The organism is Numidum massiliense (assembly GCF_001375555.1).
In the GTDB taxonomy this organism is placed as follows: Bacteria; Bacillota; Bacilli; order Thermoactinomycetales; family Novibacillaceae; genus Numidum; species Numidum massiliense.
Window position 1 is genome coordinate 346,029 of sequence record NZ_CTDZ01000009.1, and the last position, 55,251, is coordinate 401,279.

68 protein-coding genes and 2 riboswitches (2 of these 70 running past the window's edge) are annotated in these 55,251 nt (G+C 49.4%); of the genes, 59 read left to right on the plus strand and 9 right to left on the minus strand.

Features of this window, described 5'->3' with window-relative positions; all coding sequences use genetic code 11:
* From BN1247_RS02180 to BN1247_RS02200, 5 genes are all read left to right on the plus strand, one after another.
* Window positions 1-553, plus strand: the 3' end of a protein-coding gene (locus tag BN1247_RS02180) for a betaine/proline/choline family ABC transporter ATP-binding protein (RefSeq protein ID WP_054948919.1). 596 nt of this gene lie to the left of the window's left edge; the window shows 553 of its 1,149 coding nt (coding positions 597-1,149); the start codon falls outside the window, past its left edge; it ends in the stop codon at window positions 551-553.
* Between the two features lie 9 nt (window positions 554-562).
* Entirely contained in the window at window positions 563-1,222 is a 660-nt protein-coding gene (locus BN1247_RS02185; protein WP_054951452.1) for an ABC transporter permease, read from the plus strand.
* 265 nt (window positions 1,223-1,487) lie between these two features.
* A complete protein-coding gene (locus tag BN1247_RS02190) occupies window positions 1,488-2,390 on the plus strand; it encodes an osmoprotectant ABC transporter substrate-binding protein (RefSeq protein ID WP_082416002.1) in 903 nt (300 codons plus the stop codon).
* A gap of 140 nt (window positions 2,391-2,530) precedes the next feature.
* On the plus strand, window positions 2,531-3,211 hold the full coding sequence (locus tag BN1247_RS02195) for an ABC transporter permease (protein ID WP_054951454.1): 681 nt from the start codon (window positions 2,531-2,533) through the stop codon (window positions 3,209-3,211).
* Between the two features lie 264 nt (window positions 3,212-3,475).
* Window positions 3,476-4,615, plus strand: coding sequence for an HAD family hydrolase (locus BN1247_RS02200; protein ID WP_054948920.1), 1,140 nt, complete (start codon window positions 3,476-3,478; stop codon window positions 4,613-4,615).
* Window positions 4,616-4,846: 231 nt separating this feature from the next.
* On the opposite strand, the gene BN1247_RS02205 is transcribed toward BN1247_RS02200, so the two are convergent.
* A complete protein-coding gene (locus BN1247_RS02205) occupies window positions 4,847-5,458 on the minus strand; it encodes a superoxide dismutase (protein WP_054948921.1) in 612 nt (203 codons plus the stop codon).
* A 272-nt stretch (window positions 5,459-5,730) separates the two neighbouring features.
* Here BN1247_RS02205 and BN1247_RS02210 point away from each other — a divergent pair, with 272 nt between their 5' ends.
* The 4 genes from BN1247_RS02210 (at window position 5,731) to BN1247_RS02225 (ending at window position 9,670) form a co-directional block, all read left to right on the plus strand.
* Window positions 5,731-6,387: a cell wall hydrolase gene (locus BN1247_RS02210; RefSeq protein ID WP_054948922.1), complete on the plus strand. Its 657-nt coding sequence runs from the start codon at window positions 5,731-5,733 to the stop codon at window positions 6,385-6,387.
* Between the two features lie 143 nt (window positions 6,388-6,530).
* The gene (locus BN1247_RS02215; RefSeq protein WP_054948923.1) at window positions 6,531-6,803 is read left to right on the plus strand and encodes an alpha/beta-type small acid-soluble spore protein; all 273 of its coding nucleotides are present in this window, start codon (window positions 6,531-6,533) and stop codon (window positions 6,801-6,803) included.
* 176 nt (window positions 6,804-6,979) lie between these two features.
* Window positions 6,980-7,930, plus strand: coding sequence for a P1 family peptidase (locus tag BN1247_RS02220; RefSeq protein ID WP_197278544.1), 951 nt, complete (start codon window positions 6,980-6,982; stop codon window positions 7,928-7,930).
* Between the two features lie 139 nt (window positions 7,931-8,069).
* Window positions 8,070-8,198: riboswitch (SAM riboswitch) on the plus strand.
* A 155-nt stretch (window positions 8,199-8,353) separates the two neighbouring features.
* The gene (locus tag BN1247_RS02225; protein WP_054948925.1) at window positions 8,354-9,670 is read left to right on the plus strand and encodes a homoserine dehydrogenase; all 1,317 of its coding nucleotides are present in this window, start codon (window positions 8,354-8,356) and stop codon (window positions 9,668-9,670) included.
* A gap of 291 nt (window positions 9,671-9,961) precedes the next feature.
* Here the strand turns inward: BN1247_RS02225 and BN1247_RS02230 are convergent, their stop codons facing one another.
* Window positions 9,962-10,531, minus strand: coding sequence for a GNAT family N-acetyltransferase (locus BN1247_RS02230; RefSeq protein WP_390622019.1), 570 nt, complete (start codon window positions 10,529-10,531; stop codon window positions 9,962-9,964).
* A gap of 472 nt (window positions 10,532-11,003) precedes the next feature.
* Here BN1247_RS02230 and BN1247_RS02235 point away from each other — a divergent pair, with 472 nt between their 5' ends.
* The 5 genes from BN1247_RS02235 to BN1247_RS18080 all read left to right on the plus strand — a co-directional run bounded on the left by BN1247_RS02235 (window position 11,004) and on the right by BN1247_RS18080 (window position 16,082).
* Window positions 11,004-12,035 carry a TAXI family TRAP transporter solute-binding subunit gene (locus BN1247_RS02235; protein WP_054948926.1) on the plus strand — a complete coding sequence of 344 codons (1,032 nt, stop codon included), beginning with the start codon at window positions 11,004-11,006 and terminating at the stop codon, window positions 12,033-12,035.
* Window positions 12,032-14,047: a TRAP transporter permease gene (locus BN1247_RS02240; RefSeq protein WP_231633094.1), complete on the plus strand. Its 2,016-nt coding sequence runs from the start codon at window positions 12,032-12,034 to the stop codon at window positions 14,045-14,047. The genes BN1247_RS02235 and BN1247_RS02240 overlap by 4 nt, the downstream gene beginning before the upstream one ends.
* Before the next feature lie 80 nt (window positions 14,048-14,127).
* Window positions 14,128-14,358, plus strand: a complete 231-nt coding sequence (locus BN1247_RS18480) for a bifunctional hydroxymethylpyrimidine kinase/phosphomethylpyrimidine kinase (protein ID WP_315969584.1) — start codon at window positions 14,128-14,130, stop codon at window positions 14,356-14,358.
* Window positions 14,265-14,939, plus strand: a complete 675-nt coding sequence (gene thiD, locus BN1247_RS02245; RefSeq protein WP_315969585.1) for a bifunctional hydroxymethylpyrimidine kinase/phosphomethylpyrimidine kinase — start codon at window positions 14,265-14,267, stop codon at window positions 14,937-14,939. The genes BN1247_RS18480 and thiD overlap by 94 nt, the downstream gene beginning before the upstream one ends.
* 174 nt (window positions 14,940-15,113) lie before the next feature.
* Window positions 15,114-16,082 (plus strand): GNAT family N-acetyltransferase, encoded by a 969-nt coding sequence (locus BN1247_RS18080; RefSeq protein WP_054948927.1) that lies wholly within the window; start codon window positions 15,114-15,116, stop codon window positions 16,080-16,082.
* Here the strand turns inward: BN1247_RS18080 and fabL are convergent.
* Window positions 16,071-16,826, minus strand: coding sequence for an enoyl-[acyl-carrier-protein] reductase FabL (gene fabL, locus BN1247_RS02255; protein WP_054948928.1), 756 nt, complete (start codon window positions 16,824-16,826; stop codon window positions 16,071-16,073). The two genes, BN1247_RS18080 and fabL, sit on opposite strands and share 12 nt — an antisense overlap.
* Window positions 16,827-17,479: 653 nt before the next feature.
* Between fabL and BN1247_RS02260 the strand changes: the two genes are divergently transcribed.
* Both BN1247_RS02260 and fadH read left to right on the plus strand, forming a co-directional pair.
* Window positions 17,480-18,265, plus strand: coding sequence for an enoyl-CoA hydratase/isomerase family protein (locus BN1247_RS02260; protein WP_054948929.1), 786 nt, complete (start codon window positions 17,480-17,482; stop codon window positions 18,263-18,265).
* Window positions 18,266-18,452: 187 nt separating this feature from the next.
* Entirely contained in the window at window positions 18,453-19,217 is a 765-nt protein-coding gene (gene fadH, locus BN1247_RS02265; protein ID WP_054948930.1) for a 2,4-dienoyl-CoA reductase, read from the plus strand.
* A 59-nt stretch (window positions 19,218-19,276) separates the two neighbouring features.
* On the opposite strand, the gene BN1247_RS02270 is transcribed toward fadH, so the two are convergent.
* The 3 genes from BN1247_RS02270 to BN1247_RS02280 form a co-directional block, all read right to left on the minus strand.
* Window positions 19,277-19,717, minus strand: a complete 441-nt coding sequence (locus BN1247_RS02270; protein WP_054948931.1) for a hypothetical protein — start codon at window positions 19,715-19,717, stop codon at window positions 19,277-19,279.
* Window positions 19,707-20,342, minus strand: coding sequence for a DUF5068 domain-containing protein (locus tag BN1247_RS02275; protein WP_074011033.1), 636 nt, complete (start codon window positions 20,340-20,342; stop codon window positions 19,707-19,709). Before BN1247_RS02275 ends, BN1247_RS02270 begins: the two co-directional genes overlap by 11 nt.
* 87 nt (window positions 20,343-20,429) lie before the next feature.
* The gene (locus tag BN1247_RS02280) at window positions 20,430-21,746 is read right to left on the minus strand and encodes a DUF5068 domain-containing protein (protein ID WP_054948933.1); all 1,317 of its coding nucleotides are present in this window, start codon (window positions 21,744-21,746) and stop codon (window positions 20,430-20,432) included.
* A 399-nt stretch (window positions 21,747-22,145) separates the two neighbouring features.
* Here BN1247_RS02280 and BN1247_RS02285 point away from each other — a divergent pair, with 399 nt between their 5' ends.
* From BN1247_RS02285 to BN1247_RS02335, 11 genes are all read left to right on the plus strand, one after another.
* A complete protein-coding gene (locus tag BN1247_RS02285) occupies window positions 22,146-23,222 on the plus strand; it encodes a DUF1002 domain-containing protein (RefSeq protein WP_074011034.1) in 1,077 nt (358 codons plus the stop codon).
* 264 nt (window positions 23,223-23,486) lie between these two features.
* A complete protein-coding gene (locus BN1247_RS02290) occupies window positions 23,487-24,164 on the plus strand; it encodes a tetratricopeptide repeat protein (RefSeq protein WP_054948934.1) in 678 nt (225 codons plus the stop codon).
* Between the two features lie 230 nt (window positions 24,165-24,394).
* Window positions 24,395-24,682 carry a hypothetical protein gene (locus BN1247_RS02295; RefSeq protein WP_054948935.1) on the plus strand — a complete coding sequence of 96 codons (288 nt, stop codon included), beginning with the start codon at window positions 24,395-24,397 and terminating at the stop codon, window positions 24,680-24,682.
* A 294-nt stretch (window positions 24,683-24,976) separates the two neighbouring features.
* A complete protein-coding gene (locus BN1247_RS02300; protein ID WP_054948936.1) occupies window positions 24,977-25,201 on the plus strand; it encodes a helix-turn-helix domain-containing protein in 225 nt (74 codons plus the stop codon).
* Window positions 25,202-25,452: 251 nt separating this feature from the next.
* Entirely contained in the window at window positions 25,453-25,908 is a 456-nt protein-coding gene (locus BN1247_RS02305; protein WP_054948937.1) for a MarR family winged helix-turn-helix transcriptional regulator, read from the plus strand.
* Between the two features lie 59 nt (window positions 25,909-25,967).
* Window positions 25,968-26,786: a glutamate racemase gene (racE, locus tag BN1247_RS02310; RefSeq protein ID WP_054948938.1), complete on the plus strand. Its 819-nt coding sequence runs from the start codon at window positions 25,968-25,970 to the stop codon at window positions 26,784-26,786.
* 254 nt (window positions 26,787-27,040) lie between these two features.
* Complete coding sequence (locus BN1247_RS02315) at window positions 27,041-28,153, plus strand: GerMN domain-containing protein (RefSeq protein WP_054948939.1); 1,113 nt, start codon at window positions 27,041-27,043, stop codon at window positions 28,151-28,153.
* Window positions 28,154-28,324: 171 nt separating this feature from the next.
* Window positions 28,325-29,122, plus strand: a complete 798-nt coding sequence (gene rph, locus BN1247_RS02320; RefSeq protein ID WP_054948940.1) for a ribonuclease PH — start codon at window positions 28,325-28,327, stop codon at window positions 29,120-29,122.
* Window positions 29,067-29,696 (plus strand): XTP/dITP diphosphatase, encoded by a 630-nt coding sequence (locus tag BN1247_RS02325; protein ID WP_054948941.1) that lies wholly within the window; start codon window positions 29,067-29,069, stop codon window positions 29,694-29,696. The genes rph and BN1247_RS02325 overlap by 56 nt, the downstream gene beginning before the upstream one ends.
* Window positions 29,697-29,796: 100 nt before the next feature.
* Window positions 29,797-30,306 carry a metallophosphoesterase family protein gene (locus BN1247_RS02330; protein WP_054948942.1) on the plus strand — a complete coding sequence of 170 codons (510 nt, stop codon included), beginning with the start codon at window positions 29,797-29,799 and terminating at the stop codon, window positions 30,304-30,306.
* Between the two features lie 125 nt (window positions 30,307-30,431).
* Window positions 30,432-30,545: riboswitch (TPP riboswitch) on the plus strand.
* Between the two features lie 117 nt (window positions 30,546-30,662).
* Window positions 30,663-31,244 (plus strand): ECF transporter S component, encoded by a 582-nt coding sequence (locus BN1247_RS02335; RefSeq protein ID WP_054948943.1) that lies wholly within the window; start codon window positions 30,663-30,665, stop codon window positions 31,242-31,244.
* A gap of 219 nt (window positions 31,245-31,463) precedes the next feature.
* Here the strand turns inward: BN1247_RS02335 and BN1247_RS02340 are convergent, their stop codons facing one another.
* The 3 genes from BN1247_RS02340 to BN1247_RS02350 are packed head-to-tail and all read right to left on the minus strand — an operon-like array spanning window position 31,464 to window position 34,124.
* The gene (locus BN1247_RS02340) at window positions 31,464-32,573 is read right to left on the minus strand and encodes a tyrosine-type recombinase/integrase (RefSeq protein ID WP_054948944.1); all 1,110 of its coding nucleotides are present in this window, start codon (window positions 32,571-32,573) and stop codon (window positions 31,464-31,466) included.
* Window positions 32,574-32,631: 58 nt separating this feature from the next.
* Entirely contained in the window at window positions 32,632-33,747 is a 1,116-nt protein-coding gene (locus BN1247_RS02345; RefSeq protein ID WP_054948945.1) for an ImmA/IrrE family metallo-endopeptidase, read from the minus strand.
* Complete coding sequence (locus BN1247_RS02350) at window positions 33,744-34,124, minus strand: helix-turn-helix domain-containing protein (RefSeq protein WP_054948946.1); 381 nt, start codon at window positions 34,122-34,124, stop codon at window positions 33,744-33,746. Before BN1247_RS02350 ends, BN1247_RS02345 begins: the two co-directional genes overlap by 4 nt.
* A gap of 249 nt (window positions 34,125-34,373) precedes the next feature.
* Here BN1247_RS02350 and BN1247_RS02355 point away from each other — a divergent pair, with 249 nt between their 5' ends.
* From BN1247_RS02355 to BN1247_RS02490, 32 genes are all read left to right on the plus strand, one after another.
* Window positions 34,374-34,586 carry a helix-turn-helix domain-containing protein gene (locus BN1247_RS02355; RefSeq protein WP_054948947.1) on the plus strand — a complete coding sequence of 71 codons (213 nt, stop codon included), beginning with the start codon at window positions 34,374-34,376 and terminating at the stop codon, window positions 34,584-34,586.
* 1 nt (window position 34,587) lies between these two features.
* Complete coding sequence (locus BN1247_RS02360; protein WP_054948948.1) at window positions 34,588-35,391, plus strand: ORF6N domain-containing protein; 804 nt, start codon at window positions 34,588-34,590, stop codon at window positions 35,389-35,391.
* A complete protein-coding gene (locus BN1247_RS17890; protein ID WP_187119693.1) occupies window positions 35,388-35,561 on the plus strand; it encodes a hypothetical protein in 174 nt (57 codons plus the stop codon). Before BN1247_RS02360 ends, BN1247_RS17890 begins: the two co-directional genes overlap by 4 nt.
* 21 nt (window positions 35,562-35,582) lie before the next feature.
* A complete protein-coding gene (locus BN1247_RS02365; protein WP_054948949.1) occupies window positions 35,583-35,900 on the plus strand; it encodes a DUF771 domain-containing protein in 318 nt (105 codons plus the stop codon).
* A 14-nt stretch (window positions 35,901-35,914) separates the two neighbouring features.
* Window positions 35,915-36,202: a hypothetical protein gene (locus BN1247_RS02370; RefSeq protein WP_054948950.1), complete on the plus strand. Its 288-nt coding sequence runs from the start codon at window positions 35,915-35,917 to the stop codon at window positions 36,200-36,202.
* Window positions 36,199-36,429 (plus strand): hypothetical protein, encoded by a 231-nt coding sequence (locus BN1247_RS02375; RefSeq protein WP_054948951.1) that lies wholly within the window; start codon window positions 36,199-36,201, stop codon window positions 36,427-36,429. Before BN1247_RS02370 ends, BN1247_RS02375 begins: the two co-directional genes overlap by 4 nt.
* Window positions 36,429-36,566, plus strand: coding sequence for a hypothetical protein (locus tag BN1247_RS17560; protein ID WP_157360842.1), 138 nt, complete (start codon window positions 36,429-36,431; stop codon window positions 36,564-36,566). The genes BN1247_RS02375 and BN1247_RS17560 overlap by 1 nt, the downstream gene beginning before the upstream one ends.
* Window positions 36,556-36,744 carry a hypothetical protein gene (locus tag BN1247_RS02380; protein WP_054948952.1) on the plus strand — a complete coding sequence of 63 codons (189 nt, stop codon included), beginning with the start codon at window positions 36,556-36,558 and terminating at the stop codon, window positions 36,742-36,744. Before BN1247_RS17560 ends, BN1247_RS02380 begins: the two co-directional genes overlap by 11 nt.
* A 719-nt stretch (window positions 36,745-37,463) precedes the next feature.
* Window positions 37,464-38,381: a PD-(D/E)XK nuclease family protein gene (locus BN1247_RS02385; RefSeq protein WP_054948953.1), complete on the plus strand. Its 918-nt coding sequence runs from the start codon at window positions 37,464-37,466 to the stop codon at window positions 38,379-38,381.
* Entirely contained in the window at window positions 38,353-39,090 is a 738-nt protein-coding gene (locus BN1247_RS02390; RefSeq protein WP_231633096.1) for an ATP-binding protein, read from the plus strand. The genes BN1247_RS02385 and BN1247_RS02390 overlap by 29 nt, the downstream gene beginning before the upstream one ends.
* Entirely contained in the window at window positions 39,087-39,611 is a 525-nt protein-coding gene (locus tag BN1247_RS02395) for a DUF669 domain-containing protein (RefSeq protein WP_054948954.1), read from the plus strand. The genes BN1247_RS02390 and BN1247_RS02395 overlap by 4 nt, the downstream gene beginning before the upstream one ends.
* 14 nt (window positions 39,612-39,625) lie before the next feature.
* On the plus strand, window positions 39,626-41,569 hold the full coding sequence (locus tag BN1247_RS02400) for an ATP-dependent helicase (protein ID WP_054948955.1): 1,944 nt from the start codon (window positions 39,626-39,628) through the stop codon (window positions 41,567-41,569).
* Window positions 41,570-41,583: 14 nt separating this feature from the next.
* Entirely contained in the window at window positions 41,584-42,477 is an 894-nt protein-coding gene (locus BN1247_RS02405; protein WP_147675155.1) for a hypothetical protein, read from the plus strand.
* The gene (dnaB, locus tag BN1247_RS02410) at window positions 42,477-43,874 is read left to right on the plus strand and encodes a replicative DNA helicase (RefSeq protein ID WP_054948957.1); all 1,398 of its coding nucleotides are present in this window, start codon (window positions 42,477-42,479) and stop codon (window positions 43,872-43,874) included. The genes BN1247_RS02405 and dnaB overlap by 1 nt, the downstream gene beginning before the upstream one ends.
* Window positions 43,813-44,157: a hypothetical protein gene (locus BN1247_RS02415; RefSeq protein ID WP_054948958.1), complete on the plus strand. Its 345-nt coding sequence runs from the start codon at window positions 43,813-43,815 to the stop codon at window positions 44,155-44,157. Before dnaB ends, BN1247_RS02415 begins: the two co-directional genes overlap by 62 nt.
* Window positions 44,158-44,667: a putative metallopeptidase gene (locus BN1247_RS02420; protein WP_054948959.1), complete on the plus strand. Its 510-nt coding sequence runs from the start codon at window positions 44,158-44,160 to the stop codon at window positions 44,665-44,667. It abuts the gene before it with no gap.
* Complete coding sequence (locus BN1247_RS02425) at window positions 44,664-45,098, plus strand: RusA family crossover junction endodeoxyribonuclease (protein ID WP_054948960.1); 435 nt, start codon at window positions 44,664-44,666, stop codon at window positions 45,096-45,098. Before BN1247_RS02420 ends, BN1247_RS02425 begins: the two co-directional genes overlap by 4 nt.
* Complete coding sequence (locus BN1247_RS02430; RefSeq protein WP_054948961.1) at window positions 45,088-45,477, plus strand: hypothetical protein; 390 nt, start codon at window positions 45,088-45,090, stop codon at window positions 45,475-45,477. The genes BN1247_RS02425 and BN1247_RS02430 overlap by 11 nt, the downstream gene beginning before the upstream one ends.
* Before the next feature lie 12 nt (window positions 45,478-45,489).
* Window positions 45,490-45,627 carry a hypothetical protein gene (locus BN1247_RS17895; protein WP_187119695.1) on the plus strand — a complete coding sequence of 46 codons (138 nt, stop codon included), beginning with the start codon at window positions 45,490-45,492 and terminating at the stop codon, window positions 45,625-45,627.
* On the plus strand, window positions 45,624-45,758 hold the full coding sequence (locus BN1247_RS18305; RefSeq protein ID WP_261796014.1) for a hypothetical protein: 135 nt from the start codon (window positions 45,624-45,626) through the stop codon (window positions 45,756-45,758). The genes BN1247_RS17895 and BN1247_RS18305 overlap by 4 nt, the downstream gene beginning before the upstream one ends.
* 478 nt (window positions 45,759-46,236) lie before the next feature.
* Window positions 46,237-46,848: a hypothetical protein gene (locus tag BN1247_RS02440; RefSeq protein ID WP_074011223.1), complete on the plus strand. Its 612-nt coding sequence runs from the start codon at window positions 46,237-46,239 to the stop codon at window positions 46,846-46,848.
* Window positions 46,849-46,944: 96 nt separating this feature from the next.
* Complete coding sequence (locus tag BN1247_RS18310) at window positions 46,945-47,073, plus strand: hypothetical protein (RefSeq protein ID WP_261796015.1); 129 nt, start codon at window positions 46,945-46,947, stop codon at window positions 47,071-47,073.
* A 248-nt stretch (window positions 47,074-47,321) separates the two neighbouring features.
* Window positions 47,322-47,552 carry a hypothetical protein gene (locus tag BN1247_RS02445; protein WP_054948964.1) on the plus strand — a complete coding sequence of 77 codons (231 nt, stop codon included), beginning with the start codon at window positions 47,322-47,324 and terminating at the stop codon, window positions 47,550-47,552.
* A gap of 213 nt (window positions 47,553-47,765) precedes the next feature.
* Window positions 47,766-47,921 carry a hypothetical protein gene (locus tag BN1247_RS17900; protein ID WP_187119696.1) on the plus strand — a complete coding sequence of 52 codons (156 nt, stop codon included), beginning with the start codon at window positions 47,766-47,768 and terminating at the stop codon, window positions 47,919-47,921.
* 71 nt (window positions 47,922-47,992) lie between these two features.
* Window positions 47,993-48,913: a Kiwa anti-phage protein KwaB-like domain-containing protein gene (locus BN1247_RS02450; protein WP_054948965.1), complete on the plus strand. Its 921-nt coding sequence runs from the start codon at window positions 47,993-47,995 to the stop codon at window positions 48,911-48,913.
* Between the two features lie 658 nt (window positions 48,914-49,571).
* Window positions 49,572-49,763 (plus strand): hypothetical protein, encoded by a 192-nt coding sequence (locus BN1247_RS02460; protein WP_054948967.1) that lies wholly within the window; start codon window positions 49,572-49,574, stop codon window positions 49,761-49,763.
* Between the two features lie 6 nt (window positions 49,764-49,769).
* The gene (locus tag BN1247_RS02465) at window positions 49,770-50,147 is read left to right on the plus strand and encodes an HNH endonuclease (protein ID WP_054948968.1); all 378 of its coding nucleotides are present in this window, start codon (window positions 49,770-49,772) and stop codon (window positions 50,145-50,147) included.
* A 391-nt stretch (window positions 50,148-50,538) separates the two neighbouring features.
* On the plus strand, window positions 50,539-51,063 hold the full coding sequence (locus BN1247_RS02470; RefSeq protein ID WP_054948969.1) for a P27 family phage terminase small subunit: 525 nt from the start codon (window positions 50,539-50,541) through the stop codon (window positions 51,061-51,063).
* Window positions 51,064-51,106: 43 nt separating this feature from the next.
* Entirely contained in the window at window positions 51,107-52,624 is a 1,518-nt protein-coding gene (locus tag BN1247_RS02475) for a terminase large subunit (RefSeq protein WP_231633098.1), read from the plus strand.
* Between the two features lie 11 nt (window positions 52,625-52,635).
* A complete protein-coding gene (locus BN1247_RS02480) occupies window positions 52,636-53,868 on the plus strand; it encodes a phage portal protein (protein ID WP_054948970.1) in 1,233 nt (410 codons plus the stop codon).
* Entirely contained in the window at window positions 53,865-54,593 is a 729-nt protein-coding gene (locus tag BN1247_RS02485) for a head maturation protease, ClpP-related (RefSeq protein ID WP_054948971.1), read from the plus strand. The genes BN1247_RS02480 and BN1247_RS02485 overlap by 4 nt, the downstream gene beginning before the upstream one ends.
* 13 nt (window positions 54,594-54,606) lie before the next feature.
* Window positions 54,607-55,251 carry the 5' portion of a phage major capsid protein gene (locus tag BN1247_RS02490; RefSeq protein WP_054948972.1) on the plus strand. 456 nt of this gene lie beyond the right edge of the window, so the window shows 645 of its 1,101 coding nt (coding positions 1-645); it begins with the start codon at window positions 54,607-54,609; its stop codon lies off the right edge, out of view.

The window sequence follows — 55,251 nt, forward strand, 5'->3', positions numbered from 1 at the left end:
AGCGCTGAAACTAGCGGATCGCATCGTCATTATGCGTGCTGGGAAGTTAGTGCAAGTCGGATCGCCCGACGACATATTGCGTGAACCGGCGGACGCGTTCGTCGAAGAGTTTATCGGAAAGGATCGCCTCGTGCAAGTAAGGCCGAGCATTGAGACGGTCGAGCAAATGATGAACGAGAAACCGGTGACGATCTTGCCGGATAAGCCGCTCGAGCTGGCGATCCAACTTATGAAAACGCGGCGCGTCGACACGTTGCTCGTCGTCGACGAGGAGCAGCACTTACTTGGATACATCGACATTGAAACGGTCGACCGTTCGCGGCGGAAAGCGTTACTCGTCGGAGACGTCATGGTCGAAGACGTGTACACTGTTGAAAAAGGGACGTTGCTGCGCGATACGATCCGCAAAATTTTAAAAGGCGGGATGAAATACGTACCTGTTGTCGACAACGGCCGCCTCGTCGGTATTGTCACGCGGGCAAGTATCGTCGACATCGTGTACGATTCGCTCTGGAGCGAAAGCGAAGCAGATCCTGCTGGGAAAGCAAATTAGGTGATCGCGATGGAAAACATCATCAGCTTTTTGAATGAATCATCCGGTTTAGTGCTAGAAAAAATATGGGAACACCTGTACATTTCGTTTATTGCGGTGTTATTAGGGGCGTTACTTGCCATTCCACTCGCCATCGTGCTTACGCGCATGCCGAAAACGGCAAAAGTTGTGCTTGGGGTAGCTGGTGTATTACAGACCATCCCGAGTCTGGCGATGCTGGCTTTTTTTATCCCGGTGTTAGGATTGGGAACCGTTCCGGCTATTAGTGCCCTGTTTTTGTACTCGATTTTGCCTATTTTGCAAAACACATACACAGGCATCTCGGAAGTGAATAGCAACTTGGTGCAAGCCGGTCGCGGGATGGGGATGACGACGTGGGAACTCGTGCGCGACGTCGAAATCCCGCTGGCGATGCCGACGGTCATGGCCGGCGTAAGGGTGGCGACGGTGTACATTATCGGTTGGGCGACACTCGCTTCGTTCATCGGTGCTGGTGGATTAGGTGACTTGATCTTTACGGGTCTCGATTTATACCGTACCGAATTAGTCGTAGCTGGCGCCATTCCTGCGACAGCGATCGCTCTCATAGCCGATTTCCTACTTTCCCGATTGGAGAGACGGGCGACACCGATCGGATTGCGCAAGATGAAACAAACCGCTGCAAGTTAAAACGTTGCTGCGGGTAAAGCCATTCGTGCCAAGCCGACGCTTTTTTCGCTAAAGGGCTGAAGGGTGTTATTAGTGGAACATGAGGCACGCGTTGGACGCCACATGGGCTGCACGCGTTGGATGGCACATTGGATCGTACGGTTCGAAATTTAGATTGTACCGTAAAAGTATCATTCGTTTAACACGGATTAACTATGGATGATCGGTTGGCGATTTTTGTAGACTGGGGGTTATCTTGGATACAGTGAAGACAAAGCGATGGAAGATGTTAATCGTTTGTGTTGTGATCGCGAGTATCGCGACGGTCGCGAGCGGCTGTACGTTGCCTGGTCTCGGCACAGCTTCCGAGAACACGGTAAAAATAGGTGCGCAAAACATGACCGAACCGACGGTACTCGCGTACGTGCTTAAACTGATGATTGAGCATGATACAGACGTCAACGTGGAACTCGTCGAAAATATGGGGGCGACGACAGTCGTCCACAATGCGATGACGAGTGGACAAATTGACATTTCCGCGGTGCGTTACGTCGGCACTGACCTGACGGGGGCATTGCAAGAAGAGCCGGATACGAATCCAGAGCGCGCGTTGAAAAAAGTGCAAAAAGGGTTTGACGAAAGTTTTGACCAAACGTGGTTTGCTCCGTACGGGTTGGAAAACACGTACGCGTTTACCGTGACGCGTCAGTTGGCGGAGAAAGAAAACTTAAAAACGGTGTCCGATCTGGAGAAGATTGCTTCAAACGTTCGCTTCGGCGTCGACGGTACGTGGATGCAGCGCAAAGGCGACGGTTACAAAGCGTTTGTGAAGACGTACGGTTTCGATTTTGGTAAGAAATATCCGATGCAAATCGGGTTAGTGTACGACGCCGTTAACAACGGAGAGATGGACGTCGTACTCGCCTACTCGACGGATGGCCGGGTGAAGGCGTACGATTTAGTACCGCTGGAAGATGATAAGCGTTTCTTCCCACCGTATCAAGGTTCGGCAGTCGTGCGCAATGACGTGCTTAGGAAATATCCGGAAATCGGTGAGGCAATCAAGAAACTAGAGGGGAAAATCGATACGGAGACTGCGACGCAATTCAACTATGAAGCAGACGTGAAATTGCTCGAGCCGGCATTGGTTGCCAAAAATTTCCTCGAAAGACACAATTACTTCGATTGAGGAGCGAGCAGTATGAGAAGTAGGATAATGGCCCCTTTCAGCAGTCAGTTTAGCAGGGGAGGCGTTATTAAGCAGAGCTCTCGGTCATGAGCTCGTTTTTTAGAATGGTTGGAGGTTAGAATGGTTGGAGGTGAGTGAAACTGGATATTTTATCAGATGTGCTCGTTTACTTTACGCAAAACACCGAGTATTTATTGCAAGCGTCGCTGCGGCACTTTCTGCTCGCCTTTTACGGCGTGTTGTTTGCGGCAATCGTCGGTATTCCGATCGGCATTTTTATTGCGCGCCATCACCGCTTGAGCGGTTTCGTCATCGGCTTGGCCAATGTGATTCAGACGGTACCGGCGCTGGCGATGTTAGTGTTGCTTATGCTCGTGATGGGGTTAGGACCGAACACGGTCGTCATGGCGCTCTTTTTGTACTCGTTGTTACCGATTATTAAAAATACGTACACTGGCATTCGCGGCGTCGATGCGTCGTTGCGCGAAGCGGGGCGCGGCATGGGAATGACGAGGTGGCAAATGGTGAAAATGGTCGAACTGCCGCTCGCGCTGTCCGTCATTATGGCCGGGCTGCGGATCGCGATGGTTCTTTCGATCGGTATTGCGACAATCGGAGTCTTCGTCGGCGGTGGCGGACTCGGGTCGATCATCGTGCGCGGCATTAACGCCACGAACGGAGAAGCGATTGTGTTAGGCGGCGCAATTCCTTCGGCACTGATGGTGATCGTCGTCGACCTCGTCATGGGATGGCTCGAACGTCTTCTGTTACCGGTAAAGACGAATAAGAAAGGTTTGGCACCAGCTGCCGCGGCTGAGTAACAGTGTGGCGGCTTGTGTGCTAATGGAGAAACCTGGCATCTATGGAGTTACAGGGAGTTACAGTATATATCTAGTACCTCTGATCCTTTGCTGACTGCGACCGCCTCTCGTGGTCGTGGCAAGGGCAGGGGTACTTGCTTTTTGAAGCGTCTTCCAGCAACTTTCGGAGCTACAAGGTGGCCGGCGTAAGAAACGCTTCGTACGCTATTCCCGTAAGCGTTTATTTTTGATAAAGTAAAGAAAATAGTGGAGGGAGCTAAGCTATTGGTCAAAGTCGTATTGTTTGATGTAGACGGTGTGTTTTTAAGTGAAGAACGTTGTTTTGACGCGTCGGCGTTGACGGTGTGGGAGTTGCTGTACAGTGAGGATTATGTCGGTCTTGCAGGGGAACGCTTTTCCCTAACGCCGGCGGAGCGAGACATTCGCCGTCTGCGCCGGGAAGTGTTTCACGATAATCAAGTGCTTAACTTTGTTAAGGCGCGCGGTATAAATTCGAACTGGGATATGGTCTTTTTAAGTGCGTCTTACCAGTTGCTGCGTCTGTTAGCGACACTGAAACCACACCATCCAGGACTCGTTGCGGATGCGCTTAGTGCCTCGCTCGAGCAAGACGCGTTGCAGGCGATTGGCCGTGCGGTAAAAGCAGATGCGGTCGCTTTTACACCCGATTATGGCGCATTCGTCACCGATTTCGCCAGCTGTGACGCGGACAAGCAAGATATCATCCTTTATCTGAACGAATTGGCTCGCGAGTGGCTTGGGATTGAGACGGACTGTTTTTCCAAAAGCAGTGGACTGTGGCGGCTCGGGCAACGCGCTTATCAAGAGTGGTATTTAGGAGATGCGTATTACGCGCGCGCCGAAGGGGAGCCACCGCGCACGAAGGGCAAACGCGGGTTTTTAGACAACGAGGTACCGCTTGCCGAGCCAGCACGACTCCGCAAGCTGCTCTCGCAGTTGCGCGCGCAAGGGCTAACGCTCGGCATCGGTACGGGGCGACCGCGGTTGGAGGCGGAAGTTCCGTTACAGGCACTCGGGTTATGGGAGTTGTTTGACGCGAATCGTATCGTTACCGCTTCCGATGTCGTAGCAGCCGAGGCTGCGTTCCGCGAACAGGCGCCGCTCGGCAAGCCGGAGCCATATACGTATGTGAAAGGGATCATGGGACGTTCCTGTTCAGACGACGAGGTGCTCAAGGTTATGTTACCGTACGAAGATCGCGACGACGTGCTCGTCGTCGGCGATTCGGTCGCCGACTTCATGGCGGCGCGCAGCATCGGCTGCCGCTTTGCGGCTACATTAACCGGGTTATCAGGGCAGGAAGCGCGAGCGACATTCACCGAGCTCGCTGCCGATTACATTTGTGACGACGTGTTGGGACTAGAGGATATATTACTTAAATAAAGAACTGGAGAGTATATTTTAGCGTCATAAGTTCTTGGGAGATAAACGGTTCAAAATGAACTTAAGTACGTATGGCGAGTGCATTAGGCTGACCGATCGCATAATGTTTTACTATTTGACGGTACTGTCATAGGATAACGAAAGCGGGGCTAACCGGAAGGTTCACTGAAAAAGTGACCTTTCTCGGTTAGCCCCGCTTTGTCGTTAGCTAACGGATCGTACATCCCGTCGTTATTTCGCGGCGTCGTATCGTTTGCTGACTTCGTCCCAGTTAACGACGTTCCAGAACGCCTTAATGTATTCCGGACGCTTGTTTTGGTACTTCAAGTAGTAGGCGTGTTCCCACACGTCGAGCCCCAAGATCGGCGTGAGACCGTCCATAATCGGCGTGTCTTGGTTCGGCGTGCTCGTGATGGCCAATTTGCCGTTGTCGACGATCAACCAAGCCCAGCCGCTTCCGAACCGTCCAGCGGCTGCTGCGGCGAACTTCTCTTTGAACGCGTCAAAGCTACCGAACGTGTCGTTAATGGCGTCCGCGAGGGTGCCAGTCGGTGCACCGCCGCCGTTTGGGCTGAGGATTTGCCAGAAGAAGGTGTGGTTCGAATGACCTCCGCCGTTGTTGCGGACAGCTGTACGAATATTTTCCGGAACGCTGTCGAGTGAAACGAGCAAGTCGTCTAAGCTTTTCGCTTCGAGGTCAGCATGACCTTCCAATGCGTTGTTTAAGTTGTTCACGTAAGTGCCGTGGTGCCGATCGTGGTGGATGCGCATCGTTTGTTCGTCGATGTGTGGCTCTAAGGCGTTATAGTCGTAAGGAAGTGCCGGTAATTCGTGTTTAGCCATGAGAAAAAATCCTCCTTATGTAAGTTGTGGATGTCGCATGGACTAGATGTCGCTCTTAGTCCCGAACGCGATCTCTACTACTTATTATGAACAAAAGCGGGGAATAAATCAACATAAATGTTTATAAAGTTGACAGTTAGTCAAAATGGGGCCACCGAACTGTGATATTTTTCAGTGCGATGAAATCCCTTCCATTTTACCCAATAGAGTCATATTGAAAGTGAATTCTCGTGTCCCTATACTAAATTCATACTAACTTTAAGGAGGATTTCATGTCTTTTTATAAATACTTTCGTTTAGGATTAGCCTTTTTTATGATTGCTATTCTAATGATGCCATTGACAACTTCACAGGCGGAAGCGCAGGCGCCGCGAACAGTTAAAACGGGAAGTCAGAACGGCGACGTCTGGGATTTGCAGCACCGGTTGATCTTACTCGGTTACGATATGAAGTTGGACGGGAACTTCGGAAAAGCGACGCGCGAAGCTGTCGTGCAATTTCAAAAGGATCGTGGTTTACAGAAGGATGGGGTCGCTGGACACCATACGTGGAAGGCATTAAAAAAGACGAGTATTTCTGACCACGAGCTGGAGTGGATGGCGCGGGCAGTGCACGGTGAAGCGCGTGGCGAAACATATAAAGGTAAAGTCGCAGTCGCCGCTGTCATTATGAACCGTCTCGCTTCGAAAGACTTTCCGGACACGATCAAAGGCGTCATCTTTGAAAAGGACGCGTTTACCGCGGTGAACGACGGTCAAATTAATTTGCAGCCAGACGACGAAGCGCGCCGCGCGGTACGCGATGCAGTGCGGGGAGAAGACCCGACGCATGATTCGCTCTATTACTTCAACCCAGACACGGCCACTTCCGCCTGGATTTGGAGTCGTGCGCAAACAGTGAAAATTGGACGCCATATTTTTGCTCGTTAGTGCTCGCCTCGCTAGTCGGAAACGTCCCTCTTAAAGGGGGGCGTTTTTTTTGTACATAAAGGCAAACAATAAACATACAAGTGGTCTTCTCCGAGTGACACAGCAGTGGTCAATTCTACTATGGACAATTAGGAGGTGGCGATGTGGCACAGCGAAACAAACAGTTGAATCCGGCATCGCGCGAAGGACTCGAACGGCTACAAGCACACGTCATTAGTCGGAATTACGGGCGTACGATTCCGGCCGATGAAGTGAAATACGTCGTCGCGCGGAAATTGGGCGTTCCTTTGTCTCGGAGGTATAACGGTCAACTGCAGGCGAGCAGTGCGGGAAAGGTCGGGGGTTACATCGGTGGACGAATGGTCAAGGAAATGGTGCGCATGGCGCAACAACGGTTGGCTGAGCGAGAGCAGTGAGTTTCATTTAACAAATTTACACTTTCCGTAAGCTAATCGTGCGGTTCCTGTCGAATGTTTTGCTGTCGCTTAGTGTCAAACGTTGTCTGTTGAACACTTTTTTGCGCGGTTAGAAGGAATTGCGAATGGACAGCGCGAACTATGGACATTAACGATAAGTGAAGCGGGGGATGGAGATGGGACAACTTACAGATGTACCCGGTGTGCGGGTCGGTCATGCGCAACAAGAAGGGGCGCTAACAGGGTGCACGGTCATTTTGGCTGACAAGCCGATGGTCTGCGGTGTCGACGTGAGAGGCGCAGCACCGGGGACGCGGGAGACGGACTTACTCGCACCGATTAATTTAGTCGAACGCGTCCATGCGGTGCTGTTGAGCGGTGGGAGTGCATTCGGCTTACAGGCGGCCACTGGGGTGATGGCTTACCTGGAAGAGCGTGGGATCGGACTCGATACGGGCGACGCGCGGGTGCCAATCGTCCCTGCAGCCGTTTTATATGACTTGTCGGTGGGAGATGCCGCGGTGAGGCCAGACGATACGATGGGTTACCGCGCCTGTGAAGTTGCTTCAACCGAAGTAGCTGTCGGCAATGTCGGTGCGGGTTGCGGCGCGACGGTCGGAAAGGCGCTCGGGATGGCGCACGCGATGAAAGGAGGCATCGGGACCGCGTCGGTCCGCTTGTCCGACGGACTCGTCGTCGGCGCGCTCGTCGCCGTCAACGCCTACGGTCACATCGTCGACCCTGCCAGTGGCGACATTGTCGCTGGGCCACGCAAGGGGGACGGCACGCTCGTCGATACGGTGGCGTGGCTACAAGACAACAGTGACCAGAAACTAACTTTTCCCGGAGCCAATACGACGATCGGCGTCATCGCCACGAATGCGAAAATGTCCAAAGCGCGCACGACGAAAGTTGCACAAATGGCGCAGGACGGTTTAGCGCGCACGGTCGTACCCGCGCACACGATGATGGACGGGGATACACTGTTCGCGCTCGCTGGGGGGCAAGTACAAGCGACGGTCGACTTAGTCGGCGCCCTCGCCGCGAACGTCGTTGCCGAAGCGATTTTACAAGCGGTGACGGCCGCGAAAAGTATCCCTGGAATTCCGTCTGTAAGCGACGTGTAAAATAAGTGTTTGGTATCGGCTCGTCAGACGAAAAGTCCTGACGTTACGAGCGCCTGATCGCGATCGCTGTTGACATTTTTATTTCGTATGGCATAATAGAAAACAATTGACAATTGGATACTTTGTGTGAAACACCAGCTTGTTATCTAGAGTGGTGGAGGGACTGGCCCGATGAAACCCGGCAACCGTCTCACCTGTGTCCTGTGGACACCGTGAGAAAGGTGCTAATTCCTGCAGAGCGCTTTTTTAGTGCTTTGAAAGATGAGAAGTGGGTGCACCATTAGGAAACACGTGTAACCCCTTTTCATTGTGAAGGGGTTTTTTCTTTTTAAAAAAGTGTTTGAGATGGTTGTGCGTACGGAAGGAATCGCGCATATCACGAGGATTGTGAACAGAGAACGTACACGAGAAAGGGAGAATGGAATGAAACAACTTCGCGTCATGTTACTCGGTTGTGGTACTGTCGGTAGCGGTGTGTATAAAACGATTAAGCAAAACGGTGAACTTTTAAAAGAAAGGCTAGGACTGGATGTCTCTGTCCAGTCAGTTCTCGTCCTAAATGCAGACAAAAAGCGGCCATTGCCGGGAATAGAACCGCTGCTAACGACCCAGTTTCGCGAAGACTTGCTAGACGAGACAGATGTCGTCGTCGAAGTGATGGGCGGGGTTGAACCAGCAATCACGTATATAACGGCGGCGATGCGCAAAGGGTGCCACGTCGTGACCGCGAACAAGGAACTACTGGCGAAACACGGCCTCGCCTTGGAGAAAGAGGCGCGGGAGCACGGGGTAGAGCTGCTGTACGAGGGGAGTGTCGGAGGCGGGATCCCCCTGATCGGCGTGTTGCAGCACTTTTTAAAAGTTAATCGCGTCACGCGTCTCTCCGGCATATTGAATGGGACGACGAATTACATTTTAACGCAAATGGCGCGTGACGGCCGATCGTTTGCGGACGTACTCGCCGAAGCGCAAGCGTGCGGTTACGCGGAAGCGGATCCGACGTCCGACGTCGAAGGGTATGACGCGATGTACAAACTGGCGATTCTCGCCCGCCTCGCCTTCGGGATCGACGCGCCGCTTCGGGACATTACGCGCGAAGGCATTACGGCGATCACTTTAGAAGAAATTCGCTTGGCGCAAAAACTGGGGTATACAGTAAAGCTGTTAGCGAACGCGGAACTACGGCGGGGAGAGGCGCCGACCTTAGGTGTGCAGCTGACGTTAGTCGCCGACGGACACCCGCTCGCAGCAGTTAACGACGTTTACAACGCGCTGCACGTCGAAGGAGATATCGTGCAAGACGTAACGCTAATTGGGCAAGGTGCCGGAGAACTGCCGACAGCGAGTGCCGTCGTCGAAGATATTGCTAACGTTGGGCGCATGGCGACACGGGCGCGTACGCCTGTATTTACGCTGCCGAAGCCGATGGCCGAAGGGGAGCGGGAGCGGCCTTTGACATATGTCGGCTTGAAAGGAGCCGGAGTGATCGACGGAAAAAAAGTAACGGCGGTACGGTCGGCGCTCACACAGGTGGCACTCGGGGTGCAGAACGTACAAGTTGTGCAAGGCGAAGGTTTCGCTTGGGTCGGCTTCGTCTGTACAGAGTGGGATGAACAACGCCTCGCCCAGTTGTTGTCAGCGAAAAAACTGCCGCTACAAGTGCTTGCACACACGGTGCGCCCGTGTTTAGGGGAGGCAGTACAAGCGGAAGCACACGTACTCGCCACGGCTGTCAATTAGGGCGTGACTCGAGGCACTATGTTTACGTAGCGAGTGCGGCCGGAGAGTTTAACGTACTCTGTCTTTAAAAATGACTGTCTGTCACCTCACGACGCTAGCTGTAGCAGCGGTTCTGCTGCGCGACGGGGATCAAGAAGTCGCCTGCTGTGCGCGATCGTTCACTTCAATGGATTGCAGCATGGCGGGCGGCGTATTTTTATATCTCCGTAATACCTTTTCCTACGATGTCATAGCACGTTACATACAAATTGTTTCATATCGGCACGGTGCAAGACGGTGACGATTTTTCGATTAGATGTCTAGCGCCAGACGAACCATGTCGACACATTGGATACCGTTTTCGAATATGTCTTCCTCGTAATGCTTTAGAAAAAAGTCGCGGTCGACACTTTGCAGTCGGAAGCCGCATTTTTGGTATAGCGCTAACTGCGCGATGCTCGAATTTCCTGTGCCGATCTCGACAGTAGTTGCTCCTAGCGTCTTTGCTTTGACGATGGCGTCACTGACTAATTGTTTGCCGATGCCACATCCTTGAAACGGCGGTGCAACGGCGATGTTGACAATTTCTACCGTTAGCGGACGCGTCTTGAGGAGCACGTAAACGCCGACAGTGTGCACGCCGTATTGTGCGACATAACAGTTGCCGCGGGAGAGGTAGTCATCGACGATATGTCGGTTTGGATCCGCTAACAATAACAGGTCGTAAGGGGCGTGATCGGACTCTACAGCGACCTCTTGTATGTGAAGCGACGTTTGATCTACCTCACTTACCCCACTTGCTTTATTAGCCGTAGGCGGCATATTAACTTTATTTTCATAACTTGCTGCACGCAACTGACCTTCTTTTTTTTCTTTGCCCATCGTAGGGGACTCCCTTCCACATTTCGCGATCACTGTCAGCGGCTATTTCCTATAGCCTGTGATCGCGGTTAAGCTTCTATCCGATTAGTTTCCTTTTATTTTCCTTAGAAAAGAAAATAAGAACTCAGTGCCGCGCTCGGCTACGGAGTCCTTATTGATTGCTATTGTAACAGGAATGACGGAAAATGGGTACAGCAAACATTTGACGAAAATGTGACATTTTCATGTGTAAGGTACTTTAATGTTTTTATGCATTAAATAATGCAAAAATAAATCATATCGTTTCTTACGACCTCTTTACTCCGGTTGAACGCGTTTACATGATAAGCGGGGCGCATCTTCGCGGTCGTTCGCGTCATTAATCCGACAGGGTGGCACTGTTTTTGCATGAGTTAATGTAACTGCATTGTACAGATAAGTGTTAGATTAATCCGACCATTATTGAAAAAGATTCAAGAAAGAGGGGCTGGTAGTGATAACGATCGGACAGGCAACAAAGCGGACGTTCCTTTGGATTGTCATTGGACTGCTTGTGGTTTTTTCCATCGCTTGTATGGAACAGGGGAAGCAAGCGGATCAAGGGAGTCAAACAGAAGGTAAAAGTGATGCCACAGCGAGAAAAGCTAACGAGTTTACGTTCGGCGCTGCGACGCAAGGGGGCTTCTGGTACTTGTTTGCTGGAGCGCTCGGGGATGAGATTAAAAAAGAAATCGCCAGTTCTTCTGTCGCTGTCGTCGAAGGCGGTTCGATTTCGAATGTGTTAGGGATCGAAGCGGGTAAGTTCCAAATAGGCTTTTCTAACGGCGAGGCCGTACCGGAAGCGCTGCAAGGTAGCGGCGAATTTAAAGAGAAGGCAGAAAAAATTCGCTGGATCGCGACATTGTACCCGAACGTGTTTCAAGTCGTCGTGCGCGCCGATTCGGACATTCAGTCGATTGAAGACTTAAAGGGGAAGCGAGTCAGTCCGGGGATTAAAGGCTACAGTGGCGAACTTGCCTTTAAAAAGGTGCTGGAACAGTACGGCATGTCTTATGACGACTTGGCTAAAATTGAGTATATCGGCACGGCTGACGCGGGCGATTTATTGCGCGACGGGCACATCGATGCGATTGTGCAGATCGTCGCAGTGCCGTTGTCGACATTTCAGGAACTCGATACGACGATCGGCATTCGCGTGCTCCCACTGCCGGACGACATTGTTGCGAAGATGAACAAAGCGAACGAAGGGTACCAGCCGTACACGATCAAAGGAGGGACATATGCCGGTGTGCCCGACGACATTCCCACATTTACTGCTTATACGACGCTGCTGGCGAGTAAAGATTTGGACGAGGATACCGTCTACACGTTGACGAAATTAATCGTCGAACGCGCCGATAAGTGGAAGGCGCTGAATACGGTAATGGCGCCATTCGACGGGAAGTACTCGGTCGACAACATGATCGGACCGATTCATCCCGGGGCGGAAAAGTATTACAAAGAAAAAGGTTTTATGAAGAAATGAGAGCGTTCGCTTGCGATGGAGCGACGGTAACGGAAGAAATCGAGGTGAAGGAGATGTTTACTAATCGGCAAACGAATACTGTTTCTGTGGTAGCGGATGAAGAGGTCATTGAACGGAAAACGCGCACCTTACGCGGACTACCTGCGGTTTTGACATCGCTCGTCACAATCGCCATGTCACTTTTTCACCTTTACACGGCGATGTACGGCGTGTTTGAATCGATTCTGCAGCGCGCCACGCACTTAGGGTTTGCTTTAGTGTTGACGTTTCTCGTGTTTAAGCCGGGAAAGAAAGGGAGACGGGGGCAGGTAGCGTGGTACGATTACGGCCTCACTCTGCTTGCCGCGCTCTCGTTTGGCTACTTGATTTACTACTCCGGTGACATTGCCGAGCGCATGCCGTACATCGACGAGCTGACGACACTCGATCTCATCGTCGGCACGGTCGCGGTCGCGCTGTTAATAGAAGCGACGCGGCGCACGGTTGGGTGGGCGTTGACGCTCATTGTCCTCGCCTTCCTCGCCTATACGTTATGGGGGGAAAACTTGCCCGGTCTTCTCGCGCACCGTCAGTTTTCGTATGATTGGGTATTGGAACAGCTATATTTTACGGCTAATGGCGTGTTTGGAATTCCACTCGGCGTGTCTGCGACGTTTATTTTCATGTTCATCTTGTTTGGCAAGTTCCTTGAACTGACTGGAGCGGGGCAATTTTTTATCGATCTCGCAGTAGCGGCGATGGGCAAGTACCGCGGCGGACCAGCGAAAACAGCGATTGTCGCCAGTTCTATTCTCGGTACGATTTCCGGCAGCGCGGTGGCGAATACGGTCACGACAGGGACATTTACGATTCCGTTAATGAAAAAAACAGGTTACAAAGCGGAATTTGCTGGCGCGGTGGAAGCTGTCGCCTCTACCGGGGGACAAATTATGCCACCGATTATGGGCGCGTCTGCGTTCATTATCGCTTCGTACCTCGGTATACCTTATTTTCAAGTCGCTCTTGCAGCTTTGCTTCCGGCTGTCCTCTACTATCTTTGTTTGTTTTTTCAGGTGGATTTTCGTGCCCTACGTTTAGGACTAAAAGGTGTGCCGACACAGGCGTTGCCCGATGTAAAAAAAATATTGCAGAAAGGTTTTCTCTTTTTTGTGCCGCTCGTGCTCATCGTCTATTTGCTTGGCACGGGTGCTTCACCAATGAAGGCAGGACTGTACGCGATTGTCGCTGTCATCGTCGTGGCAGCAATGAAAGCGCGTACGCGACTCGGGTGGCGGGCAATCGTCAAGGCACTGGACTTAGGGGCGCGAAGTGTGATCGAAACGGCGGTTGCTTGTGCTGCTGCAGGGATGGTCATCGGGCTTATTTCGCTTACTGGGCTAGGGCTTAATTTTAGCAGCGTCATTATCCAGTTAGCTGGGGGTAGCTTGTTCCTCACGCTTATTTTTACGATGGTCAGTTCGATTATTCTCGGGATGGGGTTGCCGACAGTAGCCGCCTATATTGTGCAAGTGGCGCTCACGGTCCCAGCTTTAATCGAACTCGGCGTAGCTCCGCTAGCTGCGCACATGTTCGTCTTCTATTTTGCGATCGTTTCCGCGATCACGCCCCCAGTGGCACTCGCAGCGTTTGCCGGCGCGGGACTCGCCGGCTCGGATCCGATGCGTACGGGGCTGGTCGCGCTTCGCCTTGGGATTGCTGCGTTCATTGTGCCCTTTATTTTCATTTACGGACCGTCTTTGCTACTCGATGGGACACCGCTAGACATTGTGTTAACGTGCGTGACGGCAATTATTGGCATATACGGCGTATCCGCTGGCGTAGAAGGGTGGTTGTTGCAGCACATGGCCTGGTGGGAGCGCATCGTCATCGTTGTGAGTTCGGTCGTTTTGATCGTTCCGGGTGTGCTGACGGACGGGATCGGCTTAGCTGGTGTCGCGGCGATCTTTATATTACAGCGGTGGCGAGTGAGAAAGCAGGGAGCGCTCGCCGCGCAAACGGAAACGAACATTTAATGAGTTAGGGAAACTTGTCTCCCCCTCTTTTTCACAACTAAAAATTGTGGTAAGTTGCTTATAGATGAGGGGGAGACACCATGAACATTCATAAAGCGTTATCTATTGCCGGCTCGAACAGTCGCGGCGGTGCCGGCGTGCAAGCAGATTTAAAAACGTTTCAAGAGCGCGACGTGTTCGGAATGGGGGTAATTTTACTGCATTTGTCACGCGTAATGTGCGCGGGGAGCAACAAATATACGCACAATCGCGGGCGTGCATCGAGGATCAAATCGATAACGTCCTTGCGAGCATTAATGTCGACGCACTAAAAACGGGGATGTTGTTTTCCCCAGAGATCATTCAGCTTACAGTGGAAAAAATTCAATCGTACGCGTTAAAAAATGTCGTCGTCGATCCAGTCATGGTGACAAAAGTCGGCGCCGATCTGTTGGAGCAAGAGGCACTAACGTTGCTAAAGGAACAGTTGATCCCGCTGGCTGCCGTCGTGACGCCAAACATTCCGGAAGCGGAGAAGCTTTGCGGGCGCACAGCGATTACGTCGGTAGACGATATGAAACAAGCAGCTGCTCATATTTTTGCCCTCGGCCCGCAGTATGTGCTCGTGAAAGGCGGCCGCTTATCGGGTAAGCGAGCGACCGACATTTTGTACGACGGCACGACATTTACTTCGTTCGACGCACCGCGCATCGACACGACCCATACGAACGGCGCCGGTTGCACGTTTTCTGCCGCGATTGCGGCGGAGCTAGCGCACGGCAAGCCGATGCGTGAAGCAGTGCAAACAGCGAAGGCGTTCATCACCGAGGCGATTCGTTACGGTGGGGCAATCGGCAGTGACAAACGCGGACCGACGTACCACGCCGCTTATCGCAAATTCGGAAGAAAGTGACGTTTAACGTGGCGGCCGATTGCTGTTGTGCTGCTACGTGGGCGATACGGATGAATGTGTTTGCGCTATACGGAGTGACCATGTCGGCTGACGGCATGGGTGTGTTGGCTGTATGCAATGAATATGTCGCATGTATGGCGTCATATGTTTGAAAGAGAAAGAAGGTGTGTTCGTATGACGACAACACTCCCGCGGGCAGAGGTGACGGTGCGCCCACTAACGACAATCGACGATTTACGGGAGATGCAACGGTTAGACAGTGAGGTGTGGGCACAGGACGCGATCCCACTACACCAAACACTCACCGTCGCCAGGAACGGGGGGATTGTCCTCGGCGCGTTCGATGGCGAGGAGCTTATCGGTCTTTGTTACGGGTTCCCGGGATTTAATGGAGACAACATTTATTTGTGCTCGCACATGTTAGCTGTCGACTCCCGCTACCGCGGGTCAGGGATCGGGGAGAAGTTAAAGCAATATCAGCGAAAGGTTGCCAGCGAAGCGGGGTATCGGCTCATTACGTGGACGTATGACCCACTTGAAAGTGTGAACGCGTTTCTCAATTTGAGTAAGCTTGGGGCGATTTGTGACACGTACATTGAAAACTGTTACGGTGACATGGCCGATCCACTCAACCGCGGCCTCGCTTCCGACCGCTTTCAAGTAGCGTGGTGGATTGAAAGTCGTCACGTGGCAGAGAGACCGAACAGGAACATTAGTTTTGATCGCGATTCTATTTTGGTCGACTGGCAAATGGGAGAAGAGGGGTTCCCCGTTTTAGCGGATGGGGCCGGGCGCCTTATAGCGGAAAAAATAGGCGCAGGGCTTAAGCGCGGGCGAACGGGAGAATTTCCAAGAGAACTTCCTAGCGAACTTCCAAGCGAGCTAGCGAACGAGAACCTGCGCCAACCGGAGCGGCGAAGGGACAACCGACTTGGACATTGGTTGCTGCCTGTACCTGCGCAGTTTCAACGAATGAAAAAGGAGGCAATCAGTCTCGCCCACGACTGGCGTCAGAAGACGCGCGGCGTGTTTCAAACGCTGTTTGCTAACGGTTATGCCGCGACGGCGGTAATCGGCGCCGCGGACGAACCGGTTCGCTACTACGTGTTGCAACAAAAAGAAGCGCTCGACTTACTCCGCTAACAACGATAATCCGCCGTCGACGATAATCGTTTGCCCGCGGATCATTTCCGCTGCCGGCGAGCAGAGGAAAAATACTGTTTCAGCTAAATCGGTAGGTTCGACGATGCGGCCTGCCGGATTTCGCTTTTTGGCTGCACCCAACAGTTCTTCGCGGTTTGGAAAGTGTTTGAGCGCGTCGGTGTCGACCGCGCCGCCCGACACGGCGTTGACGGCGATCCCCTTTGGCGCGAGCTCTACCGCTAAGTAACGGGTGATCGCCTCGACAGCCGCCTTAGACACGCCGACCGTCACGTAGTTCGGCAAGGCGCGGATCGCACCTAAACTAGAAAGGGCGACGATGGCCCCGCCGCCACTCTTTTCCATCAGGCGGGCGGCGTGTTGGGAGGCAAACACGTACGCTTTGGCGTTAATGTTTTGCGTCCAGTCCCAGTGGTTTTCTGCTACTTCCATTAGTGGGCGCAACACACCGGAAGCGGCGTTACTAATAAAGACGTCTAGGCGGCCGAACGTTTCTTCGACCTCGGTAAACAGTTTTTCTATTTGCGCGACTTCACCGATGTTTGCTTTGGCAAGGTGTACGTCAATGCCGTATGTTTTTTCGAGCTCCTCTTTCGTTTGTTCTGCATCTTTTTTCTTGCGCATGAAGTTCAAAGCGAGGTCGTATCCTGCTGCGGCGAATTTTTTCGCAATCGCTTTCCCGATCCCGCGCGTTCCGCCAGTAATTAAGGCTACTTTTCGTGTCAAAACGGAAGCCTCCCATAAAAAAGTGAGTGTAGATGTCGACGGTTGGTCGTCGGATTGTGGAACATCCTATATATAGTAAACGAGGAAGGTGGCGCGGTCAAACGACGTGGCGCGTGAACCGTGAACGAAGTAATCAAGACGAGGTCGTGCCATGATCTCTGAACGTCCAAACGTGGCGGCAGCGTGAGCCGAATGTCAAACGTCTCTTCCGGCACGAGGCTTCCGTCGTTTAGCGCAGCCGGGGAAATCGCAGTCGATCAATAGAAATTGTACATAAAGATGTGACTGAGGTTTAGAAAACGCGCGCGTTTTTGCGGAAAAGACTGTACAATGTACCTTATGAATGGTATAACTGTATTGAATGCGCTAACAATTTATTCGCATGAGGAGGAAGGATGGAGCGGTTAACTGAGCGAGTTCCGTAAGTAACCTGGAGCGAGTGACGGGATTGGTGCGCGAAGGGCTCGACGCTTTGTCGCTAACGGTGTGAACTCGCGTTCGCTAAACATGAGTGATTGTTCATTCATAAAAAGAAACGCTATCGACGTGTGAAGTGCCCTTGTGATTTATGCCGTTGTCATTTAGGACTGTCTCATTAACAGGAGGCAGCAGGTGCTCTAGAGAGAGTTGTTCATTACAGAGGAGGGGACGATTTGGAAAAAAACGTTTTGTATGAAGTGACTGCTGGCGTTGCTTATCTCACATTGAATCGCCCGCACGTACTCAACGCGTTTAACGAACAGATGCACAACGACTTGTACGAAGCGTTCGAACGGGCGGGAAGTGACCGGCAAGTGCGCGCGATCGTGCTGCGCGGCAATGGGAAAGGATTCAGTGCGGGCGCCGACTTAAGTATGATTGACAAAGACCAATTGGCGACTTTTGATCATGGGGAGCACTTGCGCCACACGTACAACCGTGTGTTACTGCGTATGGCTGAAATCGAACAACCGATTATTGCGGCAATGCACGGTGCAACGGTCGGTGCAGGGCTCAGTTTAGCACTCGCGTGTGATTTTCGCCTAGCAGCGGAATCGTCCGTTTTTAGCTTAGCTTTTGTAAATATTGGGCTCGTACCGGACGCAGGCAGTTCGTATTTTTTACCGCGCATCGTCGGTCTATCTAAAGCGTTAGAGTTAGCCGTTACCGGTCGCAAAATCGGGTCGGACGAGGCAGAGCAGATCGGGTTAGTAAACCGCGTCGTCGCTGACGAGGCGCTTGCCGGTGAGGTGGAAGCTTTTGCTAAGAAACTGGCACACATGCCGACGCAAGCGATCGGTTTAATGAAGCGCACGATGTACGCAAGTTTTGAAAATGATTTGCATACGGTGCTGGAAAACGAAGTGCGCACGCAGTCGTTGGCGGGAAAGACTGCCGATCACTTGGAAGGCGTGCAAGCATTTTATGAAAAACGCCGTCCACAGTTTACAGGGCAATAAAACGGTAACGGACAACAAAGCGTATGAGGCCGTTAAATGGTACCGGATAGCGAAAAAGTATCGGGCCATGAAATAGCAAAAAGTATCGGGCCATGAAACAGCGATGGATAGTAAAGTAGTATCGAACAATCATTGCCAGAACGCAAACGCGTGATACGAAAATACGGTAAAACACGGAGGTTATCTCATGAAGGATAAGGTTGTCATTGTAACAGGCGGAAGTAGTGGCATGGGGAAAGCGATGGCGAAAAAATTCGCACAGCAAGGGGCGCGCGTTGCGATTACCGGAAGGAACGTGGAGCGGTTAGAAGCGACTAAAGCTGAGATCGAACAGGCGGACGGACAAGTCCTCACCGTACCGATGGACGTGCGCGATCCGGAAAAAGTAAAGCACACAGTGGAGGAGACGAAACGGGCGTTTGGGAAAATTGACTTTCTCGTCAACAATGCAGCGGGTAACTTTTTATGTCCGGCAGAAGATTTATCGATTAACGGCTGGCACGCGGTCATTGACATCGTGCTCAACGGGACGTGGTACTGTTCCCAGGCTGTCGGCAAAGACTGGATCGCTACAGGCCACAAAGGGAGTATTCTCAACATCGTCGCCACGTACGCTTGGTCAGCCGGCGCGGGCGTCATTCACTCCGCATGCGCCAAATCAGGTGTCTTGACGATGACGCGTACGCTCGCCGTCGAATGGGGGACGAAGTACGGTATTCGCGTCAATGCGATTGCACCTGGACCGATTGCCAACACGGGCGGTGCCGACCGTCTCTTCGAGTCGGAGGAAGCGTACAAGCGGACATTGAAAAGTGTGCCGTTAGGCCGCTTGGGGCAACCGGAAGAGATCGCTGACCTCGCCAGCTTTTTATTTTCGCCGCAGGCGGCGTACATAAACGGCGAGTGCGTCACGATGGACGGGGGACAGTGGCTCGGGCTCAAACCGTTTTGATGGAAGGGGCGACCCACAAGCTGTTTGATTTACTTGTGGATCGCCCCGTGTGCGTCGCATTACTTATTCGGCAACTTAAATTTAACGGTTTGGCCTTTAGAAATTTCTTTGGCGTTCTCGTCGTAAAGGGGACCGAACGCGATGACAAACGTCTTGAAGAGCTCGAATTCATCTTTGCGCAGCAAGAACACTTCCAGTTTTTCGCTTTTTGCTCCAAGTTTTAAGTCTCGGGCGTTCGGATCTAACCCAGCTGATAAGACGGTACCGCGGTTGCCGTCAACGGAAATTTTGGAAGATGTCGTCGTACCAATCGTCTGTTTGGACTGGTTGTCCAAGCTGAACTTGACGGTGATGGCGACAATGCCGTCGTTGCCGAAGTTTTTAAATGACTTTTTGTAGGAATCTGTCGGCGTGATTTCGGTATATTGCACACCTTCTAACGTCACTTTGACGTCTTTCAGCTTTTCCGACTCGTTAATGTCGGTTTTTTCAAAGATCATTTTTTCTCGGCCATGTTGTCAGTGACGAGGCGATCATTATAAAAATCGGGTTGTTCGGCGACTTTTTTTGCTGGTCATCGCTATAAATAAAGTCGAAGGCGGCTTCTCCATGGAACCTTCCTTTGAAATCTTTGTTATCGGCAGCTCCGCCGTCGATGATGAGTTTTGGTTGGACCTTCGCCAATCCGTCGAACTCCTCATTCGTCATTCGGAAGGTCACGAGGCCAGTCACTTTTTCCCCCGCGGCAAATTTACTTGTTTCCGATTCTTTTTTTGATTTTAAGCGATCTTCTTCACGGACGAACGTATGGGTGTCAGCAGGGGACGCATCAAACATGTCTTTTCGTTGAATAGTCATCGATAGCGGGTAGTACATCGCTTTATCCGTCTGGTTGTCGACCGTTACTTTAGCCGTTACGACATAGCCGTCCGTCTCATCTTTAAAACGCATGGCCATATCGGCGTGCATATCTTTTACTTGTACGATTTGGTATTCGTCCACCGTTACTTTGAAACCGTCCATATCCTGCTCGTATTTTGGGTCTTTGTTTGTGAAGAGGACTGAAACGTCATTGGAATCGGTGACGATGCCAAGGTTGCTGTTACGGTGGTTTGAACAGGCCAAACAGGAAGGGCTAATCCTTCCTGTTTGGCGTCAACGTGCTGCCTGCAGAGTGTTTCTGAGCAGGCTTACATGTATAGCAGAATCACGTTATTTTTTTGGAGTTGGTAGCGTGAACTTAACGGTGTGACCTTTGGATACATCTTTGAAGTTCATATCTCTAATCGGGCCGAATTCAAGTTCAAACTTCTTAATGATGCCAAATTCATCTTTGCGCATTAAAAACACCGCTAGTTTTTCGCCTTTTTCCCCCGGTTTGATTTCATCAGGCTCTCTTGGTTCAAAGCTACCCGAGTGAATCCAACCGCGATTATCGTCAAGAGTGATTTTCGACGGTGAATCTACTGCACTGATCGACTTTTTAGACTGGTTGTCCAAGGTGAACTTTACAGTGATCGCGACAATTCCACTGTCACCAAAGTTTCTGAACTTTCCCTTGGTAGATTCCGTCGGCGTAATTTCTGTATATTGGACACCTTCTAGCGTCACGTTGACACCGCTCAGCTTTTCTGTCTCGTCGATGTCAGTTTTCTCGAAAATCATTTCCTTATCCGCAACGTAATCGGTTACAATCTCGTCTTCATAAAAATCCGGTTGCTCGGCCAACTTCTTTTTTTGGTCGTCGCTGTAGATGAAGTCGAAGGTGGCATCTCCTTTAAATCCTCCCTTCCCTTCATTGTCATCAGCAGCGTTCCCCTTAATTATAAATTTTGGCTGGACAGAAGCTAGCGCTTTATATCGTTCTTCGGTCAATATGAACGTCATAAAGCCTGTTACTTTTTCACCCGCTTCAAACTTAGCTACCTCATTCATCCTACCTGTTTTACCAGCCTTTGATAATAGCCGATCTTCCTCTCTAATAAAAGTTGTCGGATTACCATTAGCCAAATCGAATTGGTCTTTTATTTGGATATTCATCAGTTTATGATAGAACTTCACCTTGCCTGTCTGGTTGTCAGCTGTCACTCGTGCAGTAACAACGTAGCCTTCAGTTGCACCTTTGAAGTAGGATTCAGAGTCTTTATTTACGTCTTTCACATGCACAATTTGATATTCGTCGACCGTTACTTTAAAACCGTTCTGATCGTGCACGTAATCGGGTTCTTTGTTTGTGTAGACGACCGAGACATCTCCCCCCGACTCTTCTTCGATGTACGGATTCAAAATGCCATCCTTACCTGCGGGCGCATCATCTTTGCCCTCCTCTTTTTGCTCGTCGTCACCGTCTTTGTCCTCGTCCTTCGCCTCATCCTCTTCAGGCTTGTCTTCTTTCTTGTCGTCCTTCGCTTGTTCTGCTTTCGGCATTTCCTTCTCACCCGCAGCATCTTTTTTCTCGTCTTTGCCACAGCCCGCGACGAGCAGGGCGATGGCAAGGACGAAGGCCATGAGCACTTTTTGCACTTTCATTTGCTAATTCCCCTCTCTTTGCACAATCCGTCTAAAATCGGATTGGTAAAAATACACTTTTATTATAACACATTATGAAAAATAGGAAACCGTTTTTTTGGAAAAAAATTATTCTTTCCTTTACTACGGTTAGGAAGTAGACGGAATTGATCAATGGTTGACGAAAGGTCAAAGGTCGATGTCTAGGCAGGCGCATTGGGTTGTTTATTAATAGATACAGATAGATACAGATTAGGATACAGATTAGTGGCTGATCGTATCGTTCTGACGGTCAAACGGGAAGAGAAAGCAGGTGGATGTTGCAAGCCTACTGGAACTGAGGGTGACAATGTAGTAGGATAAAATAGCGAAACTTTTTTCGTGCTTCTTACGTCTAGTTGTTAAGGGGGTTTTTCATCAATGAACAACAAGATGACTACCAGATGGAAAAAAATAGGCGTTTGGTGTGCGCTGTTGGCAGTGTGCACGTTCCTTTTGCCGAGCGTCGCTCTAGCAGATGCTGTCGTTGGGGAGACGGTCGTGACATTAGGGGCGAACTTGACGCCGGAGCAGCGACAACAAATTTTGAAGGAGATGGGCGTGTCCGAGAACGAGGTGCAAGTATTAGAAGTAACGAATGCCGAAGAGCACAAGTACTTGGGCAATTATATGAGTAAAGCGATGATCGGCACGCGTGCGATCTCCTCGGCGAAAATTACGCTGACGAAAGGCGGATCCGGCATTAATGTCGACACGAACAACGTCGAGTTAGCGAACTCGATTTACGCTAACGCGTTAGTGACGGCAGGGGTTAAGGACGCCGACGTGTATGTGACGGCACCGGTACTCGTGTCGGGGACGGCTGGGTTAACCGGGATTATTAAAGCATTTGAAGTGGCGATGGACGAAACGATTAGCGAAGAACAGAAACAAGTGGCTAACGAAGAAATGGTTAAAACGGGTGAACTCGGGGAAACGTACGGCGAGGATAAAATTGCGGATCTCATGATGCGGCTTAAAGAAGAAATTGCAAAAAACAAGCCGGAGTCGAAAGAAGAGATGAAGCAGCTCATCATTAATGTCGCCGGTGATATGAACATAAATCTAAACAATGCCGATGTCGATAAAATTAACGATCTGATGATGCGGATTTCTAAGCTGGACATCGATTGGGATCAGTTAAAAAACCAAGTGGACCAGGTGCGCAATAATTTAGGTGACATGATTAATTCGGAGGAAGGGCGCAACTTTTTGCAGAAGGCGCTCGACGCGATTGTCTCGTTTTTTAAAGCGATTATCGATTGGTTTGCCAGCTTATTCGGCGGTGGCAGCGATTCGGCGCTAGCTGCGTCGATCGTGCCACCCGCGCCAGAGATGCGAAGTGCGCAAGTGGCTTTTCCGCTTCCTCTGTTAGGGCAAGGGGCTCTTTCTTTGGAACAAGGAGCTCCAGCTACGGCGTACGGGCTTCTGTCCACGGGTGCGGGCTCTGCTGTATAAATCCCGTCTGACGGCGTTGGCAGTGCACGGAAGATGACAAGGCTGCGGTTCACAAGCGAGCAAAGATATAGATTCGCGTCACCCGGCAACGTCATATCGCTGCGCGCGACGATGTCATTTTGCCCGCGTCGTAAATTGCAGAATGTCGTGCCGCTCGCGACACGCGTACTTTAAGTACTCTAAGTTTTAAGGAGGTATCCTTTTCGGCTCGGCGATAAAGGTGGTACCTCCTTTTTTATTCACGATCGGGAAAGGAGTGGTGGAATGTCGAAGTTTTTCGGTTTTTACTTGTTATTTGTTCTATTCCGTGATCCCCTTGCTGCATTCATTATTATTGTCCTTATCTTTCTCCTCATCGACCAGCGTTATATGCGCTTGTTTCCGCGCTCGCTGAAGCGATTGCAAGGGTGGAAAAAACAGCGGCAGCTTTTGCGCGAGTTAGCGTTAAATCCTTACAATGTAACAGATAAACTCGAAGTCGGTCGCTTGTACGCCACACGTAAACGGTATGCGCAAGGGATTCCCTATTTAGAAGAAGCTCTGGCGCGTATGCCGGAGCACGCGGAAGGATTGTACTACTTAGGGTTAAGTTACTTGTACACGGGACGGGAAGCGGATGGATTAACGAAAGTTGAAGCGGCATTGGCGTTAAACCCACGCGTCCGCTACGGAGAACCGTATGCGAAAGTAGCAGAGTATTTTGCCCGCAAAAACGCTTACGAACGGGCGCTTAAGTTTTTGGAACGCTGTGACGAGGCGGGCTTAGTGAACACGCAGCTAGCCTACCGCAAAGGGCAGCTACTGAAAAAGCTTGGCAGGCGGACCGAAGCGAAAGCCTCCTTTGAACAGGCGGTTCAGTATTACGCGACATCACCCAAATATATAAAGAAAGAAGAGCGGCGCTGGGCACTGCGCGCGCGGTGGGCCAAGCTGCGCATGTAAGGCGACTGCGTTCTCCATAACGGTAACCCCTCCGCAGGTCACATGTTCCAGGGTAGAAGGACGTAAGGGACGGCAAATGTTCTGGATTAGAAGGACGTCAGTGGGGGACAAGCGACCACGCCAGTACGGAGCGAGAGTTCCCCTAAGGTGTTAGTCTGACGTAGCGATTGGTCATACTACGATAATAATAAAACGACTGGGGTTTGTCTGCTTCTGTAAGGAGGGCAGTTGTGTTCGTTCACGGCATTCCTTTTCAATACGTACCAGAACATTATCCGGTGTTGCGAGCCATACCGAAAACGGCCGACGATTCCGAGGCAAGGCGGCGAGACGCGCAACATCTCATTGAACAATTTGGCTTTGAACCCGTACATTTTTTGCACGTCAGTAGTGACTACTCGTTTTTGACCTGTTGCGCGGAATGTTTGTATTTCGGTGACACGCTAATCGTTTTCCACGCGCTTCCGTATCCGAGGCTCCAGCTGAGCCGTCACGAATGGGGGGGTGTGCGCGATTGACTTGCGGGACGCCCATTTCGTTTTAAGTCGCCACTCTGAGGCACGCGCATGGTTTGCTGCGCAGTTGCCGCAAGTGCCTTTTTTGTCAATCACTCGTGAGGACTTCATCGTGAACAGGTCGCTGTAGGGGCCCCGTGGGATTAATTCGTTTACTCGGGGTCATAACCGCCTTAACGAAGGAACAGGCCTAAATGTTGTACATACTGCACCAAGGGTTCGCGCTTCTCATACAATAATTTGACTGTATCCCTTGACCTTGTGACTGAGAGACTTAGCAAGGAGGGGTGGCGCGCTTTGAAGCGAAAGGAACAAAATGGGAAGCCTTTGCTGACGAACCGGGAGCGGGAAGTATTTGAGCTACTCGTGCAAGACAAGACGACAAAAGAAATCGCACAACAATTATTTATTAGCGAAAAGACAGTCCGAAACCACATCTCCAACGTCATGCAAAAATTAACCGTCAAAGGTCGGTCACAGGCTGTTGTTGAATTAGTTCGACTTGGGGAGTTGCAAATATAGCGCCCTTGCGAACCGGGAGACCCCTAGTTATTTGGGGTTTCTTTTTGTGTAGAAAACGGGACACCTGCGTGGCACACGAGGATGCGCATAGATTTAAGAGGGCTTTGCATGGCGTTGAACTTGTAGGGAACACATAAATGCGGTACGCTTAATCATATGTAACAACCACACGTTGATCACACTCACACCCGGGGTGTCTCCAGAGGCGAATTAACACCTGTCGGGTTCGGTAGAGGAGGGTAACCGATATTATGGAAGTAAAAGGAACGTATTCACCCGAACAAGTTGCGCAAGTTGAACGCGTGTTGCGTACGGTTTCGACGATGGTCAAACAACGGGGGCGGGATATATTAAACGGTTTTCCCCTTACTCCGCCGCAGTTTTCCGCTCTGTTGATTCTCGGTGACGAGGGGCCGATGACGACCGGCGAGCTCAGTAAAAAAATGTACCTCGCTTGCAGTACGACGACTGATCTGCTCGATCGAATGGAACGAAATGGCTTAGTAGAGCGTGTACGCTCAAGCAAAGACCGCCGCGTCGTGAAGGTACATATTTTAGAAAAAGGAAAAGCGATCATTCTCGACGTGCTTGCTGCGCGCCGCGCGTACTTGCAAACGATACTGGAAAAGATGAGCGCGAGAGAGGTTGAGCAATTGGACCAATCGTTGCGCCTACTCGCGCGGCACATGGACGGTAAGCCTTCATAAACGGCTGTCATAAACGGCTGTCATGTCATAAATGGTCACAGAAAAGGGGCGCATTCCGCTTGACAACAAAGAAAGAAACAATTGGCATCTTAGATTCGGGTGTGGGTGGCTTGACAGTTGCGCGCGAAGTGATGCGGCAGCTACCGCGCGAACGCATTGTCTATTTTGGGGATACAGTCAATTGCCCGTACGGACCGCGCAGCGCGGATGAAGTGCGTCAATTTACGTTTGATATCGTCCGCTTTTTACAGACATTTTCGTTAAAGGCGCTCGTCATCGCCTGCAATACAGCGACTGCAGTCGCCCTGGAAGAAGCCAAACGGTGGCTGACCGTTCCAGTGTTCGGGGTGATCCACCCAGGGGCGCGCGCGGCGATCAAGGCGACCAACAGTGGGCGCATCGGGGTAATTGGGACGGAAGGAACGATAAAAAGTGGCGCGTACGCGCGTGCGTTAACACAAATTAATGCCGATCTGCACGTCGTTAGCCACGCTTGTCCGACGCTCGTACCGCTCGTGGAGAGTGGTCAGGCTGAGGCTCCGGAGACGTTGCCGTACGTAGAAGCTGCGCTCAAACCGCTGAAGGGGATAGCACTCGATACGCTCATTCTCGGCTGTACGCACTATCCGCTATTACATAAACATATTTCACACGTGATGGGGAACGGCGTTCAACTCATTAGTTCGGCGGAGGAAGTTGCGCGTGAATTAAGTGCCGTGCTGCACCATCAGGAGCTGCTCGCACCGCCCTTGAGCGCGCACAACGGGGAGCACCAGTTTTTTACGAGCGGCGCACCGCAGTTATTTCGGAAAATTGCAAAAAAGGCATTAGGGCTCGACATTTCCGTGCAAAGTGTTCAACTGAAACAAGCGCAATAAGTTAGGTGCCGTTGCCGTAATCATAAATCATATGTTATTGCCGTAGCATCTATACGTGTATATGTGTGTATGTGTACACGTGTATATGTGTGTATGTGACATTGAAAGACGTCGGATGTTTTTCCGACGTTTTTTCGTTTCGTTTTACGTCGAAACGTTAACGTTTCAGAAGCACAAATCTAGTGCAAATGGAACGTATAAATCCTGTCCGGGCTCGTATACATATAATAAAACGTGCCCAGGGAGGAAACGCCATGCGCGGTCATTTTTCGTATAAAGTGCTCATTCTCGCCCTCATTCCGTTGTTGCTGGCCGGTTGTCTCTTCGGACCGGCTGCTCCGAAACAGGAGATCGACCCGCCGCAAGATAAGGCTACGACCAGCCAAAAAACGGATGGGAAGGCAGGTGATTCGTCGCCTCTAACAGATGGTGCGGCGAACGGGGGGAAAAATAGTACAGACGGGAAAAGCGACGAGGAAAAAACAGCGAGCAGTCGTCAAGCGGAAGTCGAATTGTACTTTAAGAGCGCCGAAGGGTATGTCGTCCCTTACTCGATAACCATTCCCGCGGAAGAGGGGATTGCCAAGGCCGCGCTAAGTCAAATGGTAGCAGGTAGCGAATTGGAAAAGAGCGGTCAGTTGCCGAAAGGGTTTTCGGCCTTATTGCCCAAAGGGACGACGATTAGCTTAGATATAAATAAGAAAAATAAAGTGGCTAACGTCGACTTATCAAAGGAGTTTTTGAACTATAAGGAGGAGGAAGAGGAACAGCTGTTAGGGGCGTTAACGTGGGCGCTGACAGCGTGGAACAGCGTCGAGCAGGTCAATGTATGGGTGAACGGCAAACAGCTTGACGCAATGCCGAAAGGAAAGACGCCGGCAAAGGGGCTGACCCGGCAAAACACTGCCCTTAACGTCGAGTTAGGCGACGGGGTGCAAATATCGAACAGCATGCCGGTGACGTTGTACTTTTTAGGGCAGTCGGGCGAGCACGTGTATTTCGTCCCGATTACGCGGATGGTGCCACGCGATGGGAATATCGCGCAAGTCGCCTTAGAGCAACTAATCGCCGGTCCAAACTTAGCGTCGCATTTAAGCACCGACTTGCTCGACAACTTAGTCGTGAACGACGTCACTGTGAAGGAGCGGCTCGTGCAGGCTGACTTCGGTGAACAGTTATTAGAATACGGCAAGGAAGACAAAGTGTCCGAGCGAGCGATTCAAGCAATCGTCTTGTCGCTGACAGAAAATACTGGAGCCGAACAAGTAAAACTATCTGTAAACGGAAAAACAAACGTCAATACACAGCAAGTTTCGCTCGCCAAACCCGTGCTGCGCCCGAAAAAAGTGAACCCGTACGGCTTATAACTACTAGAAACGTCGCCGTGCGCCAGCCATCCCAATTTGCGTGGGGTGGCTTTTCGTTCACAGGGCTGTCGTTTTCAGTTTTTGCAAGTAGTTAGTGAGCGCCTGAGTTGCTAAAAGACGTATGACAAGGTTATGCTATATAAGTGAAATAGCAGATGGAGGGGACAGCTTTTGCGAAGTGACGGGCGAGCAGCCGATCAGTTGAGAACGGTAAAAATGACGACTAATTTTAATATGCATGCGGAAGGGTCTGTATTGATCGAGGTCGGTGGGACGAAAGTGATTTGTACGGCGTCGATCGAAGAGCGCGTGCCGCCGTTTATGCGCGGCGAAGGACGTGGTTGGGTGACCGCTGAATATTCGATGTTACCGCGTGCGACTCAGACGCGTAACATCCGCGAAGCGGCGAAAGGTAAGCTAAGCGGTCGCACGATGGAGATTCAGCGGCTCATCGGGCGCTCCTTGCGCTCAGTCGTCGACTTGACGGCGCTCGGTGAACGGACGGTGTGGCTCGACTGCGATGTGATTCAAGCCGATGGTGGGACGCGCACGGCGTCGATTAGTGGCGCCTTTGTCGCTATGGTTGCCGCGCTTGTGAAATTGGAGAAGAAAAAACCGTTTGCGACATTTCCAGTTCGCGACTACTTAGCCGCGACGAGCGTGGGGATCGTCGCGGACGAACCAGTGTTGGACTTAAGTTATACCGAAGACTCGACCGCGCGCGTCGATATGAACGTCGTGATGACTGGAGCAGGAAAATTTGTAGAAATTCAAGGTACGGGAGAAGAAGCGCCGTTTAGTTCTGAGGAGCTCCTCGCGTTAATCGACTTAGCACAAAAAGGTGTGTCCGAAATGGTCGCCCTCCAAAAAGATGTACTCGAAGATGCAGCGAACAGAATTGGAGTGAAGGCCAATGGGCCAGCAGAAACAAAAGTGGGTATGGCCAAGAGTCGTTCTCGCCAGTCATAATACACATAAAATAGCCGAGCTCCGAGCGCTCTTTCGGCACGAATACGGGATCGAAGTCGTCGGGTTAGACGAAGTGAGCGATTTGCCCGAGATCGAGGAAGACGGCGACACGTTCGAGGCAAACGCCGTAAAAAAAGCGCGCGTCGCAGCGGATATGCTAAAACTGCCGGTCGTCGCCGACGATTCGGGATTAGTTGTCGACGCGTTAGACGGGGCGCCAGGCGTTTATTCCGCGCGCTACGCGGGCGCCCACGGCGACGATGCGGCGAACAACGACAAGTTGTTGCGGGAACTGGCGGGCGTTCCGGTAGAAAAGAGGAGTGCCAGATTCGTCTCGGTGCTCGCGCTCGTCATTCCGGAGCGCCCGCTCATCGTCGTCCGCGGCGAATGTCCGGGGCGGATCGCGTATGCGCCGCGCGGCACGCACGGGTTCGGTTACGATCCGCTGTTTGAACTCGAAGGTCAGTCGACGACGATGGCGGAGTTAACTTTAGAAGAAAAAGGAAAGATCAGTCATCGCGCCAGAGCGTTGGCCGCGCTCGTGCAGCGACTGCGCGAGGAATACGTGTTTTAGCAGCGTATACGTTCTTTAAACAGCGTATGACAAAAACGGTCGACGGAAAGGTCGCCGTTTCAATCGTGTGAAGTCTCAAAGTAAGGTGGGGTCCCCCTTTATGCGACTACTCATCATAAGTGACACGCACGGCGACGAACAGACGTTTAAGCGCGTCGTCCTGCGGGAAGATCCAGATCAAATCATTCACTGCGGGGATTTTTGTATTGCAGTTGAGCGCTTGCCGCAGCCGGAAATATTGACGGTCGTGCGCGGGAACTGCGACAGGCCCGGCGTGCCCGACGAAGCGCTGTGGGAAGGTGCGGGGCTACGGTTTTTAGTGGCACACGGCCACCAGTACGGCATTAAGTCATCACTCGTTCAGTTATCGTATCGCGCGGAAGAAGTGGCCGCCAACGTCGTTTGCTTCGGGCACTCGCATCTTCCGCAGTGTGTGGCACGCGGTGGCGCGCTATTTATAAACCCTGGTAGCTTAGTCGCGCCACGCGGTTTCCCCGAGCCGACGTACGCCGTCTTGGAGGCGGAAAGCGGTAAGGTAAAGGTAGCCTATTTTACCCCGGAAGGGGAGCGCGTAAACGAGTTAGGCGGTACATTCCGTTTGAAGAAGTAAGCCATAGGAATAGTATTCATTTGCAGTTTACAACTGCACGCTGACGCGCTATAATTAATGCGGCTATAGCAGAGCATTAATGCGGCTATAGCAGAGCATTAATGTGACAATTACAGAGCGTACTACTGTGTTGCTAGGGGTGCCGGAAAAATCGGCTGAGAAACGCGACGTTCGTTCGCGTTAACCCTCTGAACTCGATTCTGGATAATACCAGCGGGAGGAAGTAACGGTTCGCAAGGAATGTGGATCACTCTGTGGAATTCCACCGACTCACATTGCTTATTAGTAACAAAACGCCGTTTCGGACTATCCGGGCCGGCGTTTTTTATATAACAAATTGAGGAGAGGTTGTATAAGTGAGTAAAGCAATTACGGTGAAAGAAGCGATTTTAACGGTTGTTATCTCGATATTAGGCGGTATTTTGTATATGGCGTGGATTCCGGTTTACGAATGGGTCAGCGGTTTCGTACCTTTCTTAGGGAAGGCGATTTCGCCGATGTGGTATATCGCCGGCATTATCGCCGCCTACATCATTCGCAAACCGGGCGTCGCTTTTGTGGCTGAATTTGCGGCTGCATCATTAGAAATGATCGCCGGCGGGCAGTACGGATTGTCCACTGCGATGAGCGGAATCATGCAAGGCCTCGGGGCCGAAGTCGTCTTTTTAGCGTTTGGGTACAAAAAGTGGACGTTACCGGTGCTCATGTTGGCCTCTGTCGGTTCGAATATCGGTGGCTACATTGTCAATTACATGTTTTGGGGGTACGCACAAAAGACGATTTTCATCCAAGTGACTAACTTTGCGTCAAGTACGATTGGCTCACTGTTCGTCTGCGGGCTACTCGGCAAATGGCTAAGTGACGCACTGGCCAAGGCGGGCGTGTTGAACAGTTACGCGATCGTCCGAGCCACTGGGCGAGCGAAGTGGGAGAAGTAACAGCTCATCCTCGCGCAGAGGGGCACGCGATTTAAGGAGCTACGCGAAATGTAAAACGCCCGAAATCGTTAAGTTTACTACGATTTCGGGCGTTTTTAGAACGTCTTATCACGACTAAAGCATATCGGTTGGCGTCCCAGGAGGACGCTATTAAACCCATTAAACCATTGATATATCAACGGTTTTTGTGTACGATGTGTAAAAAATGTGTAAAATAATTCAATGTGTAAATCCCGCTGTCATCGCCTCGAAGGTAGCCGCCGCGCTCATCTCATCCTCGGTTCTGAGCTCCTTCACAACATGGGCATATGTGTCTAGCGTGGTCTGGATATCTTTATGTCCGAGACGTTCTGAGACGTAGTAAATCGATAAGCGTTTATACAACAATATGCTGGCATGTGTGTGGCGCAAGCCGTGCAGTGAGATCGGTTCGATGTTCATTTTTTCGAGCAAACCTTTGAGAACTTTGTTTGCAGCTGTGTTTGATATCACTTGATACTTAGAACGAGGGCTAAAAAACACTAGGCCGTGAATGTTCGCCGGCCCGCTTTCGATCAAATTCTTAAAGACATCCATAGTGTGCCGATCCATGCGGATTACACGGTTTGACTGCTCGTTTTTAGTCTTGCAAAAACCGGACGGCATTCGACGAGTATAACCCCACGCCTTATTTACAGTGATCGTGTTGGCCCGATAATCGAAATCCTTTTTCGTTAGCCCGACCATCTCACCGAAGCGCATACCGGAAGTTAGACCCAGTAATAGCAGGTAGTACGTAAGCCCGCTGTCTAGGCGCTTGTATAGCTCGGCAAGCAACCTTTTTGATTCGAAGTAGCTGAGGTGTTTTTCTTCCGGCTTCTTGGCGGCCAAATTTCCCGTAAGTGTCGCGTTTCGCGTGAAGTCTATAGCTATGATACCCTCATCAATCGCGTCCTTTACACACGCCCGTATGTGCGTGTTGAGCTTCCGTGTTGTAGCCTTAGCGTGAGTTTTGGCATATTCGTTTAAAAAAGATTGATACGACCGTTTTGTGATGCTCTGAATCGGCACACCAGCAAAATGTTCGCGGACTGTTTCCAACGTCGTGTAATAACGCTCCAACGTGTTTTTAGCGATATCTGTTTTGTACGTCCGTATCCATCCCTCAAAATACTCATCGAAAGGCTCCTTACGCAGGTGTGGCACAACGCCTTTTTGCAACTTCGCTTCGACTTCGGCAGCCGCAACTTGCGCTTCCTTTTTCGTGCGAAAGCCGCCCTTACGGATCGGTTTCGGCTTCGCGCTCACAGTGTACTGCCAAGTCTTACCGCGCTTTTGAAAACTCGCCATGTTTATTCCTCCTAAAGGGAGGGGCGATTTTAAACGCCCCCCTCACAATTAATCGGTTTCAAAAAGGCAGATCGTCGTCGCCGATATTTACAACATTAGATGGTGTGAACGGGTCATCAACAGTAGCGGCGGCTTCATTAGAGCTTGTAGATTGCCTCTCCTCTTGCCAATCCATTAGAAGTTCAGACAGGTAAAAAGTTGATACAGAACCACATTGAGTGCAGTATCGAGCGTCACCGTCTAAAAACTCTTTGCAGGCGCTATCATCTTTCTCTAATTTATGAGGAACAATATCGCTGTTCGGGTAGAGAACGCCGGTACATCTGTTGACCAAATATGACCCACATATCTGGCAATAATCACCGACTACCACTTCATTGTCACATTTAGGACACCTTACGGCCCTGTGAAGCTCGTCCAAATCAATTTTAGAATAGATCATTTCCGGTTCATCCCCCATTGAACTTATTAGACTGTCGTTTCCACAGACTGGGCAGTACTTTGCTGTTTTGTTTATACAGACGTGATTACATTCGGGACACCACCGTCTGCAAACTACATTTTGGATAAAGTCACTGAAACGTTTAGAGAAAAAATACGAATATCTTATTGCTTTTATGGAATCCCAACTAAGGAATTCAAGCCTAACTACCGCTGCTTTATATGAAATCCTAAAATAACGCATTAGGGCGTTTATTATAAAAAACGGTCTATTTGCTTTAATCCTGTTCACGACTGCAGCAGGCGCGAGAGAATTCCTTGCGAATGCATGGGCTTCCCGCTCTAATACTTCGTACTTTTCCTCAGTAAGTTCGCTACGTCTAAGGATGGTTTCTTCGAAATCGGTAAGGTGGCCTAACTTGATATGCCCGATCTCGTGCATTAAAGTGAATCTAATTCGTTCTGGGCTTGTGATCGTATCGTTATAAGCGATCGTATAATTTTCCCCATCCCAAATAGTGTAGCCATCTTCACTTTGGAAACCATTTATGACCTCATCAACAGTTATTCCGTTTTCGTTGGCCAGCTTAGAATATGTTACCAAACCCCACTTATTCTTTTTGATTAACGCAAAAGGGTCTAGCGGAAGTTCAGTAATCTCTTCTTGGACGAAAAAGCTATACACAGTTTGCATGATCTTGCCGTACCTTGTACGCTTAGGAAACTTTTTCAATCATCTAACGCCTCTTTCCCACGCTTACGCATGGATCTGACTAGCTTTGTTAGAACCTCCTGCGAATCAGCATCAAGATCTTGGATTTCCCTCGCAAGAGCTCGAACACCTTCATCTAGATCCGCAAAGTTGTTTTGCTTGCTTCCGTCTTGCTTGTCGCCTTCTTTATTAGGGTTATCGGATAGACCTAGAAGGTAGTCAGTTGTTACATCGAATATTTCGGCTAACTTACTAGCCATTTCAGCACTTAGGTTTCTTTGCCCTCGCTCAATACTGTAATAGTACTGGGCAGAAATGCCGAGCTTTGCAGCGATTTCTGTTCCACTAATATCTTTCTTCCGTCGAATCGCGCGTATGCGATAAGATTGTTTGCACATTTGTTTCCCCCTCCTTTGGGGTATGTTCTTACTGCTATTTTATCATCTATTAGTTTAAGGTTCAATTTCTGAATAGGCTGCTTACTAAGCAAAACGGAGCATATTTGACCAAATAGGAGATTTAGGTACCCCATACGTTTAATTTGCTAGTTAATCATCCTATTTGATTAATAATGAGGCTTGAATAACTAAACTATATGGTTAATAATTAACCTAACAGATCAATCATTAATCAAAGGGGTGAAAAAAGTGAACTTCTCCGAGGTGGTGAAGCAAGCGCTAAAGGTTAAAGACCTAACACCGTCTCAGTTAGCCCGTTTAACTGGTTATTCTCCCCAGTACATCCACAGCTTATTAAAGGGGGATAAGCGTTGGAATGAAACGACACTGAACAAAACCTTTAAAGTGCTCGATCTTGAGATAAAGGTTAAACAAAAAGAGCAAAAACAGGAGGCGATCTAACATGAATAAACTTACCCCGATCGATCACCAAGACCAACGAGTTTTAACGACAGCTCAGCTTGCTGAGGCGTACGGTACCGACAGCAAGAACGTCAACGATAACTTCTACAGTAACAAAAAGAGGTACGCCCAAGGCAAACATTATTTTGAGTTAAGAGGCGAGGAGCTCAAGGCTTTTAAGGCTTCCACGGAAATTTCGGGAAACCTTAAATTCGCCCCAGTGCTCTACCTTTGGACGGAAAAGGGCGCCTGGATGCATGCCAAGTCGCTCAACACCGATCAGGCGTGGGACGCTTACGAAATGTTGGTTGATGATTACTATCGCGTGAAGCAACCCAGCTTGGACACATCAGCATTATCGCCGGAGCTGCAAATGTTCAATCAGATCTTTAACGCCGTCGCCCGGATCGAGCTAGGACACACCGAGATGCAAAAGAAACTGGCCGGCGTGGAGAAGCGCCAGGAACAGATTACCGAAGTGCTCAGTCTTAATCCGACCGAGTGGCGGAAAAAGACGAACTCGCTCCTAAGCAAAATCGCACAGGCTCGCGGGGGGTTCGATGCTTACCGCGAGGTGCGCAAGGAAAGCTACCAAAAGCTGGAAGAGCGTGCGCGATGCGACTTGTCCCGCCGTCTAACCAACAAACGACGAAAGATGCTAGAGGAAGGCGTTGCGAAGTCCAGAGTGGACAAAACAAACCGGATGGACGTGATCGCGGACGACGCGAGGCTTACAGAAGTCTACCTCGCGATTGTGAAGGAAATGGCGATTCAATACCGTGTCGAAAGCGAGGTGACGGTATGAGCAATAAGAGGATCATTATTTACACAAAAAAAGATGGCATCAATCGGCTTTTACCCATCGATGCCTGTGGCGATTTAATCTCACTAACTCAATTTGTCGAGCGCCATTATCCAGACGACACAGATTTTGTTTACGTGTTAGTGGATGGGGTTGAAATCAAGCTGTTCTAAGAGAGGTGAGGAGGCATGACCATGCAACAGTTGGACGTCAGATTGTCAATCCCGATCCCTAAAGACAGTGTACTTATCTCAAAAGTTGAACTCAAACAGCTAAAGCAAAATGAGCTCGCAGGCGTGTACTGGACGATGGGTGACCTCGAGCGTCGCACGAAGCGCAAGAGTGAGTGGTTGAAAGAGCGGATCCTCTATCAGTCCCGCTTCCGGCAGAAGCTCGATACTGCAAACGGAGGGTTTGTGTACTACCCGAAGACGCGGGGTGAAACCTGGGCTTTCCAGGCATCGAAGATGGCGGAGTTTCTCGACAAGTACTTTCATCAAATTTTCGACTGAGAGGAGTTTTGAAGATGAACAAAGTTGCATCTGGCGTAACAGTAGCGGTATACCACGGGATCCTGTACCGCATCAACCGGATACAGTCCGACCTGACAATGTTTGATCGCGGGGAGATATTGCCGATGGATTTTAGCTCCTTTGACGCTGACCTGCGAGCGATCCGTGAGGCGCAAGAGTTCCACAAAGCACACGTTAAAGAGTTCATGACCAACAAAATATTGGCGGAGAAGATCACACGTATTGCGAAGCTCGTCGACGAGTATCGCGAAAAATACGGTGTAGGAGTGAGCCAGAGATGAGAACACCACGTAAAGGCGAAGTTGTAAAGTTCGTCGCATCAACCGGAAAAGCGCAAACGGCAAAGCTCCTTTCGCTGCAGGCTCATAACTTTCGTCTGTGTGCTGTACTCGAGGTGCAGAACGGTCCGTTCAAAGGTTTTGTCGGGTTCATTCCTGCGGAGGAGATCAAGTTAGTCAAAGGTCAGTTTGTCGTATTCCCCAATCGTTGTAAGGAGGTTGCGCACTAATGGATTGGGTATGGATCGTGATAGCCGGTGCAGTTGGTTTTTACGCGGGATTCGGGTTTGCAGCTCTGTTCAAAGTATCAGGCGACGCCGATCGGCGGGCACGAAAAATACACGGAGGCGATCGTGATGAAGGCTGAAAGACAACTTTGCATCATATGTGCGATGCCGATTGTCGCAACGCGTAAAGCCGCATACTGCCCGCGTTGCGGGGCGGAAGCGGAACGGTCAGAGAGACTGACATGGAAAGACTGGATCGCTGCGACGCTCATCATGGCGGTTCTCGTACTTGTCGCTGGGATTGATAGCCTTTGGTAGGCATAAAAAAAGCCGCTTAAAGCGGCCAGAATCGACAGAACAAGCGTACCACAATACGCGGTACGCGCGCAAGGTTTGACCCTTGCGTCACGACTTCGGTCGCGCGTTCAACCCTTCTAGCGCGTACATCGAACGGGGTCGTGCCGGAACGGTCAAACTGTTCCAAAGATAAGGCGGTGGCGGAAAGGGAGGTGATTAGGTGGAATTGTACTGTTACTTTTGCGGGTGGTCAGGAAGCGAAGCAAGTAAAATGGGGTGCTGTGTATGTGAAGATATTGGAATTGCTCCGCCGGAGCATGAAGACGAGTGTACAAAGAACGCACCTTGTCCTCGATGCCCAAGCTGTGGGCTCGCCGGTCTAAGAATGGAGCCGCCAACACCCGACGTTCGCTTAAGTATCTACGTAGGTCGTTTAAAACTTCGAGCGAGCGCGTTAAAACTTGAGGACCGCATCTTGGAAGCTAACCAGGTCGAACGGATCGTAATCGAGCTGACCGAGCTCACAAATAAATTTTGAAAGGAGGTGAAAGAGATGACCAAATGATATTGATCACGAGTTGATTGAATGTCCGATTTGCGGTGACAATACGCCGTTAAAGATCGCTGAAAAGGTGCGAATCAAAAAATGACCCACGTTGCAGCGCAGGTCATTCACTCACTAACTAACCAACTTACGGTTATTGTAGCACACGCAATACCCGTAAACAAGGAGGATCAACGTGGAAATACTAACGCACACGCGTTTGCAGACGCGGAAAAACTGCCCGAAAGCTGACTACTGGCGCAACATACGCGGACTATCCCCACTAAAGCGTAAGCAGTCGCTGAGCATTGGCGGAGCCTTCCACAAGGGCATGGAGACGCGATCCGTGCAGCAGGCAATTGACTATCTGATGCGTACTTCTTTCGCTAGTAGTCCAGAGGAAGTTACCGAGGTTGAAACAGCGAAAGTGATTGTGGAGGCAATGGTCAGCGGAGCGCTCGAGCAGTGGAAAATACTTGGAGATGGACGCGCAGAAATCAAATTCGAAATTCCGATCATCAATCCGCGCACCGGTCATTCCTCTCGTAAGTTTCGCCTTGCTGGCAAATCTGATGAGCTCGTTCAGCTCGAGGACGGATCCTGGTGGGTGATCGAATACAAGACGGCCGGACAGATCGGTCAGGCCTACGTCGATCGCCTGGATCTCGACAGTCAAATTACCACTTACATTTACGGTCTGCAGCGCGAGTTTGACATAACGATTGACGGCGTGTTTTACCGCGTCGCAAGAAAACCGTCGATCCGGCAGACGAAGAAAGAGACGCTCGAGCAGTATCGCCAGCGCCTAATCGCCGACTATCAGAACCGGCCGGAGTTTTACTTTCACGAGTTTCAGTTGTATCGGTCACAGGAAGACTTACAGGCGTTTGAGGACGAGTTATGGGGCTTCACACAGGAGTACCTTTTCGCGAAGCGTTCGGGGATCCACTACAAGAATACGAGCCGTTGTACGGAGTTTGGCGGCTGCCCGTACATGCCCCTATGTCGGGGCGTCGAAGGCGCGGAAAACCTGTTCAGATATGAGGTTCAAAACCCAGAGTTACTCGAGGAAGGAGAGCATGTAAGTGGCAGAAAAACAGCAGCAAACAGCTGAAAAAGTAAAAGGATCATCATTCTTGCCCACAGCACCGACACCCCGTAAGACACGGTTAGAGGACCAAAACGTTTTGTTGTATGGTCCGCCGAAGATCGGTAAGTCATCTTTTGCAGCGCAACTTAATATGCCAATATTTGCAGCTACAGAGGACGGGTTGCACGATCTTGAAGTGTTTCAAAAGCCAATCAGTGACTGGCAAACATTTTTGACGTTTTGCGCTGAGCTCGTGAAGGGGGAACATCCCTTCAAGAACATTGTTATTGACACGATCGACAACCTGTTTAAGTACTGCTCGCAATACATGCGGGCAAGGCTCGGAATCATTCATGAATCGGACATGGAGTGGGGGAAAGGTTGGGCCATTGTTAGAGACGAGTTTATGCGCGTTATAAGCAAACTCGCATCGCTTCCGTACGGCTTGTTCATGATCAGTCACGCGGAGCTTAAAGAGATTAAAACGCGCACTGAGAAGTACGACAAGTGGATGCCCACGATGCCTAAACAGGCGTTTGAAGTCATTTATCCGTTTTGTGACATCATCCTATTTGCAGATATGGAAGACACCGGCGAGGGCGAAGAACGAATTATCCGCTTGCGCGCCGGCAAGTATTGGGAAGCCGGTTGCCGAGCAAAGAACATGCCGGAACAATTGCCGCTGGACTTCAACACATTTAAGAAAACCTACGAGGGGGCTGTTAAGCAATGACAAATTGGGAATCTCTTTTACAGCAGTTCGACCAGCAGTTCGCAAGTATCGACGTCGATCCGTCGGGCAACGTCCGACTGCCAGAGGGCGAGTATCAGGTGGTTGTCGACTCTACATTGATTGATCAGACCAAAAAGGAAGGGCGTCCGATTTGGAAGATCACTTTCAAAGTTATTTCCGGCGACCACCAGGGGCGCTTAATATTTCACAACAACTTGCTGGATGATCCGGATCGGCTGCAGTACATCAAACAAGATTGTTACAAGCTTGGTTTGATGATTGGGAAGCTTTCTGAGCTCCCTTCTAAGCTAAAGGAACTTTTGGATGTGAAAGTTGCGGTCGTTTTAAAGAATAACGGGGAATTCCAAAACTGTTACATCCAAAAACGATTGGACGCACCAGCCGGAACGCAACAGCAACGACAAACAGCACAGCGCAGCAGCCGGCCACAGCCACCATCAGTTAACGACATTTACGGAGATGTGCCGCCGCCAAACGACAACTTTGAGCCGCCATTTTAGGAGGGTGAGCATCGATGAATTTAGACGGAATGAATCCAGCACAGTTGGAAGCTACCACACACATTGACGGACCGTGTTGTGTGATCGCGGGGGCGGGCTCGGGTAAAACCCGGGTCCTTACCCACCGCATTGCATACCTGATTGAACAGGGAGTGCCTGCAGAACAGATTTTGGCATGTACGTTCACGCGGAAGGCAGCAAGCGAAATGACAGAGCGTCTAGAGCCGCTAGTAGGGCGTGAGGCGGACTTACTCAATCTCGGGACCATTCACTCTATGTGTTATCGAATTCTCCGCGAGGAATGGCGTAACACCGGCGAAGACTACGAAATACTGAATGACTACTGGCAAAAACGTTACGTCAAAGATATTTTAGCGCCGGCCGGCCCAAAGAACCCGGATGGCATGAACTGGGGCGCTGACGTCGGAGACGTACTAGGGGTTATCAGCAAGCAGAAAAACGAGCTAGTGACCGCTCAAATGTTTCAAAAGCGGATCGTTGACTATGACGCTAATGACGCCGGCAGGTACGCGAGAGCTTACGAACTGTACGAAGAGCGGAAGCAGCAGGAAGGAAAACTAGACTTCGATGACATGCTAATCCGTTGTTATTACCTACTGGCAGAAAATCCGGTCATTCTCGCAAAGTACCAAGAACGATACAAGTACATCCTTGTTGACGAGTTTCAAGACACGAATCACGCACAGTGGGAAATCATACGGATGCTTGCGGATCCAGAAGCTAATTTGTTTGTCGTAGGCGATGACTGGCAGTCAATCTATGGATTCCGTGGTGCGCGTCCGGAGTATATTGTCAACTTCCAAAAGTGGTATCCGGAAGCGGAAATTGTTGTGTTAGACACCAACTATCGTTCGAACTCTCAAATTATCAATGTCAGTAACGCGGTGATTCAGAACAACCAAGACCAGTATCCGAAGACAGTACTTGCACACCGGGATCCCGGTCGCGAACCAATGATGTTGCACGCGACAGACGAAGAGCATGAGGCGGAGTTGATAGTGTCGGAGATTCAAACGCTCATTAAAAATGGCACAAAACCGGGTGAGATAGCGATCCTTTACCGCACAAATTCACAGTCGCGAGCATTTGAAGACAAACTTGTCCGAGCAAACATTTCGTACACGATCGTAGGAAGCGCCGGTTTCTATGGCCGCAAGGAAGTTAAGCATATGATCGGTTATTTGCAGGTGATCGCAGACACTAATAACGACGAAGCGGTCAAACGCATTTTGAATGTCCCTAATCGCTTCTTGGGTCGTGTGTTGATTCAGAACGTCGAAAGTTTCGCGATTCAAAACGGCTTAAGTTTTTATGACGCGATGCAATGTATCGACAATCTAAGGATGTTCCAGAAACGAAACATTAGCGAGTTCGTGGAGTTGATTGAGGAGCTGCGTCGTCACTCGTACCCGCCGGCACAAACCATTCAATTGATCCGCGAACTGACGGAATACGATGCATGGCTAAAGAAAGAGGACGGCGACACGGACGGCGAGAATGCGCGAATCGAAAACTTGAACGAGTTGCAGTCAGCAGCCAGCCGGCACAGCGACTTGACGAGCTTCCTACAGTTTGTCGAGATGATGACCTCCCGCTCACAGTCAAATGACGATAGCGACGATCGTGTGCAGCTCATGACGATCCACCGCTCGAAAGGGCTGGAATACCCGGCGGTGTTCTTAACCGGTATGGTGAACGATCTCTTACCGCATAAAAACGCCGTCGGCTATGTTGACGGACAGATATTGCCCAATACGTGTACCGAGGAACGACGGTTATGCTACGTGGGCATGACACGTGCGAGAGATTTGCTTTACATGAGTTACTTCGATCGGTACCAAGGCAAGGACGTGGAGCCGTCAATATTCCTAACAGAGACGGCTAAAGAAAGACATGTCGACGACGTGTCGGGGACAGGTACACGACATGTCATATAACGGTGGTGATAGAGGTGGCGACGATGCGAAGACGTATGCTTAACCCGGAATTCTTTGTCGACGCCGAGGTTGTTGGTTCGTTAGATTTTGCAGGTAGATTGTTTTATCAAGGGCTGTGGTGTGTCGCCGAAGACAGTGGAGTATTTGAACTCTCTGCGCTCGCTCTGAAGATGAAAATATTCCCCGGTGACCCTATCGATCTCAATCAGATCGATCAGTATGTCGAAAAACTGGTAGAGCTTGAGAAGGTCATCACGTTCGAATCAGGTGGCAAAGAATACGGTTGGCTGAAGAATTTCCATAAGCACCAGAAGCTAGATAAGCCTTCTCCGCCAACGCTTCCGCTTCCTCCTTGGATGCATTTTAACCAAGAGGGAGAGAAGCGACACCAGTGGCATTATACCTGCAGTTATGAGGAGTATACAGAAAGCGTCGACGACGTGTCGGGGACAGGTACACGACATGTCCCCGGACAGCCGGCGCCAGAAGAGAAGGGAAGAGAAGGGAAGAGAAGAGAAGAGAAAGGAAAGGGCGTCGCCGACAGTTCACCGACGCCTCCTTCCCCCTCTCTCCCTCTTTCAGACATCTCGGAGTATGAGCGTGATGTGATGAGCGAACTACAGCAAGTTGATCACTACCCGACTGATGAGGGTAAAGACCTCACGCTGATCCGGACGCTTGAAGAACAATACCAGACCGTCGACTTGCTGTCAGAGGCCCGCAAATGGCAGACATACAAGCTCGATAGGCCGTTAATTCCTGGCAAAAGCAATGCACGTTCGCAGTTCCGGACTTGGGTATCTAAAGCGGCGAAGTGGCAGAAAGAGCGTGACGAACCCGATGACGATCCGGGCTATGTGCCGCCGTATTGGCAAAAGTATGTGCCACCCGAGGAGGAGGCTGACTGATGGCAGCAGAGACAGTTTTATTCCCGCATAACGTGGATGCTGAGCAGGCTGTTATTGGCACGCTGCTACTTGAGCCTAACTTGATCGCAGAAACAGCCGATAAGCTTAAACCAGAGCACTTTTACATTGCGGCTCACCGGCTGATTTTTGAAACGATGCTCGAGCAGTCGGAAGACGGCAAGTCGATCGACTTCGTGACACTAGGGACAGACCTAACCAATCACCAAGCCTTTAAAGGCAAAGAGGTCATCTCATACTTGACTGAACTTGCTAATGCTGTACCGACCACAGCGACATTGCCACGACACATTGAACGTGTCCAAGAAGAAGCGTTACGCCGGGAAATGTTCCGCACCGGTCAACAGCTTATGCAGCAAGCAAAAGAGTACAACAAGCCGGCTGTTGAAGTGCTCGATAAGGCAGAACAACACGTGTTATCCCTTGTGCAGTTTACAGGTGACACAGAGGGGCCGGAATCGCTAGCAGAAGCGGCCGGCCGTCGATGGGAGTACCTTTACCACACCAAGGACGATCCAAGCGTGCTGGGCGTAAAAACAGGCTTCGTAGACGTCGATAACATGCTTGGCGGTTTGCAGCCGGCAGAATTTATTTTACTCGCTGCACGGCCGTCGATGGGGAAGACAGCTCTTAGCTTACAGATCGCGAAGAACATAGCGGCAGCCGGCAAAGGTGCAGTGCTTTATTTTAGTCTCGAGATGTCGAAAGACATGCTGGTCGATCGCCTAATATGCGCTGAGGCTGGATTGGATCATGTGAAGATCAAAAATCGAACCCTGACGGAAAAAGAGTGGGATCGCGGAAGTAAAGCGATGACTGAAATTAGTCAGCTCAATTTGATGATCGATGACGAAGTAAGCACGACAGCGGCCATGCGATCCGTCGCAAGAAAGGTAAAACGTGAAAGCGGCCTTGCGTTGATCGTGATCGACTATTTGCAGCTGATAGCAGACAAACCAGAACGCGCACAGAACTCGCAAAACGATATCGTAACCGCGATCTCACGGAGGTTAAAAGCGATGGCAAAGAGTTTACAGGTCCCAGTGATGGCGTTGTCGCAACTTAACCGAGCAACAGAAAAACGAGGCGATCATCGGCCAATGCTATCAGACCTACGTGATAGTGGCAGTCTCGAGCAAGACGCGGATCAGGCGTGGTTTATACACCGACCGGAGTATTACAACCCGAAAGATTCGCCAGGCATTGCGGAGATCATGATTGCAAAAAACCGTAATGGTCCAGTAGGTGTTCAGGAGCTAAGCTTTACAAAGCAGTTTGCCCGTTTCGGGAACCTTGCGGCAACAGGAGGGACGCAAGATGCAGCAAGACCAAAGAGACGACAGTCCCAATCAAAGCGTCATGGCTGGCGGCAAGAATGAGCGGCGGGGCACTTGGTACGTTACAGATGGCCCGGCGATCCACCGCATACCGTTCGATGTGCATGAAGCTAGTTTTTATAACTTCGGCCTGTATGCGATCAGCATTGGGTTTGGAAATCCTATTGTCGAATGGGGCGAAAGAAACTGGCACTACGAAAAAGTGAGCGTTCAGCCGGGCGAAGTGTTAAGAGATTTTAAGCCACAACATCCGACGGGGGTTCTGATCGTTTGCGCGGCTAAGAACATATCAAAACTTTATTATCTCTTGAGAGGGGTTTGTTAAATGGCCACCACGTTCAAAGACGCGCCGGAAGTGAAAATGCTTGTGGATAAACTTGTGTATAACTGCAGTGAGTTTAAGTGTTTGCGTCACGCGCAAATTTTAACGAGGTTCCGTTATGGCACTTGGAATTCGCGGGGAAAAATAAAACTTGGCATGGCAAAGGTGCTAACACCGTTTGAACGCTTCGAGACTGACGCGGAATGTGCCGTAATCGTGAATGGCGATATTTGGGGTAACCTTAACGTCAAACAGCGTGAGGCGCTAGTTTATCACGAGCTTTGCCATTTTGAAGAAATGACCGATGCCATGGGCAATCCGAAAGAGGACGAGAACAAACGGCCAATGTACAAGACGGTTGGGCATGATGTCGAGGAGTTTTCAGCAGTCGTTCGGAAGTACGGCCTATGGATGGCGGATGTGCGTAAGTTCGGGCAGGTCGTAAAAGAGGTTGAACAGCTGTCGATGTTTGAAGAAGGCAAAGTCCACAAGTTGGAGGTGACCGGCTCATGATTGTGTTTGCAGTCTATGGCGATCCGGTTGCTCAAGGCCGGCCGCGTGCGACAACGGTAAATGGGCGGGTGCGGATGTACGATCCGCCTAAGTCGCGAAACTACAAGGAGTACTTACGGTTCTTAGCTGCTGAACATGCGCCAGACAAACTGCTCGAAGGTCCACTAGCGATGGACCTACGAGTTTACCGCCGGATCCCGAAGAGTTTTAGCAAAAAGAAGAAGGCTGCAGCAATCGCCGGCGAGCTTCGTCCTGTGACAAAGCCCGATGCCGACAACTACCTAAAAAGCGTAAAGGACGCACTTAACGGTGTGATTTGGCGCGATGACAGTCAGGTTGTGAATGTCTCGGTAGGTAAGTGGTACGGCGAAAAGCCGCGAGTTGAAATCCGGATATCCGGAATAGAGGAGGTTAATAAACATGAAAGTTAGTTATGACCCGAAGTTTTTCGAGTGGCACCAAGGGACGAACGAGAAAGCTGTGCAGGGAGAAAAAGCGATCACGATCCACCCGAAGAATGGTCAAATACGAATATCTGCTGCTGCCGGCCGCACGTTCGAAGAGAAAGCCGAGTTAATTGAAAACCGCTACTTTCGAGTAGAGATTGGTATTGCTCCGAAAGCTATTGCTGTTCGTCCTGTAACATCGAATTCAAACGGTTATCGAGCATTTATGGCTAAGGGCTCAAAAGCCTTAAAGATTTCATGTAAGTATTTGATCTCCACGCTGGAGTGGAATCTTAGTTCTCCGATCAAGATCATAGCATTTTGGGACGAGAAACACAGGATGCTAGTAGGGAAAATCTCTTAAGGGGTGAACCTCATGGCCAAAAAGCGCAAACGAAAAAGAAAGTGGTTTTTGCTCTTTCGTCTCGAGGATGGCCGACAAGTTTACCTGTACGAGCCGCTCAGAAAGTACGAATTGAAGAGCCGTTTGCGTAAAGGGTGGCGGGTAGTATGAAACAGCGGCAGAAGGGAGAGCGGTACCGTCCGATCGTGACGGTGGCAAAGACGAAAAAGGGTGTTCCGACAGTGATTGAAGTCAGTGGGAGACGGTACCAACTTCAGCATCCTAGTCAATATCGGAGGTGATTGGCGTGATCCGAATCAGCCAACAAGAGAGCGCCAAGCGCCGTTGCAACTCATGCTTTGCTCGAAAGGATACCAAAGACATTGATGTTTCATGCGGTAAATCTTATCGTCTAAACACGATTTCATTGTGCAAGGATTGCCGTGTGTTGTTACTTGAGTTGTTGAAAGAGGAGGTGAAAGACTAATGCCAATGTATACAGAAGAAATCAGCACTTTCCGGAATGACGTAGAAAGAACGTTGTCCGTCAGACCGTCAGACAACAGAAAGAAGGTCATGCTGTACATTGAAGTTTACGGTGATGATAAACCATACATCGAGCTAACGCCTAGCAGGACTAAGTATCTCATTGAGTTGCTGCAGGGTTACGTTGACGAGTGGAGCCGTTAAAAAAATCCCCGAAGCCGTGCAGGGCGACGGGGGAAGCGTTCAGACTTTGAAACCTTACCTCATTCAAATTATACCGGGGGTGAAGATGTGATGACAAGCGAATTCGAAAACATATGTGCAAACTGTCCCGGGACACATTGGGGTAAGAAAAGTATTTGCCGTGTGCATGATAAGCACATTTCACAAATAGAAACCTGTCCGGAGTGGGAACGACAAATCAAAGAAGACGGCGACGGCCAACTATCGTTTTTGGATATTGAGCCGGCCGTCGAAGTCGTAGAAAAAGTGTGGGAGGATTTACGCTCCTACAACTGGATGATTAAAGAGGTTAACCGGCTTAACAGTGAACTGTATAAAGTTTCATCGCCTCCCGAACACTTAACTGCTCAATACGGGATCGAGGCGGTCATGCCTAAACCTAAAGGAACAATACCCGTTAGTGACATTGAGATGCAGCGGATCGAGAGGCTGAAGCATCGTGTGGATCGGCTACAAATCAAAGTGCACAAGATAGAACGAGCCATCCGGAAGCTTGACGACGACAAAGAAAGATCGTTCATCGATTGCGTTTTAAGTGGCTGGAAGATGAAAGATATTGCTAGGCATATTGGCGTATCGCGGCAGCGACTCAATGAGATTAAGCGTAGCGTTATTAAGCGTTTTGCATGGGAGATGTACGAGGACGAACTAAAAGGCGCATGAAAAAAAATCCGTCAAAAAAGGCGGATTTATTTTATAAAAGTACTTGACATACGTAAAGTAATTTGTTATAATATAGTTAGAAAGGAGGTGAACAGAGTGGATTTAAAAGACCTGGTAATAACGATTGGCGGTATCCTCGGTTCGGCCAAGATCATCCTAGAGTTCTACGACCGAATCAAGGAACACCGCCAGACGAAAGCCCAGAAAGGCGATAAAGAAGCCTAATCTGGGGGAGGGGGAGCAGGGAAACCTGCGATGAACCCCCTTACCAAAATTATAACTCAAAATCCACCGGAAACAAAATGAGAAAACTTAGCACTGTAGATGTACTGTTCTTCATTCTGTTCCTAGCTTGGGTATCGGATCTTAACCTAAACAACATGACATGGGTTCAGTGGATCGGATTAGGAGCAGTTAGCGTTTGGTTTATACTCATGGCGGTAAAGCTATTTGTAATGAGGAAGTGAACAGGTATGTACCACTTTAAGACGAAAGACGAACTAGCCGCGTTCGTCGCCTCCGAGGTAGTTAATTCCTCGGAGGCAACACAAATACTCGAATGTACTAGGCAAAACTTAACCGACATGGTTAAACGCGGTAAGCTTGCACCAATAAAGGAATTGCCGCGTGACCGTTGGTTCTTTAAGGATGACGTCATTCAACGAAAGAAAGAAGTAACAGCCTGGTTTAAAAAGGACAGGTAACAGAGGTTTACACTTCTGACAGAAATGACGTAAATGACACATCTGACATTCCGGACATTATTTGTTTTTCGTCGCCGCTTGCGTGTATAATGGAGCTGCGCGAAAAAAGTAAATAGGACGGATGACGGGCACCCGTGAGGGTGCTTTTTGTTTTGTATATAAAAGCATATCCTGGCAATAATATGACAGGATTAATGTTAGGAGTGAGTAGGGTTGTCAGGAGTACGTAATACAGTTAAACGATCCTTTGTCGAACTGTACAACATATATAGACCGAAAAACATTGATAAGTTCACGCGGGAGTTTATTAAAAAATATCGGATTGACGGAGGGTATGAGGAAGAGTTAAAGCAACTTGTGACGGAATAACGAACATTGAAGGAAAACGCCTCCTTTTGTCGAAATGATATTAATATGGCAGACAAAAGGGGATGGAAATATTGAACATAAACGAAGTAGCAAAAATGTTGGAGAAGAACCAGGAATCCCAGGGGAAATTATCAGTTCTATTTGTAAGTAAAAAAGGAACGAAGTATCAAGCGTATCAACCGCAGGTTTCTAACAAAGTTCAACAGGATGTAATTAAGCTATTTAAGGAACACCTGGAAACTATAATTGCAAAAGACTTAAAGGAAAGGGAATTTAATCCAAGTGGGCAACCGAATGATGAGTACTCGGTTTGCAGTTATGAATACGTCGGAAACTTCCACGAGGTAACTAGTTTGTACAAAAATACAAAAGAAGAAGAAATGAGAGCCGATCAAATAAACTTTTTGATTTTCAGGCTGAGAATTAACGAAGATGAAAATCCTATAAAGTATCTTTACTTATTCAGGAAAAACCATAAGTTAAAGAATATAAGAAAGGGCTTTTGGATTAGAAAGATATCCGATACATATGATAAACTGTCAGATTCTGACTTGATAGGGATAGATGGGAGCATTGATGCCATTGCGTTTGAAGATGAACTTGCATTCTTCTCTCATATTTCAGCAGAAAGGATTTTTAATTTAAGGGAGAAGTTCGCGCAAAATGCCCGAAAGGTATTAAACGAGATAGAGGACGGTGGCAGAATTGATAACTTTGATGAATTCAAGGAAGAGTGTTTAAATGACGTAAGGATCACCAGAAGGCTAACTAAAATGCATTCGAACCCAAGAATTGTAAAACTATTTCATGAGTACTTTTCAAACGCACAAGAGGTCGTGGAATTGTTTGATTTGAATATCTCATTCAATGAGGATAACACAAAAATTGTATATAGTCATAAAGATGAACTGAAGGACATCACGATGCTTATGAGAGATGCGTATTACAGGACGATATTGGCAGACAGAAAGGGTATAGACGACTTTAATTAGGGTTTCGGGAGGTGGAAAGATAAGATGTTAACGAATTTGTATAAGTCAATTCTGTTTGTCTCATCTTTTTTTCCACTATATGTCATACTACTGGTTAAGTTCTACGAATTTGACAAACCACTAGCATACAACATTATTAACCATACTGAATCATTTATTGTTTTTGGTTCGTTAATCGTCATCTCCTTAATTACTTTTATGTATTTTTTGTTTTGCGAACTAAATAGTGAAGAGAGTTTTGGAGAGGTTGAGAATGTTAATAGTGAGATATTAACATATTTCATAACTTATGTTGTACCATTAACAACGCTAGAGGAAAACAATATAAATTCTATTTTGGTTAATATCATTTTGTTTACTGTTGTTGGTATTTTTTACGTAAATAGTAATCAGTTTTATTTAAATGTACTATTTACGTTATCTGGTTTTAATGTGTATAAAGATCAGGGTAATAGAATAATTATATCGAAAAAAAGCGCAGATAAAATATGCAACAGGGATTCGGTTAGGGTGAAGAAGGTTGGGAAAAAGATATACGTTATTAATAAAAAGGAATAACCCTAGGGTTACGAACTCTGTTCCGTCATTTGATTTGTGCGATTAGCACCCGCGAGGGTGCTTTTTTGATGATTTGATGAAATGAAAAGGAGTGGTTTCTATGGCTGAGATGGTGTTAGGAGTAAAAGAGACAGTAGCCGACAACGCTGAGATCGGAGACGAGCTTGAGTCCCTGAAGGCAGTACAACAAGCAGCCAATACGACCGCGGCCGTGGGACAGGCAATAGCGAAGGCATTAGAAGATGTCGGGGAATACGAGAAGCGCCTAGCTTACGACTTCTTTAACAGGTGATTAGGTATGCCAAGTAGACCAAAGAAACCGTGCGCTGCACCTGGATGCCCGAACCTTACAGACGGCCAGTACTGTGAGCAGCACGCACACAAAAGCGCAGAGCGCGACAGGTATTACGACCGCCACCATCGCGACAAACAGGCGCGAACTTTTTACAGGTCTCCGGAGTGGAAGCTAGTGAGGCAGCGTGCATTGAACCGCGACAGTGGATTGTGTCAACATTGTCTGCGGCGGAAGCGTATCACGATGGCCGATATGGTTGACCACATCGTACCGATCCGGAAGGCGTGGCACCTGAGACTAGACACAAGGAACTTACAATCGCTTTGCAACAGCTGCCACAACAAGAAGACCGCGGAAGACAAAAGGAGGTACGGGATGTAATGCGACAGACGAAAGGGAAGAGACAAGAGAAGCACGGCACAGTATACTGTGACAAGTGTCGTAGAGATTTCTATCTGCGACAGCAGATTGCAGGGATAGAAAAAGAAGTAACGGACTAACAACCTTGCGTGTCGTAACTAGGCTAAGGATTGAATACTAAATGAGCTTGGGAAGTTGTGGGAAGAAAAGGGATTGCGTAAGCCGTTGCTTCGTGCTGTTTGAAGTTTGCGACAGTATTGAAGAAGATTTGATAATTGATACTTCGATTGGGAAAGAGTGTTAGGGGTGGGGGGAGGCAAAAAGTTTTTAGACGTCGCTCAGAGACCGACCGCCAGGGTCGTGCGAACTTTTTTCCCAAAATGACATTTTTTTGACAGGGAGGTGTTTTCCGATGGCGGGGAGACCGAGTAAGCCGGTGCAACTGCTCAAACTGGAAGGGAAAAGCCACCGGACAAAAAAAGAACTGGCGCATCGGGAAAAGGCCGAAAAATCATTATACACCGGGACAAAGTTTAGGGAGTCTCCCGCCGTAAAGTCCGACCCGATCGCGCACAAAGAGTTTTTGAGACTAAAGAAATTATACAAGTACATCCAATATGTCGATGGGCTTGACGAACAAATTATTAACCGTTACTGCATGATGGTAAGCCAAGAAAATAGTTTGATAGAGCGAATAGCCCAGTTGGAGGGAATATCTAACGAGTTAGACGGCCCAGGTGAAAAGATCGAGATGTTTAAACTCATAACAAGCACGACGACAAAGCTCAATCAAACAAGAGACATGCTGTTAAAGTTGGAGGATCGGCTATTTTTGAACCCGACAGCGCGGGTGAAGGCGATACCGAAAACACCTCCTGAAAAAGAGGATACGTCGCCCATGGCTAAATTCCTAAAAAGCCGTGAGCGCAATGCCTAAGATTGACAAGGACAGAGCACTGGAGCCGATCGAGTTTATACAAATGCTTAACGCGGTTGACGATTTTTACGGTCAACCGCTTTTGTTACTCGACTGGCAACACGAAACGATATGGGACGTATATGGAACAGTTAAAGACGACGGACTAAGGCAATATCGGTTTGCTTACCTTGAAGTGCCAAAAAAGAACGGTAAGACTTCGTTGATCGGCGCGCTATCTCTCTATCATTTAGTTTGCGACGGTCCGGGAGGACAGATCTATTGTTGTGCGGCAGACAGGGAACAAGCTCAGCTTGTTTACCGCGCTGCTTGCGGAATGATTGAACAGGATACCGAGCTTGAAAAGGTATTAAAAGTCCTGAACAGCCGGAAAGAAATAATAAACGTTCATACCGGGACAACGCTAAAGGTACTGTCTGCAGAGGCGTATACAAAACACGGTATTAACCCGACTGTCGTCATATTTGACGAACTTCACGCCCAGCCGAACCGTGACCTATGGGATGTGATGACATTTGGTGCCGGTGCCGCTCGGAAGGAACCTCTTTGGTGGGTAATCACTACAGCCGGCGACGATCCTGATCGTACGTCGATTGGCTGGGAGGTACATGAACAGGCAGTAAAAATAAGAGACGGCGAGCTAGTGGATCCATCATGGTACGTGAAAATATACAACGCACCAGAAGATGCAAACATATTCGACGAACAAGTGTGGTATGAGGCGAACCCTTCATTAGGGCACACTATCAATATCGAAGCAGTCCGACAGGAAGCACTAGCCGCTCGCAACAGCGAGGCGTCAGAACGACTTTTCCGTTGGCTACGTCTTAACCAGTGGGTTTCGCTTAAACGGATCGGGTGGCAGCCGTTAAGCCTTTGGGATCAGACTAACGGCGATTGGGATTTGTCGGAACTTGTCGGCAAGAAGTGCTACCCCGGGTTAGACTTGTCGAGTACGACGGATATCACGGCAGTATGCTATTTATTTCCGCCACAAGAGGGTTTTTCTGCCTGGCGGGCAATATTTGATGCGTGGATCCCGGAGGACAACATGAAAGAACGTGTTTTGCGCGATAAAGTACCTTACGACCGTTGGGTTAATCAGAAATACTTACACGCCACGCCGGGCAACGTAGTCGACTACAGCTTTGTTGAATCGCGAATACTAACGGCAAACAAACAGTACAACATACAGACACTTGGCACTGACCCGTGGAACAGCCGCATGCTCACACAGCGATTGATGCGTGAAGGTGTTGATGTTGTGGAGATACCGCAAAACTTTGCTGGTCAAAGCTTGGCGATGAAAACCCTCGAGCGGTTAATGAAGTCGGGGAGTTTAACGCACGAAATAAACCCGCTCGCACGGTGGTGCTGGGGTAACGTTGTTGTAGCAGTAGACGGCAACGAGAATATAAAGCCGATGAAAAACAAATCGAAAGACCGGATCGACGTGACGGTAGCGCTGATAAACGCCATGGCGACTGCAATGATGTTTGAAAGTACCGAGATTGATTTCACAGAAGCTACTAGCGACTATCTTCAAATGATGGGGTGGTAGGAGGTGGGACGATGTTTAACTGGATTAAGAGAATGTTTAAAAACGAAAACGAGAGTGCAGACCTAAACCACCCAAAGTTTTTGGAATGGCTCGGTATAGACGCCAATTTACCGAGAGATAAGTTGTCAGAGGCGACTTACTTCGCTTGTTTAAAAATCTTGTCAGAAAGCATGGGGAAGCTACCGCTACACATGCTAAAAAAGACTGACAGGGGGATTGTAGCAAGCGATAAAGAAGAATTGTATAACTTATTAAAGCTTAGGCCTAATCCGTACATGACGAGCGCTACATTCTGGTCGACGGTTGAGATGAACAGGAACCACTACGGAAACTCCTATGTCTGGAAAAGATATAAGGGTCCGGAGGTGAAAGACCTGTGGATCATGCCTAGCGAAAACGTGTCGATCGTAATTGACGATAAGGGGATATTAGGCAAGACGGATAAGATTTGGTACAAGTATACCGACAAAAAAACAGGAATTCTATACACGTTTAACCATGACGAGGTTTTGCATTTTAAAACATCAACAACGTTTGATGGTATCAGCGGTGCGCCGATCCGCGACATCTTGAAAACCACGGTAGATGGCGCGCTGGAGAGTCAAAGGTTTATGAACAATCTTTACAAGACAGGGTTAACGGGTAAAGCCGTGCTCGAGTACACCGGGGACCTTGACGAGAAGGCAAAGCGGCGGTTGGTAAAAGGGTTCGAAGAATTTGCAAACGGGTCGAAGAACGCCGGAAGGATAATTCCCGTACCGCTTGGTATGAAACTCGTACCGCTTGACATCAAATTAACGGATAGTCAGTTCTTCGAACTTAAGAAGTATTCCGCGCTGCAAATCGCTGCAGCCTTCGGCATTAAACCAAATCAAATAAATGATTATGAGAAGTCAAGTTACGCCTCAGCTGAGGCGCAAAACTTGGCTTTTTACGTTGATACCCTTCTTTACATTTTGAAGCAGTATGAGGAAGAGATCACTTATAAGATTTTAAGTTCGCAACTTGTAGAGGAAGGTTATCACTTTAAATTTAACGTCAACGTTATTTTGAGAGCCGATATTAAAACGCAAATGGAAGCCTTGGCTAAAGGGGTGAATAACGGCATTTATACTCCAAACGAAGCAAGGGGGTACTTAAACCAGCCGGCCTTAGATGGAGGAGACGTTTTAATGCTCAACGGTAATTACATCCCTGTAACAATGGTCGGGGAGCAGTATCAGAGAGGGGGTGAAAGTCAATGAGCTTTTGGAAGTTCATTAGGAACAAGGCTTCAGACGACAATATAGAAACCGTGGAGCTTCGCATCGAAGGCGATATTGTCGATGACGAGGATATGTGGTTTTATGAGTGGTTTGGTGAGCCTGCGGCAGCCCCAAACGCTTTTCGTGAAGAGTTAACCGAATACAAAGGGCAAGATCTAACCGTGTGGATTGATAGTTACGGCGGCAGCGTATTCGCCGGCGCGTCGATTTATAACGCGCTTAGGGAACACGATGGCAGAATTACGGTCAAAATTGACAGCAAGGCCATGAGTGCGGCTTCTGTGATCGCGATGGCTGGTGACGAGATACTAATATCGCCAGTATCCGTTATGATGATCCATAATCCTCTGACTTACGCGTATGGGGATATGCGGGATCTACGCAAGACGGCGGGGATACTTGACGAGGTGAAACAGTCGATCGTAAATGCATACGTCGATAAAACCGGTAAGCCCGCAGGAGAGATCTCCGAGATGATGGATGACGAAACATGGATGTCTGCAAATGTGGCGGTTAAGCAAGGTTTTGCCGACGGAGTGCTGTACCAAGATGAACAACTTGATGTTGCAAACATGGCAGGTTTTAATTTTAACCGCTTGGCAATCGTTAACAGTGCACAGCGGTCTGTTAAAAAAGCGGTTGAGTTGATCAATAAACCATACGATGACAAAGAAAAACTAGCGCTCTATCTTGACTTAATTTAACGAGGTGATTTAAGTGAACAAAAAATTACGTGAGCTCCTTGAAAAAATCGAAAACAGAAAAGCGGAGGCTAGGAAGCTACTAGCTGACAACAAGATTGAGGAAGCCGCCGCGATCCGAGATGAAGTTGTGGACTTGCAAAACGAATTCGACGTTGCAAAGGATCTTTACGAACAGGAGAAAGAGCAAGCCGAAAACTTTAAGCCGATCGAGGCGCAAAATGATGTGCACACTTTTTTAAACCATGTGCGTACGCGGTTTAAAAACGCAATGCACGAGGGGTCTGGAAAAGATGGTGGCTATATCGTTCCGCAGGACATTCTAACGCAGATTAACGAATATCGCGAGAGCAAAGACGCGCTCCAAAACCTCGTGACCGTTGAGCCAGTTTCCACTAAATCGGGTAGCCGCGTGTTTAAAAAGCGTGCACAGCAAACAGGGTTTGCTAAAGTCGATGAGATGGGGAACATTCCAGAGAAATCCACACCACAATTCACGAATCTAATGTACGATGTGGACAAATACGCAGGTTTCATGAAAGTCACCAATGAACTGTTAAAGGACAGTGACCAAGCTATCGCAAGTGTGTTAACCAAGTGGATTGGCGACGAAAGCCGTGTAACGCGCAATAAGTTGATCCTAGAAGCATTAGGAGCGAAG

Bases quoted from the DNA above. Each gene is read 5' to 3' on its own strand.
- BN1247_RS02185 (WP_054951452.1), top strand. From the start codon at position 563: ATGGAAAACATCATCAGCTTTTTGAATGAATCATCCGGTTTAGTGCTA.
- BN1247_RS02190 (WP_082416002.1), top strand. From the start codon at position 1,488: ATGTTAATCGTTTGTGTTGTGATCGCGAGTATCGCGACGGTCGCGAGC.
- BN1247_RS02205 (WP_054948921.1), bottom strand. From the start codon at position 5,458: ATGGCTAAACACGAATTACCGGCACTTCCTTACGACTATAACGCCTTA.
- BN1247_RS02210 (WP_054948922.1), top strand. From the start codon at position 5,731: ATGTCTTTTTATAAATACTTTCGTTTAGGATTAGCCTTTTTTATGATT.
- BN1247_RS02220 (WP_197278544.1), top strand. From the start codon at position 6,980: ATGGGACAACTTACAGATGTACCCGGTGTGCGGGTCGGTCATGCGCAA.
- BN1247_RS02225 (WP_054948925.1), top strand. From the start codon at position 8,354: ATGAAACAACTTCGCGTCATGTTACTCGGTTGTGGTACTGTCGGTAGC.
- BN1247_RS02230 (WP_390622019.1), bottom strand. From the start codon at position 10,531: ATGGGCAAAGAAAAAAAAGAAGGTCAGTTGCGTGCAGCAAGTTATGAA.
- BN1247_RS02240 (WP_231633094.1), top strand. From the start codon at position 12,032: ATGAGAGCGTTCGCTTGCGATGGAGCGACGGTAACGGAAGAAATCGAG.
- BN1247_RS18480 (WP_315969584.1), top strand. From the start codon at position 14,128: ATGAACATTCATAAAGCGTTATCTATTGCCGGCTCGAACAGTCGCGGC.
- BN1247_RS18080 (WP_054948927.1), top strand. From the start codon at position 15,114: ATGACGACAACACTCCCGCGGGCAGAGGTGACGGTGCGCCCACTAACG.
- fadH (WP_054948930.1), top strand. From the start codon at position 18,453: ATGAAGGATAAGGTTGTCATTGTAACAGGCGGAAGTAGTGGCATGGGG.
- BN1247_RS02270 (WP_054948931.1), bottom strand. From the start codon at position 19,717: ATGATCTTTGAAAAAACCGACATTAACGAGTCGGAAAAGCTGAAAGAC.
- BN1247_RS02280 (WP_054948933.1), bottom strand. From the start codon at position 21,746: ATGAAAGTGCAAAAAGTGCTCATGGCCTTCGTCCTTGCCATCGCCCTG.
- BN1247_RS02285 (WP_074011034.1), top strand. From the start codon at position 22,146: ATGAACAACAAGATGACTACCAGATGGAAAAAAATAGGCGTTTGGTGT.
- BN1247_RS02290 (WP_054948934.1), top strand. From the start codon at position 23,487: ATGTCGAAGTTTTTCGGTTTTTACTTGTTATTTGTTCTATTCCGTGAT.
- BN1247_RS02305 (WP_054948937.1), top strand. From the start codon at position 25,453: ATGGAAGTAAAAGGAACGTATTCACCCGAACAAGTTGCGCAAGTTGAA.
- BN1247_RS02315 (WP_054948939.1), top strand. From the start codon at position 27,041: ATGCGCGGTCATTTTTCGTATAAAGTGCTCATTCTCGCCCTCATTCCG.
- BN1247_RS02325 (WP_054948941.1), top strand. From the start codon at position 29,067: ATGGGCCAGCAGAAACAAAAGTGGGTATGGCCAAGAGTCGTTCTCGCC.
- BN1247_RS02330 (WP_054948942.1), top strand. From the start codon at position 29,797: ATGCGACTACTCATCATAAGTGACACGCACGGCGACGAACAGACGTTT.
- BN1247_RS02340 (WP_054948944.1), bottom strand. From the start codon at position 32,573: ATGGCGAGTTTTCAAAAGCGCGGTAAGACTTGGCAGTACACTGTGAGC.
- BN1247_RS02350 (WP_054948946.1), bottom strand. From the start codon at position 34,124: ATGTGCAAACAATCTTATCGCATACGCGCGATTCGACGGAAGAAAGAT.
- BN1247_RS02360 (WP_054948948.1), top strand. From the start codon at position 34,588: ATGAATAAACTTACCCCGATCGATCACCAAGACCAACGAGTTTTAACG.
- BN1247_RS17890 (WP_187119693.1), top strand. From the start codon at position 35,388: ATGAGCAATAAGAGGATCATTATTTACACAAAAAAAGATGGCATCAAT.
- BN1247_RS02365 (WP_054948949.1), top strand. From the start codon at position 35,583: ATGCAACAGTTGGACGTCAGATTGTCAATCCCGATCCCTAAAGACAGT.
- BN1247_RS02370 (WP_054948950.1), top strand. From the start codon at position 35,915: ATGAACAAAGTTGCATCTGGCGTAACAGTAGCGGTATACCACGGGATC.
- BN1247_RS02375 (WP_054948951.1), top strand. From the start codon at position 36,199: ATGAGAACACCACGTAAAGGCGAAGTTGTAAAGTTCGTCGCATCAACC.
- BN1247_RS17560 (WP_157360842.1), top strand. From the start codon at position 36,429: ATGGATTGGGTATGGATCGTGATAGCCGGTGCAGTTGGTTTTTACGCG.
- BN1247_RS02380 (WP_054948952.1), top strand. From the start codon at position 36,556: ATGAAGGCTGAAAGACAACTTTGCATCATATGTGCGATGCCGATTGTC.
- BN1247_RS02395 (WP_054948954.1), top strand. From the start codon at position 39,087: ATGACAAATTGGGAATCTCTTTTACAGCAGTTCGACCAGCAGTTCGCA.
- BN1247_RS02400 (WP_054948955.1), top strand. From the start codon at position 39,626: ATGAATTTAGACGGAATGAATCCAGCACAGTTGGAAGCTACCACACAC.
- dnaB (WP_054948957.1), top strand. From the start codon at position 42,477: ATGGCAGCAGAGACAGTTTTATTCCCGCATAACGTGGATGCTGAGCAG.
- BN1247_RS02415 (WP_054948958.1), top strand. From the start codon at position 43,813: ATGCAGCAAGACCAAAGAGACGACAGTCCCAATCAAAGCGTCATGGCT.
- BN1247_RS02420 (WP_054948959.1), top strand. From the start codon at position 44,158: ATGGCCACCACGTTCAAAGACGCGCCGGAAGTGAAAATGCTTGTGGAT.
- BN1247_RS02425 (WP_054948960.1), top strand. From the start codon at position 44,664: ATGATTGTGTTTGCAGTCTATGGCGATCCGGTTGCTCAAGGCCGGCCG.
- BN1247_RS02430 (WP_054948961.1), top strand. From the start codon at position 45,088: ATGAAAGTTAGTTATGACCCGAAGTTTTTCGAGTGGCACCAAGGGACG.
- BN1247_RS17895 (WP_187119695.1), top strand. From the start codon at position 45,490: ATGGCCAAAAAGCGCAAACGAAAAAGAAAGTGGTTTTTGCTCTTTCGT.
- BN1247_RS18305 (WP_261796014.1), top strand. From the start codon at position 45,624: ATGAAACAGCGGCAGAAGGGAGAGCGGTACCGTCCGATCGTGACGGTG.
- BN1247_RS02440 (WP_074011223.1), top strand. From the start codon at position 46,237: ATGACAAGCGAATTCGAAAACATATGTGCAAACTGTCCCGGGACACAT.
- BN1247_RS02445 (WP_054948964.1), top strand. From the start codon at position 47,322: ATGTACCACTTTAAGACGAAAGACGAACTAGCCGCGTTCGTCGCCTCC.
- BN1247_RS02460 (WP_054948967.1), top strand. From the start codon at position 49,572: ATGGCTGAGATGGTGTTAGGAGTAAAAGAGACAGTAGCCGACAACGCT.
- BN1247_RS02465 (WP_054948968.1), top strand. From the start codon at position 49,770: ATGCCAAGTAGACCAAAGAAACCGTGCGCTGCACCTGGATGCCCGAAC.
- BN1247_RS02470 (WP_054948969.1), top strand. From the start codon at position 50,539: ATGGCGGGGAGACCGAGTAAGCCGGTGCAACTGCTCAAACTGGAAGGG.
- BN1247_RS02475 (WP_231633098.1), top strand. From the start codon at position 51,107: ATGCTTAACGCGGTTGACGATTTTTACGGTCAACCGCTTTTGTTACTC.
- BN1247_RS02480 (WP_054948970.1), top strand. From the start codon at position 52,636: ATGTTTAACTGGATTAAGAGAATGTTTAAAAACGAAAACGAGAGTGCA.
- BN1247_RS02485 (WP_054948971.1), top strand. From the start codon at position 53,865: ATGAGCTTTTGGAAGTTCATTAGGAACAAGGCTTCAGACGACAATATA.